Origin of the sequence: Corynebacterium minutissimum (assembly GCF_000805675.1) — a bacterium.
Taxonomy (GTDB): domain Bacteria; phylum Actinomycetota; class Actinomycetes; order Mycobacteriales; family Mycobacteriaceae; genus Corynebacterium; species Corynebacterium minutissimum.
In genome coordinates, this window is sequence record NZ_JSEF01000009.1 from 1 (window position 1) to 57,287 (window position 57,287).

54 protein-coding genes and 1 tRNA gene are annotated in these 57,287 nt (G+C 59.8%); 27 read left to right on the plus strand and 28 right to left on the minus strand.

Translation table 11 applies throughout. From position 1 onward, the window contains the following. The first annotated feature begins 141 nt into the window (after positions 1–141). The 3 genes from mca to NX84_RS05560 are packed head-to-tail and all read left to right on the plus strand — an operon-like array spanning position 142 to position 2,116. Positions 142–1,032, plus strand: coding sequence for a mycothiol conjugate amidase Mca (mca, locus tag NX84_RS05550; protein WP_039674849.1), 891 nt, complete (start codon positions 142–144; stop codon positions 1,030–1,032). Positions 1,033–1,036: 4 nt separating this feature from the next. After that, a complete protein-coding gene (locus NX84_RS05555; protein ID WP_039674700.1) occupies positions 1,037–1,330 on the plus strand; it encodes a hypothetical protein in 294 nt (97 codons plus the stop codon). A gap of 15 nt (positions 1,331–1,345) precedes the next feature. Beyond that, on the plus strand, positions 1,346–2,116 hold the full coding sequence (locus NX84_RS05560; protein ID WP_039674703.1) for an isoprenyl transferase: 771 nt from the start codon (positions 1,346–1,348) through the stop codon (positions 2,114–2,116). A 9-nt stretch (positions 2,117–2,125) separates the two neighbouring features. Here the strand turns inward: NX84_RS05560 and coaA are convergent, their stop codons facing one another. Beyond that, on the minus strand, positions 2,126–3,052 hold the full coding sequence (coaA, locus tag NX84_RS05565; protein WP_039674850.1) for a type I pantothenate kinase: 927 nt from the start codon (positions 3,050–3,052) through the stop codon (positions 2,126–2,128). Between the two features lie 146 nt (positions 3,053–3,198). On the opposite strand from coaA, the gene glyA reads away from it, so the two are divergent. Then, on the plus strand, positions 3,199–4,500 hold the full coding sequence (gene glyA / locus NX84_RS05570) for a serine hydroxymethyltransferase (RefSeq protein ID WP_039674705.1): 1,302 nt from the start codon (positions 3,199–3,201) through the stop codon (positions 4,498–4,500). Here glyA and NX84_RS05575 read toward each other — a convergent pair. Further along, the gene (locus NX84_RS05575) at positions 4,497–4,829 is read right to left on the minus strand and encodes a DUF5997 family protein (protein ID WP_111689421.1); all 333 of its coding nucleotides are present in this window, start codon (positions 4,827–4,829) and stop codon (positions 4,497–4,499) included. The two genes, glyA and NX84_RS05575, sit on opposite strands and share 4 nt — an antisense overlap. Positions 4,830–4,912: 83 nt before the next feature. Between NX84_RS05575 and NX84_RS05580 the strand changes: the two genes are divergently transcribed. The 5 genes from NX84_RS05580 (at position 4,913) to NX84_RS05600 (ending at position 9,835) form a co-directional block, all read left to right on the plus strand. After that, positions 4,913–5,602, plus strand: coding sequence for a LysR family transcriptional regulator substrate-binding protein (locus NX84_RS05580; RefSeq protein ID WP_039674707.1), 690 nt, complete (start codon positions 4,913–4,915; stop codon positions 5,600–5,602). 106 nt (positions 5,603–5,708) lie between these two features. Continuing rightward, entirely contained in the window at positions 5,709–6,374 is a 666-nt protein-coding gene (locus NX84_RS05585) for an LGFP repeat-containing protein (RefSeq protein ID WP_039674709.1), read from the plus strand. Positions 6,375–6,638: 264 nt separating this feature from the next. Next, positions 6,639–7,997 (plus strand): RNA 5'-3' helicase PhoH2, encoded by a 1,359-nt coding sequence (gene phoH2 / locus NX84_RS05590; protein WP_039674711.1) that lies wholly within the window; start codon positions 6,639–6,641, stop codon positions 7,995–7,997. 73 nt (positions 7,998–8,070) lie between these two features. After that, positions 8,071–8,646 carry a GNAT family N-acetyltransferase gene (locus NX84_RS05595; protein ID WP_039674714.1) on the plus strand — a complete coding sequence of 192 codons (576 nt, stop codon included), beginning with the start codon at positions 8,071–8,073 and terminating at the stop codon, positions 8,644–8,646. Between the two features lie 52 nt (positions 8,647–8,698). After that, the gene (locus tag NX84_RS05600) at positions 8,699–9,835 is read left to right on the plus strand and encodes a hypothetical protein (RefSeq protein ID WP_039674716.1); all 1,137 of its coding nucleotides are present in this window, start codon (positions 8,699–8,701) and stop codon (positions 9,833–9,835) included. A 14-nt stretch (positions 9,836–9,849) separates the two neighbouring features. Here NX84_RS05600 and NX84_RS05605 read toward each other — a convergent pair whose 3' ends face one another. From NX84_RS05605 to glpX, 4 genes are all read right to left on the minus strand, one after another. Then, entirely contained in the window at positions 9,850–11,424 is a 1,575-nt protein-coding gene (locus NX84_RS05605; protein ID WP_039674718.1) for an MDR family MFS transporter, read from the minus strand. Beyond that, complete coding sequence (locus NX84_RS05610) at positions 11,418–12,029, minus strand: TetR/AcrR family transcriptional regulator (RefSeq protein ID WP_111689396.1); 612 nt, start codon at positions 12,027–12,029, stop codon at positions 11,418–11,420. Before NX84_RS05610 ends, NX84_RS05605 begins: the two co-directional genes overlap by 7 nt. A 184-nt stretch (positions 12,030–12,213) precedes the next feature. Beyond that, on the minus strand, positions 12,214–13,614 hold the full coding sequence (locus NX84_RS05615; RefSeq protein ID WP_039674721.1) for a class II fumarate hydratase: 1,401 nt from the start codon (positions 13,612–13,614) through the stop codon (positions 12,214–12,216). Between the two features lie 100 nt (positions 13,615–13,714). Next, positions 13,715–14,734 carry a class II fructose-bisphosphatase gene (gene glpX / locus NX84_RS05620; protein WP_039674723.1) on the minus strand — a complete coding sequence of 340 codons (1,020 nt, stop codon included), beginning with the start codon at positions 14,732–14,734 and terminating at the stop codon, positions 13,715–13,717. 201 nt (positions 14,735–14,935) lie between these two features. Between glpX and NX84_RS05625 the strand changes: the two genes are divergently transcribed. Beyond that, the gene (locus tag NX84_RS05625; RefSeq protein ID WP_039674725.1) at positions 14,936–15,529 is read left to right on the plus strand and encodes a DUF4245 domain-containing protein; all 594 of its coding nucleotides are present in this window, start codon (positions 14,936–14,938) and stop codon (positions 15,527–15,529) included. Here the strand turns inward: NX84_RS05625 and NX84_RS05630 are convergent. The 3 genes from NX84_RS05630 to xseA all read right to left on the minus strand — a co-directional run bounded on the left by NX84_RS05630 (position 15,516) and on the right by xseA (position 17,460). After that, positions 15,516–15,869, minus strand: coding sequence for a hypothetical protein (locus NX84_RS05630; RefSeq protein WP_039674727.1), 354 nt, complete (start codon positions 15,867–15,869; stop codon positions 15,516–15,518). The genes NX84_RS05625 and NX84_RS05630 overlap by 14 nt on opposite strands. Further along, a complete protein-coding gene (locus tag NX84_RS05635) occupies positions 15,870–16,154 on the minus strand; it encodes an exodeoxyribonuclease VII small subunit (protein WP_039674729.1) in 285 nt (94 codons plus the stop codon). A 64-nt stretch (positions 16,155–16,218) separates the two neighbouring features. Continuing rightward, positions 16,219–17,460 (minus strand): exodeoxyribonuclease VII large subunit, encoded by a 1,242-nt coding sequence (xseA, locus tag NX84_RS05640; protein ID WP_039674731.1) that lies wholly within the window; start codon positions 17,458–17,460, stop codon positions 16,219–16,221. Positions 17,461–17,588: 128 nt separating this feature from the next. On the opposite strand from xseA, the gene NX84_RS05645 reads away from it, so the two are divergent. Next, entirely contained in the window at positions 17,589–18,548 is a 960-nt protein-coding gene (locus NX84_RS05645; protein WP_174519892.1) for a 4-hydroxy-3-methylbut-2-enyl diphosphate reductase, read from the plus strand. Positions 18,549–18,557: 9 nt separating this feature from the next. Here the strand turns inward: NX84_RS05645 and NX84_RS05650 are convergent, their stop codons facing one another. From NX84_RS05650 to NX84_RS05660, 3 genes are read right to left on the minus strand one after another with little or no spacing between them, the layout of a single operon-like run. Then, entirely contained in the window at positions 18,558–19,280 is a 723-nt protein-coding gene (locus NX84_RS05650; protein WP_231913689.1) for a DUF6542 domain-containing protein, read from the minus strand. A gap of 35 nt (positions 19,281–19,315) precedes the next feature. After that, entirely contained in the window at positions 19,316–20,416 is a 1,101-nt protein-coding gene (locus tag NX84_RS05655; protein WP_231913688.1) for a DNA recombination protein RmuC, read from the minus strand. A 6-nt stretch (positions 20,417–20,422) separates the two neighbouring features. After that, the gene (locus NX84_RS05660) at positions 20,423–21,904 is read right to left on the minus strand and encodes an AI-2E family transporter (protein ID WP_039674737.1); all 1,482 of its coding nucleotides are present in this window, start codon (positions 21,902–21,904) and stop codon (positions 20,423–20,425) included. 47 nt (positions 21,905–21,951) lie between these two features. Here NX84_RS05660 and ychF point away from each other — a divergent pair, with 47 nt between their 5' ends. Next, positions 21,952–23,037 (plus strand): redox-regulated ATPase YchF, encoded by a 1,086-nt coding sequence (gene ychF, locus NX84_RS05665; protein ID WP_039674739.1) that lies wholly within the window; start codon positions 21,952–21,954, stop codon positions 23,035–23,037. On the opposite strand, the gene NX84_RS05670 is transcribed toward ychF, so the two are convergent. From NX84_RS05670 to NX84_RS05695, 6 genes are read right to left on the minus strand one after another with little or no spacing between them, the layout of a single operon-like run. After that, on the minus strand, positions 23,038–23,880 hold the full coding sequence (locus NX84_RS05670; protein WP_039674741.1) for a MurR/RpiR family transcriptional regulator: 843 nt from the start codon (positions 23,878–23,880) through the stop codon (positions 23,038–23,040). 18 nt (positions 23,881–23,898) lie between these two features. Then, entirely contained in the window at positions 23,899–24,717 is an 819-nt protein-coding gene (gene phnE / locus NX84_RS05675; protein ID WP_039674743.1) for a phosphonate ABC transporter, permease protein PhnE, read from the minus strand. Further along, positions 24,714–25,508, minus strand: coding sequence for a phosphonate ABC transporter, permease protein PhnE (gene phnE / locus NX84_RS05680; RefSeq protein ID WP_039674744.1), 795 nt, complete (start codon positions 25,506–25,508; stop codon positions 24,714–24,716). The genes phnE (NX84_RS05675) and phnE (NX84_RS05680) overlap by 4 nt, the downstream gene beginning before the upstream one ends. Then, on the minus strand, positions 25,505–26,305 hold the full coding sequence (gene phnC / locus NX84_RS05685) for a phosphonate ABC transporter ATP-binding protein (RefSeq protein WP_039674745.1): 801 nt from the start codon (positions 26,303–26,305) through the stop codon (positions 25,505–25,507). The genes phnE (NX84_RS05680) and phnC overlap by 4 nt, the downstream gene beginning before the upstream one ends. Before the next feature lie 45 nt (positions 26,306–26,350). Beyond that, positions 26,351–27,343: a phosphate/phosphite/phosphonate ABC transporter substrate-binding protein gene (locus NX84_RS05690; protein ID WP_039674746.1), complete on the minus strand. Its 993-nt coding sequence runs from the start codon at positions 27,341–27,343 to the stop codon at positions 26,351–26,353. Between the two features lie 26 nt (positions 27,344–27,369). Further along, positions 27,370–28,026 carry an HAD family hydrolase gene (locus NX84_RS05695; RefSeq protein WP_052319685.1) on the minus strand — a complete coding sequence of 219 codons (657 nt, stop codon included), beginning with the start codon at positions 28,024–28,026 and terminating at the stop codon, positions 27,370–27,372. Between the two features lie 128 nt (positions 28,027–28,154). Here NX84_RS05695 and NX84_RS05700 point away from each other — a divergent pair, with 128 nt between their 5' ends. Beyond that, positions 28,155–29,063 carry a cation diffusion facilitator family transporter gene (locus tag NX84_RS05700; protein ID WP_231913686.1) on the plus strand — a complete coding sequence of 303 codons (909 nt, stop codon included), beginning with the start codon at positions 28,155–28,157 and terminating at the stop codon, positions 29,061–29,063. A gap of 9 nt (positions 29,064–29,072) precedes the next feature. On the opposite strand, the gene NX84_RS05705 is transcribed toward NX84_RS05700, so the two are convergent. Continuing rightward, positions 29,073–30,029 carry a winged helix DNA-binding domain-containing protein gene (locus tag NX84_RS05705; RefSeq protein WP_039674748.1) on the minus strand — a complete coding sequence of 319 codons (957 nt, stop codon included), beginning with the start codon at positions 30,027–30,029 and terminating at the stop codon, positions 29,073–29,075. A gap of 10 nt (positions 30,030–30,039) precedes the next feature. Continuing rightward, positions 30,040–31,587, minus strand: a complete 1,548-nt coding sequence (locus NX84_RS05710) for a succinic semialdehyde dehydrogenase (protein WP_039674861.1) — start codon at positions 31,585–31,587, stop codon at positions 30,040–30,042. A 90-nt stretch (positions 31,588–31,677) separates the two neighbouring features. Here NX84_RS05710 and NX84_RS05715 point away from each other — a divergent pair, with 90 nt between their 5' ends. The 3 genes from NX84_RS05715 (at position 31,678) to NX84_RS05725 (ending at position 35,419) form a co-directional block, all read left to right on the plus strand. After that, on the plus strand, positions 31,678–32,850 hold the full coding sequence (locus NX84_RS05715) for an alanine racemase (protein WP_039674750.1): 1,173 nt from the start codon (positions 31,678–31,680) through the stop codon (positions 32,848–32,850). Further along, complete coding sequence (locus NX84_RS05720; protein ID WP_174519891.1) at positions 32,835–34,127, plus strand: D-arabinono-1,4-lactone oxidase; 1,293 nt, start codon at positions 32,835–32,837, stop codon at positions 34,125–34,127. The genes NX84_RS05715 and NX84_RS05720 overlap by 16 nt, the downstream gene beginning before the upstream one ends. Positions 34,128–34,228: 101 nt before the next feature. Next, the gene (locus NX84_RS05725) at positions 34,229–35,419 is read left to right on the plus strand and encodes an MFS transporter (RefSeq protein WP_039674753.1); all 1,191 of its coding nucleotides are present in this window, start codon (positions 34,229–34,231) and stop codon (positions 35,417–35,419) included. A gap of 720 nt (positions 35,420–36,139) precedes the next feature. On the opposite strand, the gene NX84_RS05730 is transcribed toward NX84_RS05725, so the two are convergent. Both NX84_RS05730 and NX84_RS05735 read right to left on the minus strand, forming a co-directional pair. Further along, positions 36,140–37,480: a dicarboxylate/amino acid:cation symporter gene (locus NX84_RS05730; protein ID WP_039674759.1), complete on the minus strand. Its 1,341-nt coding sequence runs from the start codon at positions 37,478–37,480 to the stop codon at positions 36,140–36,142. 116 nt (positions 37,481–37,596) lie between these two features. Then, positions 37,597–38,667 (minus strand): lipoate--protein ligase family protein, encoded by a 1,071-nt coding sequence (locus tag NX84_RS05735; RefSeq protein WP_039674761.1) that lies wholly within the window; start codon positions 38,665–38,667, stop codon positions 37,597–37,599. A gap of 478 nt (positions 38,668–39,145) precedes the next feature. Between NX84_RS05735 and NX84_RS05740 the strand changes: the two genes are divergently transcribed. The 4 genes from NX84_RS05740 (at position 39,146) to nrfD (ending at position 45,587) form a co-directional block, all read left to right on the plus strand. Beyond that, the gene (locus NX84_RS05740; protein ID WP_039674763.1) at positions 39,146–40,027 is read left to right on the plus strand and encodes a PRC and DUF2382 domain-containing protein; all 882 of its coding nucleotides are present in this window, start codon (positions 39,146–39,148) and stop codon (positions 40,025–40,027) included. A gap of 147 nt (positions 40,028–40,174) precedes the next feature. Next, positions 40,175–43,447: a formate dehydrogenase-N subunit alpha gene (gene fdnG / locus NX84_RS05750; RefSeq protein WP_217994440.1), complete on the plus strand. Its 3,273-nt coding sequence runs from the start codon at positions 40,175–40,177 to the stop codon at positions 43,445–43,447. Between the two features lie 5 nt (positions 43,448–43,452). Further along, positions 43,453–44,496, plus strand: coding sequence for a 4Fe-4S dicluster domain-containing protein (locus NX84_RS05755; protein ID WP_039674769.1), 1,044 nt, complete (start codon positions 43,453–43,455; stop codon positions 44,494–44,496). Next, complete coding sequence (nrfD, locus tag NX84_RS05760) at positions 44,493–45,587, plus strand: NrfD/PsrC family molybdoenzyme membrane anchor subunit (RefSeq protein WP_039674771.1); 1,095 nt, start codon at positions 44,493–44,495, stop codon at positions 45,585–45,587. The genes NX84_RS05755 and nrfD overlap by 4 nt, the downstream gene beginning before the upstream one ends. On the opposite strand, the gene selD is transcribed toward nrfD, so the two are convergent. Then, positions 45,577–46,551, minus strand: coding sequence for a selenide, water dikinase SelD (selD, locus tag NX84_RS05765; protein WP_039674779.1), 975 nt, complete (start codon positions 46,549–46,551; stop codon positions 45,577–45,579). The two genes, nrfD and selD, sit on opposite strands and share 11 nt — an antisense overlap. Before the next feature lie 35 nt (positions 46,552–46,586). Here selD and NX84_RS05770 point away from each other — a divergent pair. From NX84_RS05770 to NX84_RS05785, 5 genes are all read left to right on the plus strand, one after another. Next, positions 46,587–46,681 (plus strand) — tRNA-Sec (locus tag NX84_RS05770). 21 nt (positions 46,682–46,702) lie between these two features. Next, positions 46,703–47,989 carry an L-seryl-tRNA(Sec) selenium transferase gene (gene selA / locus NX84_RS05775; protein WP_039674781.1) on the plus strand — a complete coding sequence of 429 codons (1,287 nt, stop codon included), beginning with the start codon at positions 46,703–46,705 and terminating at the stop codon, positions 47,987–47,989. Next, entirely contained in the window at positions 47,990–49,756 is a 1,767-nt protein-coding gene (gene selB, locus NX84_RS05780; RefSeq protein WP_039674782.1) for a selenocysteine-specific translation elongation factor, read from the plus strand. Positions 49,757–50,056: 300 nt separating this feature from the next. Continuing rightward, positions 50,057–50,338, plus strand: coding sequence for a type II toxin-antitoxin system RelE/ParE family toxin (locus tag NX84_RS12615; protein WP_082013920.1), 282 nt, complete (start codon positions 50,057–50,059; stop codon positions 50,336–50,338). Positions 50,339–50,346: 8 nt separating this feature from the next. Next, a complete protein-coding gene (locus tag NX84_RS05785) occupies positions 50,347–50,646 on the plus strand; it encodes a HigA family addiction module antitoxin (protein ID WP_039674786.1) in 300 nt (99 codons plus the stop codon). Between the two features lie 9 nt (positions 50,647–50,655). Here NX84_RS05785 and NX84_RS05790 read toward each other — a convergent pair whose 3' ends face one another. Together NX84_RS05790 and NX84_RS05795 are read right to left on the minus strand one after the other, a co-directional pair. Continuing rightward, positions 50,656–50,910: a hypothetical protein gene (locus NX84_RS05790; RefSeq protein ID WP_039674787.1), complete on the minus strand. Its 255-nt coding sequence runs from the start codon at positions 50,908–50,910 to the stop codon at positions 50,656–50,658. Positions 50,911–51,158: 248 nt separating this feature from the next. Then, positions 51,159–51,977, minus strand: coding sequence for a hypothetical protein (locus NX84_RS05795; RefSeq protein WP_039674788.1), 819 nt, complete (start codon positions 51,975–51,977; stop codon positions 51,159–51,161). A gap of 125 nt (positions 51,978–52,102) precedes the next feature. Between NX84_RS05795 and zupT the strand changes: the two genes are divergently transcribed. Further along, positions 52,103–52,900 carry a zinc transporter ZupT gene (gene zupT / locus NX84_RS05800; RefSeq protein WP_039674792.1) on the plus strand — a complete coding sequence of 266 codons (798 nt, stop codon included), beginning with the start codon at positions 52,103–52,105 and terminating at the stop codon, positions 52,898–52,900. 3 nt (positions 52,901–52,903) lie between these two features. Here zupT and NX84_RS05805 read toward each other — a convergent pair whose 3' ends face one another. Genes NX84_RS05805 through NX84_RS05815 form a run of 3 tightly spaced genes read right to left on the minus strand, consistent with a single transcriptional unit; the run spans position 52,904 to position 55,127 of the window. Next, complete coding sequence (locus NX84_RS05805; protein ID WP_039674794.1) at positions 52,904–53,824, minus strand: DUF808 domain-containing protein; 921 nt, start codon at positions 53,822–53,824, stop codon at positions 52,904–52,906. A 44-nt stretch (positions 53,825–53,868) separates the two neighbouring features. Next, complete coding sequence (locus NX84_RS05810) at positions 53,869–54,405, minus strand: ribonuclease FAU-1 family protein (RefSeq protein WP_039674795.1); 537 nt, start codon at positions 54,403–54,405, stop codon at positions 53,869–53,871. After that, entirely contained in the window at positions 54,405–55,127 is a 723-nt protein-coding gene (locus NX84_RS05815) for an Rv1157c family protein (protein WP_039674796.1), read from the minus strand. Before NX84_RS05815 ends, NX84_RS05810 begins: the two co-directional genes overlap by 1 nt. A 247-nt stretch (positions 55,128–55,374) precedes the next feature. Between NX84_RS05815 and typA the strand changes: the two genes are divergently transcribed. After that, a complete protein-coding gene (typA, locus tag NX84_RS05820) occupies positions 55,375–57,285 on the plus strand; it encodes a translational GTPase TypA (RefSeq protein ID WP_039674797.1) in 1,911 nt (636 codons plus the stop codon). The last annotated feature ends 2 nt before the right edge of the window (positions 57,286–57,287 follow it).

Genomic DNA, 57,287 nt, shown 5'->3' on the forward strand with positions numbered 1-57,287 from the left:
CCAAAAAGCCACTAGACATCCCGTCCAAAAACATCCTGGACTCCGTGTCCAAAAAGTCGCTAGACATCACACGAGCAGAACAAACTATCCACTAGACTGGGCCATTGTTTAAGACGACGGTAAAGGGAGATGTATCACCTAGTGAGTACTAAGCGCCTGCTAGCTATCCACGCGCACCCAGACGATGAATCCTCGAAAGGTGCCGCCACCACCGCCAAATACGCCGCCGAAGGCGCAGAGGTCCTCGTAGTGACCTGTACTGGCGGTGAGCGAGGGGACATCATTAACCCTGCCATGGATCGCCCCGGGGTACTGGAAAACATGGGCAGCATCCGTCGTGAGGAGATGGCCGAGGCTGCCGCAGCATTGGGCGTCCAGCACACGTGGCTGGGCCACATTGACTCCGGTTTGCCGGGTAATCCGCTAGCGCCCAATATTAAGGACCTGCTCCCTGAAGGTTGCTTCGCCCTCATGGACGACGATGATGTGGCGCAAGAACTGGTGAAAATCATTCGCGAGTTCAAACCACAGGTCATCATCACCTATGACGAAAATGGCGGCTACCCCCACCCGGACCACCTCATGGTGTACCGCTCCTCCATGATTGCGTGGGACAAGGCCGGGGATGAGACCTATCACCCCGAGCTTGGTCAGGCGTGGGAGCCTCAGAAGCTGTACTACAGTCACGGGTTCGTGTACCAGCGTATGAAGATCTTCCACGATTTGCTTCTGGAAGAAGGCAAGGTGAGCCCCTACGAGCCGATGCTGGCGCGCTGGGACACCACGTTTGGTGACATTATGGCGCGCGTGACTACCCAGGTGGAGTGTGCGGACTATTTCCAGAACCGTGAGGATGCCCTTCGCGCGCATGCCACCCAAATTGACCCTGCTGGAGCATTCTTGGCGACGCCCGTGGAGGTCCAACAACAGCATTGGCCTACGGAAGAATTCGAGTTGGCTAAGACGCGTGTATCCACGGAGCTGCCCGAAAATGATTTATTTGCAGGAATCCCAGAAGTAGGGGAGTCTTAGAAGCATGAACGCTTTGTACTTCGCGGCACACGACGTCGCCCTTCTGGCCCAGGGGGCGCAGAGCGGGCCGGTGGGACCGGAGTTTGGTAAGGCCTCTCCCATCGGCCTGTTGATCCTTGCGCTGATGGGCGTCGCAGTGCTGTTTGCCGGTTGGAACTTCCACCGCCGGTATTCCCGTTTCCGCCGCCGCACCATGTTTGCGGAGGACCATGGCATCGATCCTTTCGATGATGAGGCTGTCGATGCCGCTATGAAGGAAGCGGGCATCCTCGATACCAGTAAGAAGTCCATCTTCTAACGCGGAGGCGAGACCGTGAAATTCCTCAGCCAAGCGCTTTACCCCCTGTATGAAGCGCGTCTGACGCGTGAGATTAAGGGCAAGCCACAGCCGCGTCACGTGGCCATTATGGCGGACGGGAACCGCCGGTGGGCGCGGGAGGCCGGTTTCACGGACATTAGCCACGGCCACCGCCAAGGCGCGCGGAAGATCAGTGAAATGATCTCGTGGTGCGATGGCACCGACATTGAAGTCGTGACCATTTACCTGTTATCCACGGAGAACCTTAAGCGCAGCCAGCAGGAAGTACAGCTGCTGTTCGACATCATTTCTGATGTGGTGACGCACCTGTCACAGGGTGACCTGGATTGTCAGATTCGCCTGGTAGGGCATCTGGATTTGCTCCCGGATAAGGTCACCGAGAAGATGCGCTGTGCCGCTGAGGCTACGGAAGACCACAATGGTGTCATTGTCAATATTGCGGTGGGTTACGGTGGACGTCAGGAGATTGTCGACGCTGTCCAGAGCCTCATCCGCAGCGAAGCCCAGAAGGGGTTGAGCGCTGAGGAAATTGCGGACAATGTGACCGCAGAGGCCATCACCAGCAACTTGTATACCAAGGGTCTTCCGGACCCAGACCTGGTTATTCGCACGTCGGGCGAGCAGCGCCTGTCTGGCTTCTTGCTGTGGCAGGCTGCCTACTCTGAGATCTGGTTTACGGATACTTACTGGCCGGCCTTCAGGCGCGTGGATTTCCTGCGCGCACTGCGCGATTATTCACAGCGCTCGCGCCGTTTTGGGCGCTAGCCGCCGAATCTAGAGTTTGCGCATCCGTACCTGGTCCACCAAATGATGGGAACCTTTTCGTAGGACGAGGGAGGCGCGCACGCGCGTCGGCAGGATGTTCTCCATGAGGTTGGGCAGGTTGATGGACTGCCAAATCTCACGGGCTTGCTCGAAGGCTTCCTCATCGGTCATGTCGGCGAAGGACGCGAAGTGCGCACCCGGCTCGCGGAAAGCCGTGTGGCGAAGCTTGAGGAATCGTTCGATATACCAGCGCTCAATATCGTCTACGCGGGCGTCCACGTAGACGGAAAAGTCGAAGAGATCAGAAACCATGAGCGTTGGGCCGGTTTGGAGAACGTTGAGGCCCTCCAAGATGAGGATGTCCGGTTGGTGGACTTCTTGGTATTCGCCGGGAACGATGTCATAGGACACGTGTGAGTACAAAGGTGCCTTCACCAGTGGTATTCCGGACTTCACGTCGGTGACAAAGCGCATCAGTGCGCGGCGGTCATAGGACTCGGGATAGCCTTTGCGCTGCATGAGGCCGTGCTCTTTGAGGTAAGCGGTGGGGTAGAGGAAGCCATCGGTCGTGACAAGGTCGACCTTGGGGTGGGAATCCCAGCGCTGTAGCAGCACTTGGAGAAGACGTGCTGTGGTGGACTTTCCTACCGCTACCGAACCGGCAACCCCGATGACGAAAGGTACGTGGGTGGGCGGATTGCCCAAAAAGGCTTCGGTGGAGGCAGTGAGCTCCTGGCGAGCCTTGACCTGCATGTGGATGAGACGAGACAACGGCAGGTACACCTCGGCGACCTCCGTGAGATCGATGCGATCATTAAGGCCGCGGAGTTTCTGAACCTCAGTCTCTGTCAGCACCTGCGGCATGGATTTACGCAGGGCGCGCCATGTATCACGGTCAAAGTCGAGGTACGGGCTCCCGTCGGTCATTCGCGCCATGCCGACCATTGTTCCATTCGCCCGACCAGTGCGTGCAATCAGTGGGAAGGAAAAATCCCCCGCGCGGGGGAGGTCGGCGTTAGGATGTAGAACTAGCTTCGGCGACTTTCCACAGGACCATCTTTGAGAAGGGACTCTACGTTTCTATGACCACTTCGAATTCTGCTGACGTGCGCTACCAAGAGATGCGCGAGCTCGACCCAGAGGTCTTCGACGCCATCACTGGTGAGATTGCTCGCCAGCGCGACACCCTGGAGATGATCGCTTCCGAGAACTTTGTTCCGCGTGCGGTCCTGCAGGCCCAAGGCTCTGTTCTCACCAACAAGTACGCAGAGGGTTACCCAGGGCGTCGTTACTACGGTGGCTGTGAGCACGTGGACATCGTTGAGGATCTGGCTCGCGATCGTGCCAAGTCCCTCTTCGGTGCCGAGTTTGCCAACGTTCAGCCCCACTCCGGTGCCCAGGCTAATGCCGCGGTTCTGGGTTCCCTGATTAACCCGGGTGACAAGATTATGGGTCTGTCCCTCGCCCATGGTGGCCACCTTACCCACGGCATGAAGCTCAACTTCTCCGGCAAGCTGTACGAAGTCGCTGCCTATGAGGTGGACCCCGAGACCATGCGCTTGGACATGGACAAGGTCCGTGAGCAGGCACTGGCCGAAAAGCCGCAGGTCATCATCGCTGGTTGGTCTGCTTACCCGCGCACCATTGACTTCGAGGCTTTCCGCTCCATCGCTGATGAGGTTGGCGCCTACCTGTGGACGGATATGGCCCACTTCGCTGGTCTCGTAGCCGCTGGCCTGCACCCCTCCCCGGTCCCGCACTCTGACGTTGTGTCCTCCACCGTGCACAAGACCCTCGGCGGCCCGCGCTCCGGCCTCATCCTGGCCAAGCAGGACTTTGCTAAGAAGATCAACTCCAACGTCTTCCCAGGCCAGCAGGGTGGTCCGCTCATGCACGTGATTGCGGCGAAGGCCATCGCGCTGAAGATCGCTGCTACTGAGGAGTTCAAGGAGCGTCAGCAGCGCACCATCGAAGGCGCACAGATTCTGGCAGAGCGCCTCACCGCTGAGGATTGCACCAAGGCCGGCGTGGACGTGCTTACTGGTGGCACCGACGTGCACTTGGTCCTTGCGGACCTGCGCAACTCTGAACTCGACGGCCAGCAGGCCGAGGATCTCCTCCACGAGGTAGGTATCACCGTCAACCGCAACGCTGTGCCGAATGATCCGCGCCCGCCGATGGTCACCTCTGGCCTGCGAATCGGTACTCCGGCCCTGGCTACCCGTGGCCTGGATACCGCGGCCTTCACCGAGGTTGCCGATGTTATCGGTACGGCACTGGCTAACGGTAAGAACGCGGACGTCGCCTCTCTGCGCGCCCGCGTTGAAAAGGTCGCCGCGGACTTCCCGCTGTATGACGGCCTTGAGGAATGGAAGCTGGTTTAAGCCTCGCTACTCTTTTCCGAGCGCTCCTCAGCGTGTGCCTTACGAGCGGCTTCCAGCCATTCGGGCATTGCGCTGAGGAGTTCTTTGATCTCTGCGGTGGTGAGCGGGCGATCCATGTCGTTCTTCTTCAGCGCGGTTACGGAGATGCCCAGCTTTTGCGCCACGACTGGGCGCGGATGGGGGCCTTGGCGGCGTAGTGTAGCGAGCCACTCGGGTGGGTTCTCTTGAAGCTCACGCAGCTCCGCGTGTGTTACAGCATTAGCCTGAAAGTCTTCCGGGGCGGCGGGCAGGTAAATGCCCAGCTTCTTGGCCGCAGTCTGCGCGCGCATGGCAGTGCCGGAAGGCTCGGTCGCATTGGTACGTGGGGTATCAGTCACGCTCACCACGGTAGCAGCACCGTAGGATGAGATGCATGCTCCGCCTTGTCTTTTCCACTGGTACCGAACCCGGCAAATGGTTTCGCCGCTACCGTGATATGCATTCTGCAGAGTCCCTTGTCACGCTCGACTCAGATGATGCGACGTCCACACTCCTAGCTGGTGAAGCAGACCTGGCACTGACGCGCCTGCCTGATCCGCGCATCGATGACAGCTTCCACGTTGTTCGCCTCTATGAGGAAGCGCCGGGCATCGCGGTGCCCAAGGACTCCGTCTACGCCGAGGTGGGGGAGGATCTCACCCCTGAAGACGTAGCTGAAGAGATTGTGAATTACAGGATAGGGGCCGACGCGCTTGTCGACGTCCCCTCGGTCCGCACCGCACTCCAGGTCGTCGCCGCCAATGTGGGAATCGTGGTGGCGCCACGTCCGCTACTTAAAGTGCTGAGCAAGAAACAAGTAGTTGCGCTCGGCTTTAATGACCCCTCCGTTCCCCTGACGGAAATCGGCCTCGTCTGGCGCAAAGCTGACGACAGCGATGAGATTCAAGACTTCGTGGGCGTGGCAAAGGGAAGGACGAGGAATACCTCTCGCAACAACGTTCAGAAGCGCAGTGCACGGGACAAAGCGAAGGCCAAGCAAGCACGCAGGAAGCCCCAAGGAACGTCGAAAACAAAACCGTTACCGAAAAGATATAGGGGGTCTCAGCAGCGGAAACGGCGTTAATCCTTCTATTTTGTTGTCAAATCACAGGATAAGTGGTGGCTAAAAAATTTTTCGAACCTACGGTGGAGTCCGTTCTCAACAAACGTTCATGAGAAAGGAATAAACAATGAAGAAGATGACCCGTCGTTTCGCTGCTGGTATCGCTGCTGCCACCCTGTCCCTGGGTGTTGTAGCTTGCTCCGACGCTGAGGATGCTGCAAAGGAGGCTGGCGATGCTGCCCAGTCCGCAGCTTCTGACGCCACCGACACTGCCGGCTCCGCCGCCAATGACGCTAAGGATTCCGTAAAGGGCTCCAAGGATAAGGACGCTGACGCTTCTGACTCCGCTGACTCGTCCGATTCCGCAGATTCTTCCGATTCCGCTGACGCTTCTGCTTCTGCTGATTCCTCCGAGTCTTCTGACTCCGAGGGTGGCAAGGAGTCCATCGAGACCGCTAACGGTGAGGTTGAGGTTCCGGCCGACTTCGCCAAGGCTATTAAGGACAAGGCTGCTGAGTGGGGCGATCCGCAGTCCGTCGAGACCTCTGACAACGGCAGCATCGCTACCTTCGCCAAGGACAAGCTGCTCGCCTTCAGCGAGGATGCTGGCTCCCAGCCGGTTATCGGCAAGATCGCTGAGACCTGGACTGAAGAGGGCGGCCTGGACAGCGAGATCGGCCTGCCGACCGCACCGGAGAAGGCCGAGGGTAACGGCTGGATTCAGGAGTTCACCAACGGCACCATTTCCTGGATGAAGGGTGCTTCCGGCGAGTACGAGGCCACCATCGACTAAGAACCTCGTAGCTAAGGCTTCGCCTTAGTGCTTTCCCCGGCGCTCATGCCACACCACGTTGACTCGTGGGAATGGTGTGACGCCGGGGATTGTCGTTTTAATACTGTTCATCTTGCACCCATGTAATTTCAACCTTCGGCCTCTAGCTTGGGCAGTGTCCGGAGGTTTCCATAGGACTTTCGGATAGTTCACATCACACCCGCTTCACCACGCCGTCCCAGGTCGATGAGTTGGGTCGGCACCACAAGGGAGAACCCTGACGCCATGACCAATCCTTCCGTCCTCACTGAGCAGTCGAATGAGGCCACCGTGGCCACTAAGACGTACGTCATTGATACCTCTGTCCTCCTCTCCGATCCTTGGGCGTTGCGCAAGTTCGCCGAGCACGATGTGGTTCTGCCCATCGTCGTTATTTCAGAGCTGGAAGGAAAACGTCATCACCCGGAGCTTGGCTGGTTCGCCCGCCAAGCTCTTCGCTTTTTGGAGGACCTTCGCGCCACGTACGATGCACTGGACCAGCCAGTTCCAGTAAGCGCAGAAGGTGGCACGCTGCGCGTGGAGCTTAACCACCAAGACCAGTCCCTACTTCCTGCTGCCTTCCGTGGCCCGGAGGGGGATCACCGCATCCTCGCCTGCGCGCTCAATCTGCAGCATGAGGGCAAGGATACTGTCCTCGTCACCAAGGATGTCCCGCTGCGCGTGAAGGCCGGTGCTGTGGGCCTGCAGGCAGATGAGTACCACGCCCAGGACGTCGTGCTGACCGGCTACACCGGCATGGCCACGGTCCATACCACAGCAGACATCATCGATGAGTTGTACAGCGAGGGCGAGGTGCTTATCGACGGATCAGTGACCGCCGCCGGTACCCGCGTCGAGGACCTGCCGGTGCACTGTGGTGTCACGCTGCAAGCAGGAGCACAGTCCGCGCTGGGACGCATGACTGCTGAAGGTGCCGTGCGCTTGGTTCGGGGCGATGCCAACGTATTCGGCCTGCAGGGCCGTTCCGCCGAGCAGCGAGTGGCACTGGATCTGCTGCTTGATCCCTCGGTGGGCATCATGTCCATCGGTGGCCGTGCTGGTACCGGTAAGTCGGCTCTAGCGTTGTGCGCAGGTCTTGAGGCAGTGCTCGAGCGCGGCGAGCACCGCCGCATCGTCGTCTTCCGTCCGATGTATGCAGTCGGTGGCCAGTCGCTGGGCTACCTGCCGGGCTCAGAGAGCGAGAAGATGAACCCGTGGGCGCAGGCGGTGTACGACACCCTCGAAGGCCTCGTCTCCGAAAACGTCATGGATGAGGTCCAGGACCGCGGCCTTCTTGAAGTGCTTCCACTGACCCACATCCGTGGCCGGAGCCTTCACGATTCTTTCGTCATCGTTGATGAGGCCCAGTCCCTTGAACGCAACGTCCTTCTCACGGTGCTTTCCCGACTCGGCCGCGGTTCGCGCGTTGTGTTGACGCATGACGTCGCACAGCGCGATAACCTGCGCGTGGGCCGCCATGATGGTGTTCAGGCAGTCATCGAGAAACTGAAGGGACACGAACTGTTTGCACACGTCACCCTGCAGCGTTCGGAGCGTTCCGCCATTGCGGAGCTCGTCACCGATCTGCTCGAAGGTGAGAACTAGCGCGTTCGCAGGTGGCGATCAACGCTGCGTGTAGCTTGGCAGAATTGTAGTTCGCCCAGTAATAATGGTGCCCATGAGCGAAAACGCGAAAGACAAAAAGAAGGATTTCCGCATCCGCCCGTTCACTGCAGCGGACTACCCACAGATGCGTGAAATCTACGAGCAAGGCCTCAACACGGGCCATGCCACCTATGAGACCCGCTCGTTGACCTTCGAGGAGTTTAAGAACGTCAAGATTATGTCCTCGGTCTTCGTCGCCGTTGAGGCAGAAGATGACTCGAAGGTGCTCGGCTGGGTCTGCGCCGCCCAAGCGTCTACCCGCACCGTGTTCCACGGTGTGGTGGAGGACTCCATCTACTTGAGCAAGGAAGCCCAAGGCCGAGGCATTGGCGGCGCCTTGTTGGACCAACTCATCGAGGTGTGCCGTGACCTCCACAAGTGGGCTATCCACTCGTGGATCTTCCCGGAAAACGAAGGTTCCGCCGGTCTCCACAAGTCTCGCGGCTTCGTAAAGGTGGGTACCTACTCCCACATGGCAAAGATGACCTACGGTGACCTCGCGGGCCAGTGGCGTGACACCGATGTCTACGAGTTGCTCCTGCCGAAGCCGGAGGAGAAGAAAGCAGAAATCGCGGACAAGCGGAAATAGGTGCCACTAAGCTAGAGGATGTATCTATTCCTCTAGTTTCTGTGGGTGAACCATGTCTCTCCGCACGTCCGTGCTTTCCCTTACCACCGCCGCAGTCGTCGCAACCGGTGCTTTTTCAGCACCTGTCGCAATGGCTGCGGATTTTCCATCTGCAGGCTCGGTTCCTGTAGCTCAGCTCGACGTTAACCATCCTGATGGTGCACTTGCGTACGTGTTCGCTGAGCCAGTCATGCAGTCTGAAATTGACTTGGTGACCCGTCAGGTTCGAGAGCTTCGCGCCAAGGCGTGGGATGCCAATCTGCCCTTCGATGGTGGCTCTCTTCAGCAAGTTGCGCGAGCTAAGGGATATGATTCCCGTGAGGCTTATGCGAATAGCATCTCATGGGATCGGGGACTCGAACATGCCGCTTTGCAGCGTGCGGCGGAGTCAAACTTCTTGTTCGATCACGTTCGCGCTGTTGGTTCAAAAACTCCTGACCCTCTTGACAACTATAAAACGATGGAAATTCTATCCACCGCTGATATGGAACATGCAGTTCAATCGTGGTCGACGGATCGCATCAAGGGGCCGAGCGAATGGGAAAAACTCATTAGTGAGAACGGCATGTGGGCTCATGGCAATGGTCACCTGTACACAATTCTAAATCCCAAATACGTCAAGTTTGCCCAGGCTGAGGTAGGGGAAGTCACGACGGGCCTGTATTCAGCTGAAGACAAACCTTTTGAGCCAAAGCGTCTAGACTCCGACCGCCACGCGTTCCCCATCGCCGTGCCTGAGAGCGCAGTGCGAAACTCGGAGCTGGTTGCTTCGGGAGGTACGAGTGTCGGCAGTACCGGAAGCTTGGGGCTGAGTACTGAGGGATTCTGGGGAGCCAAGCTGGGAGTACCGGTGGCGTCGCCAAGCTCAAGCGATCCTGAGGTCCTTGAAGTTAACGAGGACGGTACCTACGAGACCAAGTCTGAGGGCACTGCAACAGTCACGTTCAGTACCTATGAGCTGCGCAATGGCCAGCCGCAGGTATCGGATAACCACGTGACCAAGACCGTAAAGGTGACGAAGAAGTCCCTCGGTGGAGACTTGAGTTCTGGTGGCATGAACGCCGGGACAATCGTGGCGATTATCTCCGGCGTGCTGGCGCTCATTGGAGTGGCTGCACAGGTGGCGCGTCAGTTGGGGATCCTGCGTTAGATCCCCTCGGGTGATTAGGAGATGGTCTCCTTGAGGTGCTCCTCGCGCACCGGCAGGATGAGCAGAAGCGCGATGATGGCCATCGGCACCATGAGGAGAATCACCGGAGTAAGGCCGTCGTTGTAGGCGTTGAGAATGACGTCCTTAATTGGCTCCGGCATCTGGGCAACGAGGGACGGGGTGAGGTTGGAGGAACCGCCTTCGGCGCCCGCGAACTTCTCAGCGAAGGGCTTGCCGGCTGCACCCATAGACTTGATGGCGGCAGGCATGTTAGCGGCCAACTCATCCTTCATGTTGTGGATGAAGAGGGAACCCACCAGCGAAGCACCGATGGCAGAACCAATCTGGCGGAAGAAGTTATTTGCCGCAGTCGCGGTTCCGACGAGGGCGATGGGGAAGGAGTTCTGGACAATGAGGACCAGAACCTGCATGACAAATCCCAAGCCGATACCGAAGACAAGGAACTCCGCACCAAGCTGAACCAGAGAGGTGTCTGCAGTCAGCTGCGACATCCAGAACAACGCACCGGCGGTGATAGCCAGGCCGATGATGGGGTAGCGCTTGTAGTGACCGGTTCGGGCGATGATGAAGCCAACGCCCGTGGAGGTGCCGATCATGCCGACCATCATCGGGATCATCATGAGACCCGCCTTAGTCGGAGTCAGGGTGTGCACCATTTGCAGGTAGGTCGGCATGTAGCCCAGCACACCGAACATAGCCAAGCCCAAGACCATGCCAGCAGCGGTGGTGAGAACCATGTTGCGGTTCTTGAACAGCTGGACCGGGATGAGCGGCTCCTTGGCCTTAGACTCCACAACGACGGTGATGATAGCGCCGATGACCACGGTAATACCAAGACCGATGATGATCGGATCGGACCACTCGTACTGAGTTCCGCCCCACGTCGTCATGAGGATGAGGGATGCGGTGGTGATCGCAATGAAGATTGCGCCGAGGAGATCAAACTTACGCAGGTCGGTATCGCCAACGCGCAAGTGGAGAACCAAGGTACAGACCGTGATGGCGAGCAAACCCAGCGGGATGTTCATCCACATGCCCCATCGCCAGCCAGGGCCATCGGTGAACCAGCCGCCCAGGACCGGGCCAAGGACGGATGATAGGCCGAAGACGCCACCCATGATGCCCATGAACTTGCCGCGCTCACGGGAAGTGGTGACCTCCGCAATGATGGATTGGGAGGAGATCATCATGAAACCAGCACCGAAACCCTGTACCGCACGTCCCATAATGAGCAGATTCATGGTGTCGGCGAAGCCCCCAAGTGCGGAACCGATAACAAAGACAGCAATGCCACCAATGTAGAGCCACTTGCGGCCTATCATGTCACCGAGCTTGCCGGAAATCGGCATGGCAATCGTCATCATGACCAAGAAAGCGGAGATGACCCAGCTCATGTGGTCGACGCCGCCGAGCTCACCCACGATGGTGGGAAGGGCAGTGGCGAAAATCATCTGGCCCAGGGAGCTCATCAGCATGGTGAGCACGAGGGCAGAGAAAACGAGGGCAAGGTTGTTCTCGGGCTTGCTGTTGTCGGCCTGAGAGGCCGGCTTAGCCGCGGTATCTACCATGTCAGTCCTTTCGAAAAATCGTTAATGAGTGTGAGCGCAGATTCAAAGCGTTGCTCAAAGGGGATGTCGCAGCTGAAATCCGGCGATGCTGTGGCTAACCAGAAGGCTTCCCTAATCGCGGAGGAGATGAGAATGGCCTCCGTCTCAGCCGTGACTGGGGGCATGAGTTGCAAATCAGGATCCTGATGTAGCCGTTCTGTGATGAGCCCTAGGATCTCGTTGGACTTGGCTCGCTTTCGGCTTAGCGACGCCGCCGCGGCGTCAGCGTCACCGGAAATCCGGCGGCGACGTTCCGTAATCACGTTATCGACGTGTTGGCCAACGAGGTGGTCCTTGACAAGGTCAACTACCAGCCTGAAGACGCTATCCGTGGGGGTATTGAGGAATGTGCTCTTCTGTTCTTCCGTAAATTCGTGGCTCGGGGCCCCGAGTACGGCGGAATCCTTGGAATCGAAATAGTTGAAAAAGGTGCGCCGAGAAATCCCCGCTGCGCCACAGATCTCCTCGACAGTAACGTCGGCGAATCCACGCTCGTCCACTAAGCGGGTAGCGGCGTCTTCGATTCGCAGGCGCGTCTTGAGACGCTTCTGTTCGCGTAATGACATTTCTTCTTGCACAGAGTGCAACACTACACCCAGTGCAAGTTTGCACCAAGTGCAAACCCAGTGATTTTCGAAAAGATGTAGTTAATATATGGCATAGGTCACCAAGGTGGTGTGCGGTTGGTGAAAACGACGAAGCCGCCCTCCTTCAGGAGGGCGGCAGGGAGTCGTGAGCGGTGCGGGACTTTTAGAAGTCGTCGCGGTCGCGGTTGGTCATGGTAAGAACGTTGAGGCGCTCGTCGAGCTCTTCCTCGGTGAGGTTCTCACCGTCAACGAAGCCAAGGTCGATGACTGCCTCGCGAACAGTGATCTTCTCGTGCAGTGCGTGCTTAGCGGCCTTGGCGGCGTTCTCGTAGCCAATCTTGGAGTTCAGCGGGGTCACGATGGAAGTGGAGGACTCCGCGAACTTCTTCATACGCTCCTCGTTGGCCTCAATGCCGTCGATGCACTTCTCAGCGAAGACGCGGGAGACGTTTGCCAGCAGGCGAGAGGACTCGAGGACGTTGCGGGCCATCATTGGGATGTAGACGTTGAGCTCGAACTGGCCGTTGGAGCCACCGAAAGCAACAGCTGCGTCATTACCGATTACCTGGCTGACCACCATGGTGGCAGCCTCACACAGAACCGGGTTGACCTTGCCCGGCATGATGGAGGAGCCCGGCTGCAAATCCTTGAGGTGGATCTCTGCCAGACCGGTCAGCGGGCCGGAGCCCATGAGGCGGATATCGTTGGCAATCTTGTTGAGGGAGATAGCCACGGTGCGCATTGCGCCGGAGAACTCAACGAGGGCATCGCGCGCGGCCTGTGCCTCGAAGTGGTTCTTGGCCTCAGACAGCTCCTTCACACCGGTGAGCTTCACGAGCTCCTCGGTGACCTTGGCGCCGAAGTCAGCGGACGTGTTCAGGCCAGTACCGGTGGCGGTGCCGCCGATAGCCAGCTCACCCAAGCGCGGCAGGGTCGCTTCGATGCGCTCGATGCCGAGCTCGATCTGGCGTGCGTAACCGCCGAACTCCTGGCCCAAGGTAACCGGGGTAGCGTCCATGAGGTGAGTACGGCCGGACTTCACCACGTCGGCGAACTCCTTAGCCTTTGCCACGAGGGACTCGTGGAGGACCTTAAGACCCGGGATGAGGTCATTGACAGCAGCTTCGGTCGCTGCCACGTGGGTAGCAGTGGGGAAGGTGTCATTGGAAGACTGGCCCATGTTCACGTGGTCATTCGGGTGAATCTCTACGCCATTGTTGTGAGCAATGGAGGCGATGACCTCGTTGGTGTTCATGTTGGAGGAGGTACCGGAACCGGTCTGGAAGACATCGATGGGGAAAGCGTCATCGTGCTTGCCCTCAGCAATCTCGGTCGCAGCAGCGATGATGGCATCGGCCTTCTCCGCATCCAGCTTGCCGGAGTCCTTGTTCACCTGAGCACATGCGGCCTTGAGGAGGCCAAGCGCGCGAATCTGAGCAGACTCCAGGCCGCGGCCGGAGATCGGGAAATTCTCCACTGCGCGCTGAGTCTGGGCGCGCCACAGAGCGTCAACCGGAACCTTGACCTCGCCCATGGTGTCGTGCTCAATGCGGTATTCAGTCATGAAGTCACCTTTTCTTGTGAAGTGAAATGAGTTGGGGGATTAAGTGTGTGCCGTGGCACGGCATTGACCGCCACCGTAGCACTCTTATGCGGCGTGTGGCCTAGCTTTCCTTATCGTGCGGATTGGTGTAGTCCACAACGGAGTATTCCTGCAGCTTGGCCAGCTTGTGGATGGAGTCCACGTAGCGGATGGTTCCGGACTTGGAGCGCATGACGAGGGAGCGGGTAGTCGCACCATTCTTGCGGTAGGACACTCCACGCAGCATGTCGCCATTGGTGACACCGGTGGCCGCAAAGTAGCAGTTCTCGGAGGAGACGAGGTCGTTGGTGGTAAGCACACGGTCGAGGTCGTGGCCAGCCTGGCGGGCCTTTTCTGCTTCCTCTTCGTCCTTCGGCCACAGCTTGCCCTGGATTTCGCCGCCCATGCACTTCATGGCGCAGGCGGTGATGATGCCCTCCGGGGTTCCGCCAATGCCCATCATGAGGTCAATAGAGTTACTGTCCTGGCAGGTAGCGATGGCGCCAGCCACGTCGCCGTCCATGATGAGACGGACCTTCGCGCCGGCTTCGCGGATTTCCTTGATGAGCTGCTCGTGGCGCGGGCGGTCGAGGACTACAACAGTTAGGTCAGCAGGTTTAATGCCCTTGGCCTTGGCCACAGACTTCACGTTCCAAGCAACGGACTCGTTGATGTCAATGGAGCCGACGGCATCTGGGCCCACGGCAATCTTCTGCATGTAGAAGACTGCGGACGGGTCATACATGGTGCCGCGCTCAGCGGCGGCGATGACAGAAATAGCGTTCGGGCGGCCCTCTGCCATGAGGCGGGTGCCGTCTACCGGGTCCACGGCAATATCCATTTCCGCGCCCTGGCCGGTGCCGACCTTTTCGCCGTTGAAGAGCATCGGGGCTTCGTCCTTTTCGCCCTCACCAATGACAACGATACCGTTCATCTCTACGGAGTTGATGAGCTTGCGCATGGCATCCACCGCAGCGCCGTCGCCTTCATTCTTCTGTCCACGGCCAACCCAGCGACCTGAAGCCAACGCAGCGGCCTCGGTGACGCGCACCAGCTCCATGGCTAGGTTACGGTCGGGGATATAAGACGTGTTATCGGACATGTGTGATTGGTCCCTTTCTTTTCAGGTGGCTCAGCCCGGGGTGGGGGAATTACCCGGTATACGTTTTCTATTCTTCCACTTTTATGGTGAATCCAAGCCCGAATGCCTCCCCCAGATGTGGGATTGGGGGTGATTGGGGTGGAAACCGCAGGTAGACAGCCGATGTCGCGTTCGTGGGAGGCGGCGTGCGATACTAGGCGGGTGGCTGCTGAAGAGAAACCAAGAATTTTCGAGGGTGCGCGTGACATCACCTTGAGCGTCGGTGTCATTCTCATCATGATGTTCGCCGCGGTGGGTGCCACGGGCCTGTGTTCGATTAACCCAGAAAAGTCGGGACCGGTACAGGACGTTGATGCCAATACCTTCCTGGAAATGGAAGCACGCGGAAGTGGAGCCGTTATCCGTGAACCGGCGATGCCGGAGGGATGGCAGCCTAATGCAGCACGCCGCAAGCAGATGGGCGCTGAGACAGGCTCCGTGGTGAGTTGGCTGACCCCGAGTGAAGGGTACGTGGAGTCGGCGCAGACACAGCTGGCGCTTGGCGACGTCCCCTCGGCCTACGACTCCCACTACCGTGCCCACTCCGAGCACCGAAAGGTAGCTGGCCACGACGTTGAAATCCTGAGCAGCGATGATAAGGACGTTCGCCCTCTATGGATCACTGATTTGGGAGATGCCCGCCTAGTACTGACGGGTTCTGCCTCGGATGCCGATTATGAAACGGCGTTGACTGCCTTTGCGAAGGCGGAGCCGCTCAAGATTGCCGAAGACGGCAGCGTTATCAGCGGAAACTAACGCGCTGCAGCGTACCGTTCCAGTCCACGTCGACACTTTCGCCGACGGCCTGGTTCAGGGATTCTTGGTCGAGACCACTCAGGCGCGTCTTGGCTAGGTAGACATCGACTTTTTCGTGCTGTGACTTGCCGGGGAAAAGTGTAATCTCAGCGAGCTTGTCCTGAGCAAAGCGCAGAACAATCGAGCCCGAAAAGTAGCTGATTTCCTCGCCATCAGCCGTATGCGGGGCGCCGAAAAACTCCTCGGCGAGGAGGCGGGGATCACCAAAAGCCAAGGAACCTGCGCCACCGGACTTAGAGACGAAATCGACACGATCACCCGGGTATCCGTAGATCTTCATCTAGGCCTCCTCTACTTCCACTTCCACTTCTGCTTCTTCTTGTTCGTCGTTCTTGCGCAAAGCTTCCTCCACGCGCTTGGAGGCACCATCCAGGTGTGCCTCGCAGGCTTTGGCTAAAGCTTCACCGCGCTCCCAGTACTTCAGGGACTCATCAAGGCCCATCTGGCCCAGCTCTAGAATCTTCACGGTTTCAATAAGCTCATCACGAGCCTGCTCGTAACTCAGTTCCGCAACTGGAGGGAATGCGTCCTGGCCAGGCTGCCCGGTGCCAATGGTGTCTGTCATGGTGGTTCCAATCTGTTTCTTCTTGCGTTGTGTGCTTATGTCGTTTGTGCTCAGTGTAGGGAGCTTAGTCTGCTGGTTGAGAAGCCATCGCCGCTGCGGTTATGGAGCCATCGCCCACACGGATGCGCAGTTGCGAGCCCGGTGGTGATTGCTCATAACTCGTGACCACTTCGGGCCCACTCCCGTCGCGCGGGACGACCTGCACGATGGCATAGCCGCGCTCTAGTGTGGCCGAGGGGCCCAAAGCAGAGACTCGAGCCCGCAGCGAAGCGACCTGGTTGCTTTCCCGATCTAGGTGATGCGTAATGACGCGGCGGATGAGCGACACATGGCGCTCCAGCTCCTCGCGGTGGGCGTTAATAGGCACCATAGGGTCCGCCAGAACCGGACGCGAGCGGATGTTTTCCAGCCCTCGGCGCTCGCGCTCGACCCATCCGCGGAGTGCGGCCGCCATGCGGGAGCGGGCTTCATCAATGAGCGCGTATTCTTCGGCTGCGGAAGGGACAACGCGCTTAGCTGCATCAGTCGGGGTAGCAGCGCGGAGATCGGCAACATCATCAAGCACTGGGTGGTCTGGCTCGTGACCGATAGCTGACACCACGGGAGTGCGGGCCTCCGCGACTGCACGCTGGAGGGCTTCTTCAGAAAAGGGGAGGAGGTCTTCGACCGAGCCGCCGCCGCGGGCAATGATGATGACATCGACCTCCGGGTTGGCGTCGAGAGTCCGCAGCGCATCCACGACCTGCGTCACGGCCGTAGCGCCTTGCACCGCAGTGTTGATGACTTCGAACTGTACGGCCGGCCAGCGGTCCTGCGCCACGGAGAGAACATCGCGCTCGGCATGCGAACCACGCCCGGTAATAAGGCCGATCTTTTTCGGTAAGTAGGGCAGAGGTAGCTTGCGGGCAGGATCGCACAAACCCTCCTGGCGCAAGCGTTGGCGCAGCATCTCCACGCGAGCCAGGAGATCACCGATGCCCACGTGGCGAATCTCGGTGACCCACAGTGAGAAGCTGCCGCGGCCGGCATAAAAGGCCGGTTTGCCGTAGACCACAACGCGGTCACCATCTTTGAGCGGTGACGGGGAGTTGCGGATAAGCGAGGTATTGCACGTGAGCTGTACGGACTTCTCCTGCTCCACATCGCGCAGCGTGATGTAGGACAGCTTCCATGTCGGTTTCATGTTGAGCTGGGTAATCTGCCCCTCGACCCAGAGAAAACCGAGACGCTCAATCCAGCCTTTGACCTGGTCATTGACCTTGCCAACGGGCCACGGTGCCTCCGCGGAATTAGCCGGTTGGTTCACGCGTAGTCCTTCCTTCGTGCTGTGTTCTGCGTACAGTCTAGGAGGTGCCTCGGACATTCACCGCTAGCGGGCAGGGATGCTAGGGAGGTAACTACAGTATGCGGCGGTTTTTCGATACTCTTGGTGCCATGACTGAAACTGCCAAGAAGGTACTCCTGGCGGCTCCACGCGGCTACTGTGCCGGCGTCGACCGTGCAGTTGAGACTGTAGAAAAGGCGCTGGAGAAGTACGGCGCGCCCATCTACGTGCGCAAGCAAATTGTGCACAACCGCTTTGTCGTGGAATCGCTAGCCAAGCGTGGCGTCGTCTTCGTCGAGGAGGCCTCCGAGGCTCCCGAAGGCGCGCACTTGGTCTTCTCCGCCCACGGCATTGCCCCGAGCGTGCGTAAAGAAGCACAAGAGCGCAAGCAGCTGACGTTGGACGCCACGTGCCCGCTGGTGACCAAGGTCCACAAGGAAGCGCAGCGCTTTGAGCGCGATGGCTACCGCATTCTCCTCGTAGGCCACGAAGGGCATGAAGAGGTGGAAGGTACCGCCGGTGAGGCGCCGGATGTGACGCACTTGGTGGATGGTATCGAGGGCGTCGATAAGCTGCCTGATTTTCTGCAGAACGAGAAATTGATCTGGCTTTCCCAGACCACTTTGTCGGTGGATGAGACAATCGAGATTGTCAATAAGCTGCGCGAGCGTTTCCCGCACTTGGAGAACCCGCCGTCAGACGATATTTGTTACGCCACCCAGAACCGCCAGGAGTCGGTTAAGGCGATTGCCCCGAAGTGCGACCTCATGATTGTTGTCGGCTCCCAGAATTCCTCGAACTCCAAGCGCCTCGTTGAGGTAGCACTGGAGGCCGGCTCGACGGCGTCCTACCTCGTGGACTTTGCCTCCGAGATTGAGGAAGCATGGCTCGACGGCGTCAACACCGTGGGCGTGACCTGTGGCGCTTCTGTTCCGGAGCTGCTCGTGCGTGAGGTTCTAGAGTTCCTTGACGAGCGTGGCTATAGCGACGTGGAGCAGGTAACGACCTCGACGGAGACCATTACCTTCTCCCTGCCGCGCGATCTTCGTCCGGCACGTACTGGGCGCTAATTCTCTGCGTTAGTCCTCGTAGAGGTTTTCGTCGAGATTCTGCTGAGGGCGCCGCTGTGTGCGGCGCGCGTTCTCCGCAGATTCGGCCGCAGCGCGAAGGAAATCCTCGCGCTCATCGGTCTCGGGGGAAGCTTGACGGCGCTTTTCGCGTTCCTCTGCCTGCAGGCGCCGGCGCTCCTCGCGGTCGCGTTCACGAACACGGGTGTTCTCACGTGCCACTAGCTCTGCCACGGAGAGGCGCTCAGAGCGGTTGCGCTGGTCCGCGGCAAGGTCTGCACGGCGCTTCTGTTGGGCCTCAGCTTCGCGGCTCTTGGCGTGGTTGTTGCTGCGCCAGGCGCGCAACACTGCGAGAAGCGCACACGCCAGCACCGTCACGATGAGGACGGGAAAGTGTTGGACCAGGGGGAACGCAGAGGTCAGTAGCGCCGTCTTAGAAAACGGCGACGCACCTTCCGGCAACGCGGCGGTGGATGTGATGAAACCAGCACCGACGGTGCCGACCGCATAAAGTAGCGGCAAGCTGATGACCGTCATGTACAGGCCGCGGATCTCCACGAGCCACGTGACGGCGAGCGAACCAAGACCAAAAATCAGCGCAAAGGGCAATCCGACGCGGCCCAGCACGCCGGAGACTGCCATGGCCACGAGGACCACGACGAGCGCTACAAGAAGCGCTCGAACGGTGGGCATCCCGCGGCGGGGTGGGCGGCGACGATTTTTGGCAACTGACACGACGAGAGAGTTTACCGGGATCGGCGCCTGAAACGTTAGTCATTGTGGGCGCGCCGCGGCCATGACTCGACGCTGCGCGGTTCTCGGGGCTGGCGATCTACGCGGGCGGGGATGTCCATCTCCTTGAGCCGGCGGGCGGTGACACCGACGCGGGAATCCAGGCTGGCCAGACTGGCGTTATAGGCTTCGACGGCGCGTTCCAGGCCACGTCCCACCTTGTCATAGTGTTCGTTGAGTGTATTGAGCCGTGTATACAGCTCGCGCCCCAAACGTTGGACTTCTCGAGCTTTGTCGGAGATTTCTTCGTGCTGCCAGCTCACCGCCACGGTACGTAACAACGCAAAAAGCGTGCTCGGCGTAGCGATGACGATGTTGTGCTCGAAGGCGAACTCGAGCAACTCAGCATCAACGGTCAACGCCGCATCAACGAACGTGTCCGCGGGAACAAAAAGGACGACGAACTGAGGAGTGGGAGAGAAGGCTTCAACGTAGTCTTTGCCCGACAGGGCCTGCACATGGGCGCGCATGAGGTGGGCATGGCGCCGAAGGAAGCCAGCGCGATCCTCAGGGTCTTCGCTTTCTATGGCGTCGAGGTAAGCACTGAGCGGGACTTTGGCATCGACAACGATGCTGCGCCCGCCGGCTAAGTGAATAACCAGGTCGGGGCGCACAGCTGTGCCGTTGATATAGGCGGTGACCTGGGAATCGAAGTCCACGTGCTTGCGCATACCCCCGAGCTCAACGACACGCTCCAGCTGCACCTCGCCCCAGCGCCCGCGCACATTAGGTGAGCGCAACGCGCCAACGAGTTTGTCGGTGCGGTCAGACAAGCGCGTAGAGGTACGAGTAACTGCTTGGACCTGGCTGCTGAGCGCGGCAAGCGAGGTGGCGCGGTTTTCTTCAATCTCTTGGAGCTGAAGTCCCAGTCGGTCCATGGCCTTCTCCAGTGGCGCGAGCTCTGCCTGACGGCGTTGCGATTCCTGCAGGGCGCGGTGCTCTTCGGAGGGCTGGGAGGACTGCGTGGAGTAGGCGCGGGCCAGCCAGCCCAGAACAGCACCAATGATGAGGCCGAGGAAAAGGAGCAGCACGGGAAGAGTGGACGTCATGACTGTCATCATGGCATGCGCCGCGGACATGGACCGCTAGTCTTTATCCTTCGACTGCAACATGTGTTCGAGAGCCCCAATGGCGCGCTTGATTCCAGCGCGGGCGCCGCTTTCTCTCTCGCTTAGGTCCGCGTCGACATCGACTTTGCGGTCCAGCGGGCTGGTGCCGTCGGTCGCCACATCATCCGCAGCTCCCTCGGGTGCAATGTGGTCAGGGATGGACAGCCACTTTTCCCGTTTGCGGTCACCTTGTTCTTGGGTATAGCGCCCGATAAGGAATCCCGCCACGGTGGAGAACTGCAGGTCTTCTGCAGTGCGCTCGCCGGATTGCAGCATCATCATGTCCTGGAAGTAGCGGTAGACCACAGCGATGGTAGCCGCGGCCGGAACGGCGAGGAAGCCGCCGACGAGGCCGAAGAGGGCAGAGCCCACCGTGACCGATATAAGCACGATAACTGGGTGCAGGTTCATGGCCTTCGACTGCAACCAAGGAGAAAGCACATTGCCTTCGAGCTGCTGAACCAACAGGACAAGGCCGAGCACGAGAAGCGCCTTGGTGAATCCCAAAGACACCAGCGCGATGGTCACGGAGAGCGCACCGGCCACAATCGCGCCGACAAACGGGATAAACCCTGCAATAAACGTGATGATCGCTAGGGCCATGGCCAAAGGAACACCGATGAGCGCGAGGCCTAGACCGATAAAGACAGCATCAACGGCGGAAACCACCGCCTGCGCGCGCACGAAACCGCCAAGCGTTGTCCACACACGGGTGAGCAATTCAGTGAGGTGCCAGCCAGTACGGCGGCCGGTAGCATCACGCAACCAGGGCAGGAAGTTGTGGCCGTCCTTGAGGAAGAAGAAGGTAAGCACCACGATGATGAACAACGTCACCACGATGGACGTTGCCGTACCGATACCGGTGAACACGGAACCCGCGATGGAACCGGCTTGGCGCTGCAGCCACAAGGCGACTTCGTCGATATAGACACCGATTTCATCCGGGTCAAGGTTGAGCGGCGGACCCTGGGCCCACAGCTGCAGGCGTTGAATGCCTTCGACCGTCTGCAGGTACAGCGTCTGGGATTGCCGTGCGAAGTCAGGCGCGATGAATACAAAAAGTGAACCAACCGCGGTAAAGGACACCAAAATCGTGATCGCTGCCGCCAGCGCTGAGGGCAAACCTTTTCGGCGTAGAGCACTCGCTACAGGAGCCAGCACGGTACAAATGATCAGCGCGATGAGCACGGGCAAGATGCCGCGCCAAAAATTACCCAGCATCCGGAAGGAGGCATAAAGGAAAAGCCCGATGATGAACAGTCGCAGCGCCCACAGTGAGGCAGACTTGATAACCTCACCGACCACCACGGAGCGGTCCACTTGGTTGCCTGGGGGATGTGGGGAGACGTCGTCCAGCGTGGCGGCGTCGACAGAGTCGTCGAAGCGCCCGCCGAGCGCTGCCTCCGCAGCGGCGAGCTCGGGGGAGGAGTGCTGAGGGGTTGACTGATCGGAACTCACCCCACCATCTTGCCTTAAAAGATCCGGGGTGCGTTAGGATTGGCCCCGTGAGTCTTACACTAGGAATCGTCGGCCTGCCCAACGTGGGCAAGTCCACGTTGTTTAATGCCCTGACCCGTTCTGACATTCTGGCTGCGAACTACCCATTCGCCACCATCGAGCCGAATGTCGGCCTCGTTGAGCTTCCTGATTCCCGCCTGAACCGCCTGGCGGAGATCTTTAGCTCCGAGCGTATCCTTCCGGCCACCGTATCCTTCGTGGATATCGCCGGCATCGTCGAAGGCGCGTCCAAGGGTGAAGGTATGGGTAATGCCTTCCTGGCCAACATCCGTGAGGCAGACGCCATCTGCCAGGTGGTGCGTGCCTTCGCTGATGAAAACGTCATCCACGTCGATGGTGAAGTTAACCCGGCGCATGACATTTCTGTCATCAACACCGAACTCATCCTGGCGGACCTCCAGACCATTGAGAAAGCCTTGCCGCGTCTGGAGAAGGAAGCCAAGAAGAATAAGGAACTGACGGAGACTGTCGAGGAAACTAAGAAGGCGCAGGCCATCCTGGAGGATGACCGTACCCTTTTCGCGGCCTCGAAGAGCAATGAGATTGACCTAGCTCTGCTGCGCGAGCTGCACCTCATGACCGCGAAGCCTTTCCTGTACGTCTTCAATTCTGACGAAGCAGTGCTGACTGATGAGGCTAAGAAGGAAGAACTGCGCCAGTTAGTCGCGCCGGCGGAGTGCGTCTTCCTTGATGCCCAGACGGAGACCGAGCTTCTTGAGCTCGACGAGGCCGAGGCAATGGAATTGCTGGAATCGGTAGGCCAAGAGGAGCCCGGCTTGGCGACGTTGGCCAAGGCCGGTTTCGCCACCCTCGGCCTACAGACCTACCTGACCGCTGGCCCGAAGGAAGCCCGCGCATGGACCATCAAGCAGGGTTCTGCCGCACCTCAGGCAGCCGGTGTTATCCACACCGACTTTGAGAAGAAGTTCATTAAAGCTGAAATCGTCTCCTTCGACGACCTCGATGCCGCCGGTTCCATGGCCGAAGCCCGCAATGCCGGCAAGGTCCGCCAAGAGGGCAAGGAATACATCATGCAGGATGGCGACGTCTGCGACTTCAAGATTGGTGGTTAGCTAACCTTCCATCGCGGATTGCAGTACCGAGAGAACGGTGCGCCGAGCTTCGACATTCTCGAGGTGTGAATCCACGAGCGTGACGAGCGCCTCGAGGATAAGAAGAAAGGCGACACGTGAGGCATCCGCGAGTTCGGCACGAAAGGTGCCATCGGGGGAGGGAATAACCAGCGTGTAGGCGGAAAGCTCCGCCAGCGGCGAAGCGGTAAACGAGGTTAGCGCGATGATGGTCGCTCCCGTCTTTTCAGCCGCGGTGGCGGCGTTGAGCGTGAGCGTGGTAGCCCCAGAGCCGGAGATAACAAGACACACGCACTCGGAATCGAGTTGCGTTGCCGCAATGTGCTGGCCCATGGCCTCGCCCACAAACTCGGCCGGGCGCCCAATGCTGCTCAGCCGCAGTGCCGTGGTCTGCGCGAGAGGCGCCGATAGTCCGTTACCCACGACGAGGACGCGCTTGGCGCTCGATAATGCTGCCACTGTGGACGCCAGCTCTTGCTCATCGAGGAGTGCAGTCAGCCCCCGAAGATAGTTGCTGAAGGAGGCAATTTCGGCGGACATGCGGCCGACGTGGGTGGAGTCGGCGTCGGGAAGCGGCTGTGGCCGCTGAGCGATCTCCTGGGTGAGAGCCACACGCAGGTGCTGATAGCCGTCGTAGCCCAGTGCTTTCGCTGTGCGGATGACTGAAGTGCGGGAGGTACCGACCTTAGCCGCGAGCTGATCCGCCGTGGCGTGGAGGACAAAGTCCATGTCCTCCAAAATGGCTTGGGCCACGCGCTGCTCGATGGGCTGCAAGCTAGGCATGCGCGTAGTGATGTGTGCGGAAGGCGGGGCAGTATCAGTCATAGGGTCTGGGGATTTGGTTTAGGTGTATTTGGCTGCCATGATCCGGCGGCGAATGGCCCCGGAGATGGCGTCGATGGACATGGTGATGACAATGACGACTATAAGCAGCACGCCCACGACGTCCCACTGTCGGTACTGCGTATAGCCGGTCAACATGTCGCCGATACCACCCACTCCAATGAGGCCGAGAACGGCGGACGTACGTACGTTGATCTCAAAGCGATAGAGCGCCAGGGATGCTAATTCAGGTTGAACGATAGGCCACGTTCCCCAACGCACCATTTCTGCGAGGGTGCCGCCAGAGGCTTTGACGGCCTCAGCCGGGCCGGTCGGCGCGGTTTCGATGGCCTCATAGGTCCACTTGGCATGTGTACCGATACCACCGATCGCCAAGGCGAGCGCACCTGTAAAAGGAGTGAGTCCAGTGACTGTCAGAATAATGATGGCGATGATGATCTCCGGGACCGCGCGGATGATGGCGAAGAGCGCGCGCAGCGGCAGGCATACCCAGCCAGGGGAGACAGTGTTCGCGGCGAGGACGCCGAGGATTGTAGAAAGCACTACACCAAGAAGCGCGCCGATCCACGCCATGGCCACGGAGCGCCACGTCTGGAGGAGCGCTTCACCAAGCTTGGACCAGTCCGGGTTCGAGAACATGAGCACGAGGTAGTGCCAGATGTTGGCGGGGAGCTCTTTGAGCGCGGACAAGTTGACATCGATGTAGCCGAAAGACAGCGCAAGGATGACCAAAATTCCGGCCCACGCAGCCCTAACACCCCAGCTGTGGGAACGTGAAGGTAGCGCGGATGGTGCAGTTGCTGGAAGTGCAGTGCTCATCGCAACCTCTTTCGCAGGTTGACGGATACGACCTCGAGGGCGATGACGACGACGAGCAGCTCCAGCACGATGGCGGAAAGCGCATCATAGCGGTAGAAGCCGCGGACCTCATCGATGAGCAAGCCAATGCCACCCGCGCCCACGAGACCCAATACCGCGGAGATACGGACGTTGAGTTCGAGAGAGTAAATGACCTGGCTAGCAAAGGCAGGCCAGGTTTGTGGGAGAGCAGTCACGCGATTGATCTGATTCTGCGTACCACCAGCGGCGCGGCCGGCCTCCATGTAGGAGTCATCAGCGGAGTCGATCGCTTCAGAGACGAGCTTGACCACGATGCCGACGTCGAAAAGCACCAGCGTAATAATGCCCGGGAGGGCACCCACACCGAGCATTGCGACGAGAATGGTGGCGTACACGAGATCGGGCACCGCGCGGATAACGTTGACGATACCGCGCACGAGCGTGCGCCACGGCGTCGACGGATTCGTCGGGCGCGCGGCCCACAACGACAGCGGAAGAGCAATCACCGCGGAGATGGCGGCACCCACCACGGCCATGGCTAGGGTCTCGAGCAGAGGCTCCCACGTGCGCGGAAGGATCGACCAATCCGGGGTGAACATCTGCGCGAGCCTGTCGGCACCGTTGCGCCAGTTGCGTGCGATGTGACCCAGGTTGATGTCAATTCCGCCCCAGGCAGGGATGCACGTGGCGATGGTCAGCGCGATGAACGCGGCGAGCCCACCGAGAATGCCGGGCCAGTTGCGCTTACGAGGAGGAAGCACGGCTGTCATACTGCGCTCCCTTGGCTCCCCAGCTGGTCTTCCTCGCGGATCCGGCGGCCATAAATGGCCTCGAAATCCTCCACGGTGGACCCCTGGGCGGGGCCATCGAAGACGATTTTTCCATGCCGGATACCGATAATGCGGGTCGCGTAGTCCTGGGCCAGGTCCACAAGGTGCAGGTTCACCAATGTGGTGAGGTCACGCTCGGTATTGATGCGGCGTAGATCCTTCATGACGGAGTGCGCGGTAGGCGGGTCGAGGGACGCCACGGGTTCATCGGCCAACATAATGGCCGGCTTCTGAGAGAGGGCGCGGGCAATAGCCACGCGCTGCTTTTGACCACCAGACAAGGCGCCGGCCTTGTTCCACGCTTTGTCGAGGATGCCTACGGATTCCAACGCCTCGGCGATAATCGCTTTGTCCTCCGACGTAGAGATGCCCAGCAACGTGCGCCAGCCAGGGTTGTGGGAGAAGCGGCCAACGAGCACGTTGGCGAACACACTCGCGCGATCTGCCAGGTTGAACTCTTGGAAAATCATGCCGATGCGACCACGGAGTTTACGCAGCTGGGAGCCTTTCGCGGCGGAGATCTCGTGGGGACCAACGAAGATTTTTCCCGACGTCGGCTTAACGAGCCCGTTGATGCTGCGGATGAACGTGGACTTACCAGAACCCGAGAGACCGACGATGGCGACGAATTCACCGGGGGCGATGTCCACGGAGACGTCGTCAAGCGCCAGTGTTCCGTTGGGGTAGCGCACCGAGACATTCTCGAACCGAATGCCCCACGCCTTCTCCTCCGTCATGGGGAACCTTTCTGAGTGGGAAATGGGCAGTGGAGGAGCGCGAACCTACTGTGCGAAGCGCTCGTTGACCTTGCGCGCCATGTCGATGGATTCCTTCTTAGCCGGAACCCAGTCGGTGATATCGAAGATGGCGGACATCGTGTCTGGGTCGACCTCAGAGAAACCATCCATGAGTTCTGTGATTTCCTTGCGGCGCTCCTCTGGGACATCGTCCGAAATGACGACGCCGCCGTTGGGGTACATCTCGGTGTATCCGAAGACTACGAGCTTCTCATCCAAGTCAGGAGCCTCGGACGCGTCGATGGTGGAGCGTGCGTCCCAGAAGCTAAAGCCCACCTCAGCGTCGCCGTTGTAGACAGCCATGATGGAAGCATCGTTGGAGGTTACCGGGACCTTCTTGAGGCTATCGACGTCGATACCCTGGGACTCCATCGCCATGACGGGCAGCTGGTAGCCGGCCGGGGAGGTGGCGCCGAGCATAGCGACAGTGGTCTCACCATCGATCTTCTTCAGCGCCTCGAGGCCCTTCGGCCCCTGGCCCTTGTTCTCGTCTGCGGTGGCGGTGCCGTTGCAGTAGAGGTACTCGGCGCCGCTGGCAGCGTAGGTGGACTTGACTGGCTCATCTTCGCAGTACTTGTCCGGGTTGTTGGTAACGAACTGGCCGGCGTAGGAATCCGCACCGAAGCGCTCGTCCTGCAACACAGCGTGGGCGTCGTACATATCTTCAGCGGAGGCCAACTGTGCAGCGGAGGCGATGGCGATGTCAGCCTGGCCGGAGCCGATGGCCTCGACGGCGGCCTGGTAATCCTTGGTCACGACACCCTCAACCTCCACGCCGAGCTCCTCAGAGAGGTAATCGGTCAGCGGCTTCGCGGTGGTCACTAGGTCATTGACCTTCTCGTTTGGGATGAGCGCGAGGGTGAGCTTCTCATCGGAGCCCTTGGCAGAATCGGAACCGTTATCGGAGTCGGAAGAGCAGGCGGTGAGGGAGAGGGACAAGGTAAGGGCGGTGGCGGCAAGAGCGGTGAAACGGCGCATAATGAATGTCTTTCTGTTCGTGTGGGTTAAAGAGCGGAGGTCAGTTCGGGAAAGATGTCGGTGACGCGGGTGACGCGCCAAGTCGGGTCAGCCTCGGGGGAGGTTGCGAAGGGGGAGTCAACGAGCACGGTGCGTCCGCCTACGGCGGCCACGGGTGCGAGGTCAAACTCCCAAATATCGCCGAAGGAGATGAGGTGAGTCGGATCCGTGTCGGCGAGATCGGTGTCCAGGATGCGGGTAAGTCCTTCGGGTTTGCCCACCCTGGTGTAGACGGTGTCGAAGGACCTGTCGAGGCCCAGTGTGTGAAGGGCCGCGCTGAGACCAATCTCTGGAGAGTTAGTCGCCAGAATGGCGCGGCCGGGGTAGGAAGTAAGGAAGTCGGCAAGCCCCTCAGGGGCGGTGATACCGGTGTCGGCGAGGTTCTCCCGGGAAGCCAAATATGCCTCCTGGCAGGTCTCTTCCGGCACGTCGAGTTCGGCGGCGAGAGTGCGGACGAGGTGGTAACCGTCGCGTGCTGAGCCGACGTTATCGGAGTTCAGCAGCGCTTCGGCGTCTTGAGCAATGGATGGGTGCCCGGCTTTCTCTGCAATGAGGTGCGCATAGGCCAGAACGGGGCCGTGGCCAAGGCTGACGGTCCCGTCAAAATCGAAGAGAAGGACTGGGCGAGTTATGTCTGTGGACATAAAGTACAAACTAACGGCGGTTTATGTACTTCGCGACCGCACGCGGTAAACATTCAGTGAACAGTGCGTGCACATCTGGCTTTGGTACCCTAAGGGGCTGTAAAAATCTCTTCTCGAAGGCCGACATTATGTCTCTTCCCACCGAGCAGTTACTGCTCGAACGCTTTATGAAGCTCTCCATCGCTACTGCAGTGGCTACGATCGCGCTCAAGATTGTCGCTGCTGCGGTGACGGGATCGGTGGGTTTTCTTTCCGACGCCCTCGAATCCGGCGTTAACCTCGTCGCCGCCGTTGTGGGGTTTGTGGCTATCAAAATTGCGGCCAAGCCGGCGGACGCGAACCACCAGTTCGGCCACGGCAAGGCCGAATATGTTTCCGCGCTGGTGGAGGGTGCAATGATCTTCGTCGCTGCGGCGATGATTATCTATACGGCCATTCGCCGACTTCTGGAGCCGCAGCCGCTGGAGCAGCCTGGGCTTGGCCTTCTGCTCTCGCTCGTAGCCTCCTTGCTGAACTTGGGCGTGGGCCTTCTGCTGGTACGCGCGGGCAAGCAGCATCGTTCGGCCACCTTGCAGGCGGACGGAAAGCACCTGCTTACCGACGTCTGGACGTCCGTCGGCGTCCTCCTCGGCATCGCCGCGGTCAGCCTCACGGATTGGTTGTGGCTCGACCCAGTTATCGCGTTTGCCGTGGGCCTCAATATTTTGTGGACTGGCTACAAGCTGCTCAAAGAATCGTTGAGCTCCCTGTTGTCAGAGTCCCTGCCCAAGGAAGAACACGCGCAGCTCGATGCCCTCCTCAACGAACTGGAGGAGCACCATGACGTGGAATTTACCTCGCGCCGAACTGTTGCCTCGGGGCGCAACCGCTTGGTGTACCTCACGATGGATGTTCCCGGCCAGTGGACGGTACTGCACTCGCACACTATTGCCGACCGCATCGAGGACGCGATCGACGAGCTTTTCCCCGGCGCCGAGGTATTCATCCACGTTGAACCTGCCGGCACGGTTCATCGCCGCATTTTGCGAATGCCGTAACGCTTGCAGCTAACGCAAGCTGGCCACGCCGCGTCCGCCTTCCATTACCCACGGCCAACTCAGACCGTTCTTGGTGAGGACATTGACGCGGATCTCATCGGGGATAATCCAGTCCTTGTTGGCATAGCCCAGCAAATACTCGTCGAATGCCGGTAGCTCGACTCGTAGTTCCAGGGCGGTGCGGATGTCCTCCGCAGTGACGTCTTCCTGCCAAATGGCCATCCAGAAGTCTTGACCATCGTGGCGTGCCAAGTGAGCCTCTGCCGACTTCAAAGCTGTGGTGGCTTGAGTCTTGCTGAGCTTTGACCACGCTTGGAGGTCGGCTGCCGAGACCGGACCATGACCTGAGATGTACCGTTGGCCAAGTTCGTGAAGGGGATGCGCAGGCTCGTGCTGGGCAACGGGAAGTGCATCGACGTGAAGAAAGGTTTCCTGGTTGCCGTCCTTGGGGCCTTGGACAAGGTCACCTGCCCCGCCGAAGGCACGCAGTAAGTGGGAGCCGCGACCTTCTGTGGGATCCACGCCTGTCTCGGCGAAAAGCTCATAGACTTGCGCGCGGGTTAATGGTGTGGTCGCTGCGCTGTGGAGGGCTTCTGAGCACGCCTCAAACATCTCTTCGCTGAGTCCTAGGCTGGGGCGCCGAGACTTCTGGCTTGCGGCGATGCGGGGATACAGCAGGCGAGACATCCAGCGGACATCGGCAGCCGGCATGAAGTGCAACGTCCCTCGCTGCGGCCAGCAGCGCACCACGCGGTAGTTTGCGATTTCACCGAGCACCTCTTGATCAGTGCAGCCGGCGCGAAGGGCAAGTGCTGTGATGCCGGCATCGTAAGTCTGCCCCTGCAGAGCAAGGAGATGCTCAGCGACGTCCAGCGCTGAGGCGAGCGATGGCCGCGCGGCCGATGGCGCTAGCCCTTGGGCAATGAGCCGGCGTGCTAGGAGTTCGTCACGGGATAGTTCGTGCATGCCGTCAACCTTAAAGCCGGAAGGTCTTCATCAGCTGCATGCCGGTGGACACCAGCTGACGGAAGCGCTCCGGGGAGATGTACTCCGAGGGCGCAAGCGGGTGCAGGCGCTGCTCGGCCACGGTGCGCTCGTTGGCCCACAGGCGCATACCAGTGATGCCATGACGGTGGTTCAGGCCAGACTCCTTCACGCCGCCGCCGGGTGCCGCGATAGAGCCGTAAGCGGCGGCGAAGCCCTCGTTGATGTTGACCATGCCGGCTTCCAGCTGGGAGGCGACTTTCCACGCGCGGCGGGAGTTTCCGGACCATACGGAAGCCGACAATCCGTAGGTAGTGTCATTGGCGCGCTGGATGGCTTCGGCATCAGAGCTCACTGGGTACACAGCTAGGACTGGGCCGAAAGTCTCGGTGGCGTAGAGGTCCATCTCTGGGGTCACACCGGTGAGTACGGTGGGCTCGTAGAAGAAGGGCCCAAGGTCTGGGCGGGCTTTTCCGCCATATAGTACGGTGGCCCCTTTAGACACGGCATCCTCCACGTGGGCGGCGACTGTATCGAGCTGGCGCTGCGAGGTCAGCGAGCCGATGGTAGCGGCATCGGAGAAGGCAGCACCTAGAACCTGCTGGTCTAAAGCGTTCGTGAGTTCCGTTAGGAACTCGTCGAAGACGCTCTCGTGCACATAGGCTCGTTCGGCGGACATGCACAGCTGCCCGGAGGAGGAGAATGCGGTGCGCACGGCGCCCTGGGCGGTGGGCTTAAGGGGGGCGTCGTCAAGCACCAGCATCGGATTCTTGCCGCCCAGCTCCAGCATGGTGGGGATGAGGCGTCCGGCTGCCTGCTCGGCAATGGACTTGCCTGCCTTCGTCGAGCCAGTGAAGGACAGTCCATCGACGAGGGGTATGAGCGCATCGCCCACGTCCGCACCGTTTCCAGGAACCAGCTGCCAGGCGGCCTCCGGAAGACCCGCTTCGATTGCTAGACGTCTGAGCAGGATGGCGGTCAGCGTGGTTTGAGAATCCGGTTTGTGCACCACGGCATTGCCCGCAGAGAGCGCGGCCAGTACGTCGCCCACTCCGAGGGAGAGCGGATAGTTCCACGGCGAGATGAGTCCCACCACGCCCAGCGGGTAGTGCTGAGTACGGGTTGTCGTGAGCACAGGCAGCGCGCCCGGGTGGCGGTCCGCGCCGAAGGCCTTGCGGATGTTGACCGCGTAGAAGCGCGCGCAGTTATACAGATCCATGAGCTCGTCATAAGCGTGGGCGCGGGACTTGCCATTCTCTGCCTGAATGAGGTCGAGGATGAGCTCCTCGTTCTCGTGGACGAGGTCGTGCAGACGCAACAGGATGGCAGCCCGGTTGCCTTGGCCCACGCCAGCGCGGGCATACTCGACGGCCCGTTCCACGTCGTGCGCGGTAGCAGTAGGGAAGCTGAAAAGCTCCTCGCCAGTAAAAGGAGCGTGAGCGTGGTGCTCCTCGCCGGTGCCGCGGACATCGCGGGCTGGGTTGGTCTCAAGGAAATTCTGGACGCGCTGGGGCAGGCGGGTCTGGGTGAAGGTTTTCATGGTGACCATTGTCCCAAAAATATTTCGGACCGCTACATGTGTTTCGAGATTTGGCTCACAAAGCTAAATGTGAGTGGTTAGGATAACTTCATGGCAATCCTTTCCACTATCCCCAGTCGGGACGTTCGTTCAGCGATAGAACCACTCGTGCGTTCTGGTAAGCACCCGGCTCCCTGTGGAGTCATTGACCTTGAGGCGTTTGATTACAACGCCCAGCAGATGCCGCAGCGCGCCGGGGGACTACCTATTCGCGTTGCCTCCAAATCCGTACGCAGCGTGGCGGCCCTACGCCGAGCCCTTTCATACGATGGTTACCAGGGAATTCTTGCCTACTCAGTACCCGAAGCGCTTCACCTTGTGGCAGAAGGTTTTAGGGATATTGTCGTGGCCTACCCGAGCGTGAATCGGAAGGCCTTAGCAGAGCTTGCTGCCTCCGACACCGCGCGCGAGGCTGTCACGATCATGGTGGATAGCGTTGAGCTCCTTGAGCTGCTTCCAGGCCCTGTGAAGGTGGCCATTGATATCGATTGCACGCTCCACCTGCCGGGTGCTGTAGTGGGCCCGCGTCGCTCGCCCATACGGGAACCGGAACAGGTCACGGAACTTGCTCGGGATATCATTCGCCGTGGTCATCGGCTGGTAGGACTCATGGCCTATGAAGGGCAGGTGGCATCCGTTGCGGATGGCTTGCCTGGCCCGGTAGGTGCGGTGAAGCGGTGGCTGCGAACGCGTTCCATGGCAGACCTGGCACCGCGTCGCCGCGCATGTGTGGAAGCTGCGCGGGCGGTTGCGGATATTGAATTCGTCAACGGGGGCGGCACCGGCAGCCTCAAAGAATCTGCGGCGGAAGGAACTCTGACCGAGCTTGCCGCAGGTTCGGGCTTTTACACGCCCGCGATCTTCGATGACTTCACCGGCATCAACCATAAAGCGGCAGCGTTCTTCGTCTGCCAGGTCTCCCGCGTTCCCGCGCCGGGCTGGGCCACGGTCAACTCCGGCGGCTGGATTGCCTCCGGGCCACCCGCGAAGGATCGCGTTCCGGTTCCCGTGTGGCCAACAGGGCTGAGCTACTCCAGCACCGAAGGCGCCGGGGAGGTGCAGACACCTCTCCGAGGCGTGGATATGCACGTCGAGGACCTGGTGTGGTTCCGCCATGCCAAGGCCGGAGAAATGACAGAAAACGTTGACTACCTTCTAGCCGTCGGGCCTGACGGCGTTGATGTCTGGGACACCTATAGAGGACAAGGATGGACACTGCGATGACCACATTCACAAACTGGGCCGGCTCGGTCACAACGAAACCGGCGGAATTCCTCCAGCCCACGCGTCTTGATGAGATACCAGACATCATTACTCGTTCCCGCAGCGTGCGTGCAGTGGGCGCCGGTCACTCCTTCACGCCTATAGCGGCGGGGGAGGAGACGATGCTCAATCTGGATCACGTGAGTGGGCTGGTGGGCGTCGATAAGCAGCGCAAGCGTGTCCGTTTCCTGGCGGGTACTCGGTTACGTGATGTCCCAGCCCTTCTGCGTCCCTATGGGTTGGCGCTGGCCAATCAGGGCGATGTGGACCCGCAATCGCTGGCAGGCGCGATTTCGACCTCGACCCACGGCACCGGCATCAATTATACGGGCTTTGCGGGGACAGTCACTGGGCTGACGCTTATCGACGCCGACGGCAACACCCGCGCCTACTCCATCGACGAAGACCCAGAACTCCTTCGGCTCGTGGTCGTCAGCGTGGGCGCGCTCGGCGTGGTTGTCGAAGTCGAGATGCAATGTGTGGATGCCTTCGACCTGCTGGCAGAAGAGTCAGGTATTGCCTTTGATGAGTTAATGGATAATTGGGAGGAGCTCTCCCGGGGCGTCGACCACTTCGAGTCCTACTGGTTCCCGCATACTGACCGCGCGATGGTCAAGGCCAACACGCGCCTCGAACCGAACGGGGAGCGCCGTTCACGTCTCAAGGCGCTTGTCGACGACGAGCTCATCGGCAACGGCGCCTTCGCCGCGGCCTTGGCGCTGGGCCGTCTCATTCCGGGGACTATCCCGACACTCAACAAGTTCGCCACCTCGGTCATCTCGAATAACCGCTACCGTTCCGCCGCCCACGACGTGTTCGTCAGCCCGCGCCGGGTTCGCTTCCACGAGATGGAGTACGCCGTGCCGCTTGCCGACGGCCCCGCGACCGTCCGCGAAATCCGTCGCTTCATCGACGAGCAGAATTGGCTCATTGGATTTCCAATGGAGCTGCGCACGACGGCCGCGGATGACGTTGCCCTGTCGACAGCATCGGGCCGCGAATCGATGTACATTGCCTTCCACATTCCACGTGCGCTCAACCCGCAGGATTACATGCCCAAGCTGGAGCCTATTCTCCGCGCAGCCGGTGGGCGCCCGCACTGGGGCAAGATGAACTCCCTGTCCCGAAACGATTTTTCTCAACTTTATACAAGATTTGATGAGTTCTGCGAGCTGCGTGAAAAGATGGACCCAGAGTGGAAATTTGGCTCTCCGTACCTGCGGAAACTGTTCGGATAGGGGCGTCGTCAAGCAGGGCATAGATGCAAAATTGGATTCGAATGTATCTCTGATCTTTGGTAGCGTGTGGAAGTCTTAATTCCATAACGCTGTCGAAGAAGGTGTCTCAAACGTCCTCTGAATCCCGTTCCCTCATCACGCCGACATTTGTGTTTGCGTGGTTGGTAAATTTCGCCCAATTTACGGTCTTCTATCTGCTCGTGACCATCATGGCACTCTATGCTGTCGAGCAATTCCAGGCTTCGGATACGGCGGGCGGGTTTGCCTCAAGCGCCTTCGTGGTGGGGGCGACGATTGCCCGCCTCTTCTCGGGCTACATTGTGGATGCTGTTGGGCGGAAGCGATCGCTGGTGACCTCGCTCATCGTTGTAGCTGTGGCGATGGCGCTGTATTTCCCGGCCCAGTCTCTGCCTCTGTTGTTTGCTGTCCGCATCTTGCACGGCTTCGGATATGCGGTGGCGTCGACGGCTGTGATGGCCGTGGCGCAATCGGTTATCCCGGACCATCGCCGCGCTGAGGGAACCGGATACTTCGCCTTGGGCACGACGCTGGCTACAGCTTTTGGTCCGGCGGCAGGCCTAGCGATTGTCCACAACGCTGGCTACAATTCCGTGTTTCTCGTGGCGCTGACGCTCACGGTAGTCGCTTTGGGACTGGGGCTCATCGTCAAGGCGCCCGCGCAGGAGCACCGTAGTGTCTCCTTCTCGTTGGGGAATATTATGCACCCAGCAGTGGCACCTTTTGGCGTGTTCATTCTTCTGGTCGGTGTTGCCTATACAGGAATCATTACCTTCCTGAATGGTTACTCCTCTCACGCTGGCCTGGAGAAGGGCGCTAGCTACTTCTTCTTGGCTTATGCGGTGGTGAGCCTCATCCTGCGATTTGTACTGGGTAAACTGCAGGACCGCCGGGGTGACAACATCATCATCTATTCTTCACTCATTTTCTTTATTGCCGGCCTGGCTGTCCTGGCCTCAGCTAGTGCTGATTGGCAGATTATTGCTGCGGGCGCCTTGGTGGGAATCGGATACGGCTCTATCCTTCCGGCGGGCCAGGCTATCGCCGTGCGCTTGGTTCCCATGCATGAGATGGGGGCGGGGATCTCGACCTTCTTTTTGCTGCTGGACGTCGGTATTGGTTTCGGTCCGATTCTGTTGGGTCAGGTTATCTCTGCGACAGGTTACTCCGCCATGTACTGGTTGCTGGCGGGTTTGATGCTGGTGGCCTCGGTGGTCTATTTCTTCGTTCACGGGCGCAAGGACATCGCGCGCGGTGATGTGCGGTACGAATAGGTTTTCGTTACCAGACTCAATCGAATTAAGTATTCCGGGAACTATATAGGAACACCCCCGGGGAATCCCCCTCTTGACGGTAATGCCCCGCATATTTAACGTGAGATGCACATCACACAAGTGGCCCTGACATCACCGCGTCCTCAGGACGGATCGAGTAACCGACCGGGCTGAACAAGCCCCAAAGCACTCACCAGCCAAACGATGCGGGTAAAGTTCGCAGGAGCCGTCCTTGCCACCGTTATCAAGCTGAGGAATTTTGGGTAGTCTCTGGTTTTCGATTTTCATCTTGGTTTGTGCCACCGTTCTTTGTGTTACTGCCATACCGGCTGCGCATAATCTTGGAACAAATCACCCTTTGGTCGAGCACCGGTCTGCAGCCGCGGTGTGGTGGTTCTTTATAGCGACTCTTTCCTACGCAGCCGCGTGCACTGTGCTAGTGCTGCAGCTGCCGCGGGCGGTAGCAATCGGTTGCGGCTTCATCGGCCTCATTACGTGCGCTGCCGGATACGTGTCTGCAGGCAGAGGGAAGTAGTAAGAAAAACAATTGAGCACCAGCGGCTAACCTTCGACGAGTCTACTTTCCCGGGGTCAGACTTCAAGCGGTGTACATCGGGGGCGGAGGAAAAGAACACCTCCCGCTTCCCCACAAGTTACAGGCAGTCTCTTGAGTATTGCGCCTGGCTTGAGGAGATTGGGATGTGAGAAGGGAAGAGTGGGTTAGGCAGCGATGCCTACGTGCTGCTTTTCGTCGTCGTTCATGATGTTGGAGACACCGTTTTCGGCAGCGTCCCACGTTGCCTGGTCCTGGATGCCAGCGCGCTTGGCCACAATGGTGGCGCACAGGGACTGGCCGGTGACGTTGACGGCGGTACGGCCCATATCGATGATGGGCTCGATGGCGAGCAGAAGGCCAACGCCGGCCAGTGGAAGGCCCAGGGTGGAAAGAGTCAGCGTGAGCATCACGGTCGCACCGGTGGTACCAGCGGTAGCGGCGGAACCGATGACGGAGACGAAAATGATGAGAAGGTACTGGGTCAGGGAAAGGTCAATGCCGTAAAACTGAGCAATGAAGATTGCCGCGATGGCCGGGTAGACGGAGGCACAGCCATCCATTTTGGTCGTCGCACCCAGCGGTATGGCGAAGGAGGCGTACTCGCGCGGCACGCCCATGGCCTTCTCAGTGAAGCGTTCGGTGACGGGCATGACACCCATGGAGGAACGGGTGACAAAGCCGAGGGAGAAGACTGGCCAGACACGCTTGTAGAAGCCGATGACTGGAATGCGGTTATAGATGAGTACCGCTGGGTACACGACGACAATTACCAGGGCCAGGCCCACATACATTGCCAAGACAAACTTGCCCAAGGAGCTCATAGCATCCCAGCCGTAGGTAGCCACGGCCTTACCGATGAGTGCCGCGGTGCCGATCGGGGCAAGGCGAATGATCCACCACAGGACCACCTGGATGACCTTGAGGAAGGATTCGGTAAAGCGCAGGAAAGGATCAGCGGCCGTGCCGGCCTTCACAGCAGCGATACCCAGCGCTAGGGAAATGACGAGGAGCTGGAGGGCGCCAAAGCCCAAGGAAACAGAGTCGTCGCTTAAGGATGCAGAGAGCCCGAAGAAATTGGAGGGGACGAGCTGCTGAAGGAATGCGGTCCAGGAGCCGACGTGGGAAGGATCGGCGGCAGTGGAGGCGTCGACAGTCGTGCCCACACCCGGCTTCATCACAAGTGCTACCAGGATGCCGACTAGAACCGAGAAGAAGGCAGTGATGGCGAACCATACGAGGGTGGAGATTGCGAGCGAAGCAGCGTTGGTGACCTTGCGCAGGTTGGCAACCGAGGTAACCACCGCGGCGAAGATGAGCGGCGGGACCATCACCTTCAGCAGCTGGACGTAGGCGCCGCCGATGCCGGAGAGAGTATCGGAGAGCCAAGAAGACTCCATGCCGGAGGCAATGAAGCCGAGGATAAGGCCAATGATGAGGCCGGCGATGACTTGAGCGCCAAAGCCGGTGGCCCATGAGGGCAGGGTGCGGGAGGAAGTGTTAGCCACGAGAAATTCCTTCTAGACAGTGTTGTATAGAAAAGACCAATTGGTTCGCATAATGCGAACAGATCGGTTCGCTAGAGATATCAACACAGTACGCTGGATGTAAATTCCCACGCAACTTAAGGAATTCGCTTAGTCCAGGCTTCGGTGAGGAATTTGGTGTCGACGAGGCGGTGGGCGTCGGCAAGCGTGGCGTCGGAAAGCTCGGCCTCAACGGCACCGTAACGGGTGGCGAATTCGCGCGCCATAGTGTCAATAATCTCCTCGCGCGGTACGCCGGTCTGTCGGCGCAGCGGATCGACGCGCTTCTTTGCACTGGCCAGGCCCTTGGATGAGACCTTGACCTTGCCGATGCGCAAGACCTCCAACATCTTGTCTGCATCGATGTCGTAGCTCATTGTGGTGTGGTGCAGCACCGCACCTTGGCGCCGCTTCTGGGCTGCGCCACCAATCTTGCCGCCGTCCGAGGTGATGTCGTTGATCGGCACATACCACGCATTCACGCCAAGCTTGCTCAATGCGGCGAGTACCCACTGGTCGAGGTACTCATAGCTGGCCTCGTAGGAATAGCCGGCCACGAGAGACTCCGGAGCGTATAGGGAATAAGTCACGCAGTTGCCGCCCTCCATAAACATGGCGCCACCGCCGGAGATACGGCGTACGGGGATGATGCCGTGCTTATCGACGCCTTCCTGATCGAGCTCATTGGAATAGGACTGGTATGAACCGAACACGACTGCCTTGTCTTCCCACTCCCAGAAGCGCAAGGTAGGGCCGCGCTTTCCCGTGGCTACCTCGTTGAGGAGGACCTCATCGAGCGCGACATTGACTGGAGTGGGGAGGGTGCCGGGTCGCAAGATCTCCCACGAATGGTCGGTGAAATCGGTGGCGCCGGACAGCGCTCGCTTGATGGTCGTGGCGAGGTGCTGGGTGTCAAAACCGTGGAGGGAGACGGGTTCGTCGACGCGTTCCAGGGCGGAGTCGAGGCGGGATTGAATGTCGGCCGCACTCGAGGCGGTAGTGAGGCCGACGAGGGCTGGGCTGAGGGCGTCGTAGGCTTCTTCGGGTTCAAGGAAGAAGTCTCCAGAGATTGTGGCATTGCTAATGGTGTTGTCGGAGTCCACGTCGATATCGACGACGATGAGTTTGCCGCCGGGGACCTTGAGTTCAAAGTGTTTATTAGTGCTCATGATGTTCAGGGTACCTAGAGGGGCAAAAGTGCACGCGTGGAAATAGACCTTTAATCCTATTCGGCGAGTGCGGGGGTACCGATGGTTTGTTGATATTTCCTGTGAAGGGGGTAGAGGTTTGCGTGGAAAGTGGACGTTGTTGCGAGAGTGGTAGAAGTGCACGTTGCCTAACTGTCATGTGGCGTAGCGATATTCTGTCGCTCCGTTTTCGACCGAGAGGGTGTATAAAACGGGCCACTATGGTGCATAAATGAGTGCGTTGCCTAATCGTTATAGGTTGTGTGACCTGCGATAAGCGTGTGGAAACTGGTTAATTTGGGTCGCGGAGGTGGCGAGTTGTTGATTTGTCCGTATCGTGGAGGGCAGAGCAAACGAAATAGCAAATCGCTACCCCCCCAACCTTAGATTCGGGGGTGGCGGTCGGCTCGGCACGTTTGCCACCGATAGATAGACCATTTGTAGAAAGGTTTAAAGAACAATGGGCAAGAACATCAAGGATCTTTTCGACGCAACCGCATACGACAAGGCTGGCGAGAAGCTTGGTTCCGTCAAGGAGGTCTTCGTTGATGAGCAGACCGGTCAGCCGACCTTCGTTGAGGTCAACCACGGCCTGTTCGGCATGAACTCCAGCCTGGTTCCGCTCCGCGGCCACGACTTCAACGGTGATGAGCTCAAGCTCGCTTTCTCCAAGGACCGTATTGAGGGTGCTCCGGACTTCGACTCCGATAAGCCGCTGACCCCGGAGGCTCAGGCCGATATCTTTAAGCACTACAACCTGGAAAACGTACAGGACGTCACCACCTACCGCGATGAGCGCACTGGCACCACCGGTGCAGGCGCTGCTGGCGCAGGCGTTGCAGGTGCTGGCGTTGCCGGTGCAGGCGCTCACGCCAACGACGAGACTGTGACCACCGAGCGCACCGCAACCACCAACCGCGATGCTGCCACCGACACCACCGCTGGTCACAACCTGACCGACAACGACAACGAGCTCATCCGCTCCGAGGAGCGCCTGGACGTTAACAAGGAGCGCGTTTCTACCGGCGAGGCACGTCTGCGCAAGTACGTCGTGACCGACACCGAGACCGTTGAGGTTCCGGTTGAGCGCGAAGAGGTTCGCGTCGAGCGCACCCCGATCTCCGAGGCTGACGCCGCTAACTTCAACGGCAAGATCGGTGACAACGACACCGCAGAGGCTTCCGTCACCCTGCACGAGGAGCGCGTGAACGTTGACAAGAAGACCGTTCCGGTTGAGAAGGTCAACCTGTCCAAGGAGACGGTCAAGGACACCGAGACCCACACCGAGGAGCTGCGCAAGGAGCAGATCGACACCGACGGTATCACTGACACCCGCAAGTAAATCGGGCTAAACCCAAGGGCTTGGAGCGTGAAAGCTTCAGGCCCTTGTTGCTGTTTTCTGTCCCTTTCAGGTCCCTGGTTGCGGTCCGTTCGCACCTGATTGAGGGCTGATCTAGAAAAAGCGAGAGAAAGACAGTAAATTTGAGGCATGTCTCGATTTAGTCCGCTGAACTGGCCAGTCGTGCGCCAGATCCGCAACAAGGATGCCTTCGGTCGCGACTTGTCGACGCAGTCGGCAAAAAGCGAGGATCTTCGCGGCCGCACTGTCGACGCAGACCGCGTGGTGCAGTCGGTATGCCCCTACTGCGCGGTGGGCTGCTCCCAGCGCGTCTACGTGAAGGATGACCGCGTCATCCAGATTGAGGGCGACCCGGATTCCCCGATTTCCCGCGGCCGTTTGTGCCCGAAGGGCTCTGCCTCCGAACAGCTGATCAACTCCTCGTCGCGCGTTACCACGATTAAGTACCGTGCTCCCTATGCCACCGAGTGGCAAGAGCTCGATGAAGAAACCGCGATGAACATGATCGCGGATCGCTTTGTAGAATCGCGAAAGAGGCATTGGGAGGACGTCGATAAGCAGGGGCGTCCCCTTAACCGCACCATGGGCATTGCCGGATTGGGTGGTGCGACGCTGGACAATGAGGAGAACTACCTCATTAAGAAGCTGTTTACAGCAACCGGCGCGATTCAGGTTGAGAATCAGGCGCGCATATGACACTCCGCCACCGTTCCTAGTCTAGGAACGTCGTTTGGCCGCGGCGGCGCAACCCAACCGCTGCAGGATATGGCGAATGCGGACTGCATCGTCATCGAGGGTTCTAACATGGCCGAATGCCACCCCGTGGGTTTCCAGTGGGTTGTTGAAGCCAAGAAACGTGGTGCACGTATTATCCACGTGGATCCGCGCTACACACGTACCTCTGCCTTTGCGAACCGCCACATTGGTATTCGCGGTGGCACGGACGTGGTACTGCTTGGTGCAATCATCAAGTATGTGCTGGACAATGACCTGTATTTCCACGATTACGTGGTGAATTACACGAATGCAGCGTCCATTATTTCCTTCGATTTCCAAGACACGGAAGACCTTGAGGGTCTGTTCTCTGGTTATGACTCGGAGACGGGCAAATATGTCACGGATTCGTGGCAGTACGTGCAGAAACCTGAAGGCTCCTCATGGAACGTGGAGAAGGATCCAACTCTTCAGGACCCGAACACTGTCTTCCAGATTTTGAAGCGTCACTACTCGCGCTATACCCCGGAGTTGGTGGAGGAAACCTGCGGTATTTCGCAGGAGGATTTCCACTACCTGGCTAACTCCATCGCGGAGAATTCCACGCCGGAACGCACGACCTGTTTTGCTTATGCACTGGGCTTTACCCAGCACACTTTGGGCGCTCAGTTCATCCGCACGGCGGCAATCTTGCAGCTGCTCATGGGTAACGTCGGGCGTCCGGGTTCGGGCATCATGGCGCTGCGTGGACACGCTTCGATTCAAGGATCGACGGATATTCCAACGCTGTTCAACTCGTTGCCAGGCTACCTTCCCATGCCGCATGTGGACCAAGCGAACTGGAGCGAATACCTCGATTCCTTCCGCAAGGACGACCAGAAGGGCTTCTGGCAGATAGGTGAAAACTATGCCGTGTCCTTGATGAAGTCCTACTGGGGCGACGCCGCCACTGAGGAAAACGAGTGGGGCTTTAACTTCATGCCGCGCTTGTCTGGTGCGCATTCGACGTACGAGACACTTCTCGCCATGCTGCGCAAGGAGGTGGAAGGCTACCTTGTCTTTGGCCAGAACCCTGCGGTTGCCCAGTCCAACGGTGGTATGCAGCGTCGCGGTCTAGCCTCGTTGAAGTGGCTGGTCGTGCGTGATTTCCAGGAGATTGAGACCGCATCCTTCTGGAAGGACTCCCCAGAAATCAAGAATGGCGAGCTTAAGACCGAAGAGATTGGCACTGAGGTCTTCCTCATGCCGGCAGCTACCCACGTGGAGAAGTCCGGTACCTTTACCCAGACTCAGCGCATGGTGCAGTGGCGCTTCCAGGCGACCCCACCGCCGGGCCAAGCACGCAGTGAGGCGTGGTTCTTCTACCACTTGGGTAAGAAGATTAGGGAGCGCCTCGCGGACTCCACTGACCCGCGCGATCTGCCGATTAAGGCTGTGACGTGGGATTACACGGAGGACGAGCACGGCGACCCGAGCTCGGATGAGATCCTGCGTGAAATCAATGGCTACTACCTCGATGGGCCGAAGAAGGGCCAGCTCCTGCCGGCCTTCACAGAGATGCGTGCCGATGGCTCGACGTCTGGCGGATGCTGGATTTACACCGGCGTGTACAAGGACGGCATCAACCATGCCGCGAAGAAGGTGCCGGGCTCCGAGCAGAACGAAGTTGCACTCGACTGGGGCTGGGTCTGGCCGGCTAATCGCCGCATCCTGTACAACCGTGCCTCCGCGAAGCCGGATGGAACCCCATGGTCGGAGCGCAAGAAGTACGTGTGGTGGGATGAAGCGCAAGGCAGGTGGGTCGGCGACGACGTACCGGATTTCCCAGCCACGAAGCGCCCAGACTATGTTGCGCCCGTGGATGCCGTAGGCCCGGATGCTCTTAACGGTGATGATCCATTCATCATGCAAGCAGACGGCCTGGGTTGGCTCTTTGCTCCCAAGGGGTTGTCCGATGGTCCGCTGCCGACTCACTACGAGCCGCAGGAATCCCCGGTCACCAATGCGCTGTACAAGCAGCAGCAATCGCCAACTCGCCTGACCATTAAACGTGAGGACAACCTCTCGCGCCCGGACCCAGGGGAGTACGGCGCGGACGTTTTCCCGTTTGTGTTCTCCACGTACCGTCTGACGGAGATGTACACCTCGGGTGCGATGTCGCGCCGTCTGCCGTTCTTGGCGGAGCTGCAGCCAGGTTTGTTCTGCGAGGTGGATAAGGACTTGGCAGCAAAGCGTGGCCTGGCCAACGGCGAGTGGGCCACCATCGTGTCGCCGCGTGGCGTCATCGAAGCGCAGGTTCTGGTGACTGATCGCATGGAGATGCTCACCATTAATCGTGAGGAGTTCCACCAGATTGGTCTGCCGTATCACTACGGAGAATCGGAGACGACCGATGTGGCTGGTGACGGTGCCAATGATCTGTTGGGCCTAACCCTGGAACCGAACGTGTTCATTCAGAACTCCAAGGTGGGTGCCTGCGATATTCAGCCGGGACGTCGCCCGCGTGGAGAAGCACGTGTCAAGCTATTGCGGGAGTACCAAGAAAGAGCCAACCTGACTGTGGAATCCGGCAACCAGGTTCTCGACGTCGGTGATGAATTCACCACTGAAGGACAGGCAACTGAGGACAACACCGGTGATGATTCCACCGCAGGCAACGTGGCTGATTACGAAGGCAAGGAGGGATAGACACCGTGGCTAATGCATTAACGGAAAAAGCCGACAAGCACGGCTACGAGTCCTACCAGCGAATGGCCTTCTTTACCGATACCTCCATTTGTATTGGATGTAAGGCCTGCGAGGTGGCGTGTAAAGAGTGGAACCGCAACCCAGTGGAGGGCTATGCGGTGACCGGTAACTCTTATGACAACACCGGTTCCTTAGGCGCAAACACGTGGCGTCACGTGGCGTTTGTTGAGCAGAACAACGAGCGCATTGAACAGGCACGTGAGGAGGGCCGCCAGCTCATCTCGCTGGGTATGCCGACGAGTAAAGCACCGACGACGCCACCAGATACCGACGACTTCCGCTGGCTCATGTCCTCCGATGTGTGCAAGCACTGCACCAACGCGGGCTGCCTCGATGTCTGCCCGACGGGTGCGTTGTTCCGTTCGGAGTTCGGCACAGTCGTGGTGCAGGATGACGTGTGCAATGGCTGCGGTACCTGTGTGGCCGGCTGCCCCTTCGGCGTGATTGAGCGCCGCGATGATGGAGGCGTCACGCTTAAAGCAGATAAGACAGCCACCGTGGACTATGAGGTACCTGATCACGCGGGCGTGAACGTGTTGGCCAAGCTCAAGCAGCTCAAGCCACAGGGCCCAGACCACGTGCCGGGACAGTCCATGCCTATTAAGAACCTCGGCGTGGCCCAGAAATGCACCATGTGTTACGACCGACTCAAGATTGGTGAACAGCCCGCCTGCGCGAAGACATGTCCTACGGATTCCATCCAGTTCGGACCCTATGAGGAGATGCTTGCTGCAGCGCAGGAACGCGTTCGCGTGCTGCACGAGCAAGGGCTTACTGAGGCACGTCTGTATGGAGCGAATAGCGAGGATGGCGTCGGCGGTACCGGTTCCATCTTCCTGCTGCTGGATTCGCCGGAGGTCTATGGTCTGCCGCCCGATCCTCGCGTGCCCACGGCAGACTTGCCGCAGATGTACAAGACCGCGGTGAAAGCCATCGGAGGAATGGCACTCGCCGTAGCAGGAGCATTCGTGATGGGAGGCCGCAAGTGAGCGAGTTTGATGAGTACCGCCCGCCGCAAGAGCCACGTCGCTTTCGCGGCAAAAAAGGTGCTAAGAAGCGTAAGCGGGTAGGCGCTGGCGCCCAGGACGGCTCCAAAGAACAGCGCATGGCGGAGGACTTCGAGTTCACTTCCTATTACGGCAAACCCGTGGTCAAGGCTCCGCCCTGGGAGTGGCCGATTGGTGGCTACCTCTTCCTTGGTGGCCTCGCGGGCGGTTCGGCTCTGCTGGCTACTGGTGCGCAGGCGACGGGTAATAAGGAATTGCGCCGTTCGACGAGGCTGACGGCCTTTTCGGCGGCGTCGGTAGGCTCGGTGTTCTTGATTCTGGACTTGGGTCGCCCGGAGCGCCTCCTTAACATGTTCCGCGTGTTTAAGGTGACCTCACCGATGTCTATCGGCTCGTGGATTCTGGGGAGTTTCGCCTCGGCTGCCGCACTCCCTGCGGCTGTGGAAGCTGATGAACTGGTCGGGGGAGTGCTTCCCGCTAAGGTTCGGGGTCTCCTTGATAAGGCAGCTGGTCCGGCTGGCGTGGTGGCCGGAGTATTCGGTGGTCCGCTGGCCGGATACACCGCAGTCTTGCTGGCGAATACCTCGAATCCGACGTGGAATGATGCGAAGAAGCATCTGCCGTACGTGTTCGTGTCCTCAGCATCGGCAGCCGCATCAGGAGCTGCCATGGTGTTCACCCCAGTAGAGAGTGCCGCGCCCGCACGTGTTCTTGGCATGACGGCCGCTGCGAGTGACCTGGTCGCCACGCGGTTTATGGAAGACAACATGGAGCCCGAGCCCAAGCGCCCGCTGCATGAGGGGATTCCAGGAAAGCTCATGAAGGCTTCCGAGGCGCTCATCGCAGCTGGCGGCGTGGGATCCGCAGTAGCGGCGCTGACGAAATCGCGGGCGGTAGCGGTAGTTTCGGGCCTAGCGCTGATGGCGGGCTCAGCCTGCACACGTTTTGGCGTGCTTAACGCTGGATTGGAAGCGGTGAAGGATCCGTCGACGACCATCGGGCCGCAGAAGCGCCGCGCGGAGGCCCGCCGCAGGGCAGAGGGCCTGAAGCGCTCGACGGTGACTAGCGGATAGTAATCCCGGAGCCTTCCACGGTGCGGCCGATGACCGGGTAACCGGGAACCTCGCCGATGACGAGCAGGCCGCCCGAGGTCTGGGCGTCGGCGAGGAAAACGAGGTCCTCCTCGCTGAGCTCGGTGTCGAGGTGGGAGCGTACCCACTCCAGGTTGCGGCGCGAGCCGCCCGGGATGAACCCTTCTGCCAGGGCTTCCTTCGCGCCCTCAACGGCAGGAACAGCGGAGAAGTCGAGCTCCGCACCGATTCCGGAGGCACGGCACATCTTGTAGAGGTGCCCCAACAGTCCGAAGCCGGTGACGTCGGTGGCGGCACGTACCCCGGCTGCTACCGCGGCAGCGGCCGCATCGCGGTTCAGCGTGGTCATAGAGTCCACCGCGGCCTGGGAGACCTCGCCGGTGGCCTTGTGTTTATTGTTGAGGATGCCCACGCCAATCGGCTTGGTCAGCGTGATGGGAAGCCCGGCCTCGGCGGCGTCGTTGCGCAAGATTTTGTCCGGGTGGACGATGCCCGTGGCCGCCAAACCATAGGTGGGTTCCGGAGCAGTGATGGAGTGACCACCGGTGATGGAGATGCCGGCTTGAGATGCCACGTCCATTCCACCGCGCAGGACCTCGCGCAAAATGTCGAGGCCAAGCACCTCGCGCGGCCAGCCGACGAGGTTGATGGCGGTAATGGGGGTGCCGCCCATGGCGTAGACGTCGGAAAGCGCATTGGCAGCGGCGACACGGCCCCAGTCGTATGGATCGTTGAGCATCGGCGTGAAGAAGTCCGCGGTAGAGATGACCGCGAGACCATCTGGGATGCGCACGGCGGAGGCATCGTCGCCGTCGTCAAGCCCGACCAACACGTTGGGGTCTGCGGTGCCCACGAGTCCCTCAACGGCAGACTCGAGTTCGCCCGGGGGAATCTTGCATGCACAGCCGCCACCGGCGGCAAAGGACGTTAGTTTAATGTCAGTCATAAGTACTACTTTAGCCACGTGTAAGGTGAGCAGGCGGAGGCGTACGTGTCCTGGTGGGCGCCCCGGTCTTCAAAACCGGTGAGGCCGAGCATCTCGGTCTGGCAGGTTCGATTCCTGTCCGTCTCCGCCATCCGCGCAGCTAGGAGGACCCATGACGACAGACCCCCGCCGCTTCATCCCCAAGATGGATGTGATCCTCCAGTATCCGGCAGTGCAGGCAGCGCACGAGCGCGTGGCGCCGTACAGGGTTCGTGCGGTTATTGACGCTGTGCTTGACGACGTCCGCTCCGCCTCCCTCGCGCCCTCCCAGATTGAGGAGGAGCTGGCTGCGAGGCTAGAGGATGTACGGCCCTATTCTTTGAGTCCGGTCATTAATGCCACAGGCGTTATTGTTCACACGAACCTGGGCCGCGCCCCGTTGCCGCCCGCAGCGGTCGATGCACTCGTGGCGGCGGCGTCTTACACAGATGTCGAAATGGATCTGGACAGTGGGCTGCGCTCCAGAAACAGGGGCCGCGCAGCTACTGAGGCGGTACTGGCCGCGTGCCCTGGCGCGGAGGACGCGCTCGTGGTGAACAACGGTGCGTCCGCGTTGCTGTTGGCTACGGCGGCGCTGGCGCCCGGCAAGGAGGTCATTATCTCGCGCGGGGAGCTCATCGAGATCGGCGCGGGCTTCCGGCTTCCGGAGCTCATCGAATCCACGGCTACGCGGCTGCGCGAGGTGGGAGCGACGAACCGTACGCACCTGGCCGATTATGAGCGCGCCTTGGGGGAGAAGACGGGCGCGATTCTCAAAGTGCATCCTTCGAACTTTCTCATCAGCGGCTTTACCTCTTCGGTGTCTGTGGCGCAGTTGCGTCAACTGACGGACTTGCCGCTTATTGCGGATATCGGTTCGGGACTACTCACGCCGGATGAGGTGCTTCCCGACGAACCCTCCGCGAGCGAGGCCCTGCGCAATGGCGCCGACGTGGTGCTTTTCTCTGGGGACAAGCTGCTCGGAGGCCCGCAGGCAGGCGTGCTCGTAGGGACGAAGGAGGCCATTGCTGCCTGCAAGAAACACCCGCTGGCACGGGCGGTGCGTATTGACAAGCTACGCCTCAATGCCTTGGAAGCGGCTATTTCTACCTCGACCAACGCGGTGCACGAGGCGCTGCATATTTCTGCCGAGCGCCAAAAGGAGCGCACTGCGAGGATTGCCGCCGCGGTCGGGGCAGACGTCGTCGAGCACGACGGGCGCGTGGGCGGCGGCGGTGCCCCGGAGGTGCCACTGCCCGGTTGGGCCGTGGCGTTGCCGGAAGACCTGGCGCGTCCGCTGCGTTTGGGGGCCACACCTGTGGTGGCACGCGTGAGCCAAGGGCACTGCCTTGTGGACGTGAGGTGCGTGCCAGAGAGCCAGGATGCGGAGCTCATTGCTGCGATTCAGGCGGTGATGTAGGTGTTTGTCGTTGCTACCGCGGGCCACGTGGATCACGGCAAGTCCAGCTTGGTGAAGACGCTGACCGGCATGGAGCCGGATCGGTGGGACGAGGAACAGCGTCGCGGGCTCACTATTGACTTAGGGTTCGTGTGGACCAGGCTGGACTCCGGCGCGGACGTGGCCTTTGTGGATGTACCGGGCCACGAGAAATTCCTGGGCAACATGTTGGCCGGAGTGGGTCCGGCCCCCGTGGTGCTGTTCGTCGTCGCTGCCGACGAAGGCTGGCAGGCGCAGTCCACCGACCATCGCGATGCGCTGCGCGCGCTCGGCGTGCAGCATGGCATGGTGGCGCTGACCCGTGCCGATAAGGCGGATAAGACGCGCCGAGCAGAGGTTGCAGCACAGGTCCGGGCAGAGCTGGCTGGCACACAGCTGGCTGATGCCCCCGTGATTGAGGTGTCGGCGAAGACGGGGGAGGGCGTCGATAAGCTGCGAGCGTCTTTAGATGCTCTCCTTGCTGGCATGCCAGCGCCGGAGAAGGATGCCCGGGTGCGGCTTTGGGTAGACCGTGCGTTTAGTGTCAAAGGCGCGGGCACCGTGGTGACGGGAACGCTGGCGGCGGGCACACTCGCGGTGGGCGATGAACTCATGCTGCGAGATCGAAAGGCCGCGGTCCGAGGACTGCAGAGTGAGAATGCTTCCGTGCCCTCGGTGGGGCCGGTCTCTCGCGTGGCGGTGAACCTCCGCGGGGTAGATGCGGACGAGATTCATCGCGGTGATGCGCTGCTCAGTCCTGGTGCATGGCGCGTACTTGAGTCGGTGGATGTGCGGCGCACGTTTGGTACTGATATGGCTGAGCTGCCTCGAAACCTTGTGGTCCACACTGGCACTGCTGGAGTAGGCGCGCGGCTGCGGCCTTTAGGCGGCGAGTTCGCGCGGTTGACTCTTGATACTCCGTTACCGTTGACTCTGCTCGATAGATTTGTCGTGCGTAGCCCCGGTGGGCGGCACGTGGTGGCCGGAGTAGAGGTCGTGGATGTGCACCCAGCTCCGCTTACTCGGCGCGGAGACGCAAAGAAGCGAGCAGAGCAGCTGGCAAAGGTGATGCCTCAGGACCCGGCCGATTGGCTAAAGCGTAGCGGCTACGACCGCGTGGACAACCTCATCCGCGATGGGTTTTCCATATCGGAGCAGCCAGCAGGAATCATTGAGTTTCGGGATTGGTGGATCTCCGCTGGCCAGGTTTCCCTCTGGAAGCAGGAGTTGCTGCGCGCGGTGACGGAGCATTCAGAGGCCAACCCGCTTGCGCCGGGGCTGCCGCGGCCAGCTGCCATGGATTCCTTGCAGCTCACTGAACCCGCACTTCTGGGACTAGCGGTGGCAGCGGCCAAGGTCGAATCGGTCGACGGCGTGCTCCGCCTGCCAGGTCAGAGTGTGGATTTGGGGTCAGCAGAAAAAGGCGTGGCCGAGCTCGAGCGCCGCTTGCGCGATGAGCCTTTTGCAGCACCGGAAGCTGAAGACCTTAAGGACCTAGGTCTGGGTGCCAAAGAGCTTGCCGCAGCCGAGCGCGCCGGGCGTTTGCTCCGACTGTACGGGGGAGTGGTGTTGCTGCCCTCCGCGCCCCGTGAAGCACAGGCTGTGGTTGCCAAGCTGGAGCAGCCTTTTACGCTTTCGGCTGCGCGCAAAGCGTTGGGGACGACGCGCCGGGTTGCTATCCCGCTGCTAGAGCACCTTGATTCGATTGGGGTGACTCGCTTGGTAGACGGGCAGCGGACGGTGCGCTAGGTGCTGGTGGGCGGCTGCTTAGCAGTAGAGCGCGGTGCCTGGCGTGATGGCTGGGGAGCACTGGCTCGGTACTAGGAGCAAAGGAACCAAAGTAGGGGAACCATTTGTGGGGTGGTTTCGGAGAAGCCCAGGTCGAAGCGTAAGGATAAGTGCATAAGGTACTAGTTAAAAGGTGCCTATGGTCTCTCATTGCAATGAGAGGATGCCTTCAAAGTTAAGAGAGCACTCTAGGCATGAGCGTCTGGCAACTTAACGGATATCGTTATTGACGGATTCCGTTATGTTTTGTAGATTGAGTACATGATTCAGTCGTTTGCTAACCGAGACACCGAGCTTGTCTGGTTGCGCCAAGCGTCACCCCGGATCGATTCAAGAATTCACAAGACTGCAAATAGAAAACTTCATCAGCTTGATGCAGCAGTTTCCCTGCAATCGCTGCGTGTTCCGCCGGGGAACCGATTGGAAGCTTTGAAAGGTGATCGAAAGGGGATGTACAGCATTCGAGTCAATCAACAATGGAGGATTACTTTTCGCTGGACCGAAGCGGGCCCGGCGGATGTGGCAATAGAGGATTATCACTAAGGAACGGCATGAGTACCAAGTTGTATCCACCTATTCATCCTGGAGAAGTACTCAACGAAGACTTCATTAAGGCATTTGGGATTACCCAGCATAAGTTAGCTATGGCCATTGGAGTCCCTCCGCGCAGGATTAACGAGATCGTCCACGGCAAGCGCGGAATTACAGCAGACACTGCGCTGCGTTTAGGAAGGTATTTCGGGGTAGAACCGCAGTTCTGGGTGAACTTGCAAGGACGATACGAGCTCGAAATAGCAGAGGATTCAATCGCTGAAGAAGTCAGCAGTATTAAGCCGCTCGAAGTGGCCTGAGTGCAAGATTCAGTAACGCGAACGGTTCGACTGCACGCGGCCGCCGGAGTGTGAGTGAACGGAACGTCGGCTGCCGACATCGGGGTCGTCGCTTCCCCAGGAATCTTCAGCCCATATTGCAAAATCACGATCGGCGTATCGCTTCTGGCGAGTGGCCATATGCTCCATCCGACGATTGTAGCGACGCTTTGAGGTTTCAATGCGCTCGGACTCGGTTTGTGTTGAAGGCTGACTGTTACGGTTGTTGCGCTTCTTGTTGGCCATTGTGTGACTCCTGAACGCTAGAGTGACTGCATGTATGTGATGGGTAACTCTACATTTGCTAGCGGGATATTGTCTTGAACTCGAGATGGACAGGCAGAGGAACCAAAGTAGGGGAACCATTTGTGGGGCGGTTTTGGAGAAAGCCCAGGTCGAAGCGTAAGGAGAAGTGCATAAAGTACTTGTTAAAAGGTGCTTTTGCCCCCTTGGTGGTAGGCGAGCGGTGGCGGGGAAGCTGTGGCAGGAGGGCGCTAAGCGTTCGGGGAGATGAAGGTGCGCGGGCCGGTGGGAAGCGGGGATGCGAGAGGGTCAGCCGGGACGGTGACCTCCCAGTCGGCGGTGAGGTCGAGAACAGGCGGAATGGCGGGGTGATCCGGCGAAAGCGGCAGCGGGGGAAGCGCGGGGGAAAAGAGCGCGCTGGTATCGAGGGGCAGGTCGACGGCCAAGCGGCCGGAAGCGGCATAAGCGCGGGCGGCGAGAGTTACGCCGGAAGAGGCGGCAGCCTCGAAGGCAGCGGCGAGGGCGGGGGAGTCGCTTAGAGATGTGCACGGGCCAAGGACGAGATCGCCGTGGGTAGCGAGCACTGTGTCGTCGAGGACGACGAGGGAAACAATGAGCTGTTGGGTGCCCATCTCGCGGAGTTGATGGGCGGTGAGCTGGCCGGCGGAGACGTCGATAAGCGCGCCGTGCCCGCCGGTGACCAAGGCGGTGCCTTCCGGCTGGTTGTTTGCGGGAATCATCCAGGGATCAAGGCCGAGGGCGACTGCCACGTCGACAGCACCGTCGATAATCTCGACCGTCGCATGCGTCGACGGCGTCAGGCCGGTCGAACGCAGACGAGCAAGTGAGGGATACTCCGCGGACTCCTCGCCATCGAGTGCTCCCAAGAAGCCAAAAGGCGAGCGGATGCGCCAGCCGCGGGTGGCGGGGTCGGGGATGAGGGAGACGTCGACAAGCACAGGCTCCGATGCCAACCCCGGGATGCTCAACGCGGTGCTGAGACTGACGTGGTCGAGGACCGCCACGTGCTCAACACCGAAGTAAGAGGGGGCCAGCGGGTACAGCGCCATGGTTGTGCGAAGTCACCTCGTGTTGTTGGGGGGAAGGGTGGACTTTATCAATCTTACGCAGAGGGGGAATCATCTCTGTGGCGACGTCCACGGACGACGACTCAAAAGCGCTATAGTTTCCCACTATGGATCTAGCCACCGTCGCTTTCGCATTTGGCCTCGTGCTCTTTTCTGGCTTGTCGACGTCCATCGGGGGCGCGTTGGCCGTCGGAAAGCGCGAGCCAGGCCCGGGGTTTATGGCCACTGCCCTGGGCCTGTCTGCGGGAGTGATGCTCTACGTGTCCTTTATGGAGATTCTCCCGGAAGGCATCGCCAAGCTGGGGGAGGCCTCCGGAACCGAAAAAACTGCCACCTGGCTGGGGGTCATCGCGTTCTTTGTCGGTATTGCCGTCATCGCCATCATTGACCGTGCCGTGCCGGAGGAAATCAACCCGCACGAGCCGGCGACGACGGAGGAAGAAGCACGCCGCAGGAGACTCATGAAGACAGGTGTCTTCACCGCCTTTGCCCTGGCGCTGCACAACTTCCCCGAGGGTTTTGCTACGTTCCTCTCCGGCTTGGAGGCCCCTGAAATTGCGATTCCGATCGCCGTGGCCATTGCCATTCACAATATTCCGGAAGGCATTGCCGTGGCGGTGCCTCTGCGCGCGGCGACGGGCTCGCGGAAGAAAGCCTTCTGGTGGGCCACCATTTCAGGTCTCGCGGAGCCTGTCGGTGCGCTCATCGGCTTTGCTATTCTTATGCCCTTTATTGGGCCGGCGACGATGGGCTTTAGCTTCGCCGCCATCGCCGGCATCATGGTCTTCATCTCTCTCGATGAGCTTCTGCCCACCGCGGAGGAGACCGGCAAGCATCACTTCGCCATTTACGGGCTCATCGCCGGCATGGCCATCATGGCGGTATCGCTGATGTTGTTTATGTAGGCGCTACTTCACGCGCTCAGCGGTGGCCTTGACCGCCATGATGACGGTGGCCACGACTGTGCCCAGAATGAGGCCGAAGACCATGGACATGCCGGTATCCGCCAGCCAGGTCAGCGCGCCATTGCTGATGTTTTCGGTGACACCGTGGATGAAGCCATAGGGCTGCTCCGCACCGAACTCATGCAGACCCTTAATGACGATGTGGCCACCGACCCACAACATGGCGGCGGTACCGATGACACCGATGATGTCGAGGACCACGGGCATACCTTTGACCAAGGCGGTGCCGAGAGCGGACTCGCCGTTGTTACGCTCAAGGAGGCCCATGCCGATGTCATCCATTTTCACCAGGACCGCGACCGCGCCATAAACGCCGAAAGTCAGGATGATGCCCACAATGATAAGGGACGCCAAGCGCATCCAGAAGGGCTGATCTATGACTTCGTTGAGCGAGATGACCATGATCTCCGCGGAGAGAATAAGGTCGGTCGTAATAGCGGAGCGCACCAGGGAATCCTCGGCGCTTGCGCCTTCTTCCCGGACGGGCTTCTTTTCTTCCTCGCCGCGGTGGAAGAGGACATGGATAATCTTTTCCGCGCCCTCGAAGCAAAGGTAGGTGCCGCCGCACATGAGAATCGGGGTGAGGGCCCACGGAGCGATCCAAGAGAGGATTAGCGCGATGGGCAAAATGATGATGAGCTTGTTGATGAGCGAGCCCTTGGTGATGCGCCAAATCATGGGCAGCTCGCGCTGCGGTTTCACACCATCAACGAACTGTGGGGTCACGGCTGCATCGTCGACGACCACACCGACGGACTTCATGGAGGTCTTGCCTGCCAGTGCCGCCACGTCATCAACGCTGGAGGCAGCGGAGCGGGCGATGAGGGCGATGTCGTCAAGCAGGGCGAACAGGCCACCGGCCATGGTTTACATCCTTTTGAGGTAGGGAGAAAAGTGCTTTCCCTAGGTTACTCGGCCGGGACGAGTTCCACATTTTCAGCCCACGTGAGCTCCATGCCCAACGTGCGCAGCCAGTTCATGGCGTCATCGCCATAGCGCGTAATACCTTCGACGGCCGTGAGGGTACGTTCCATGGCGCGCTCGGCCTCTTCGGCGCTGATGAGTCCCGTGGAGGTGGCGGCGGCGAGCTCGTCGATATCGAGCACGTCGACCGGCTCGCCGGAAGTGGAGACCAGGTCAACATAAAGATCGCGCGTGGTCCACACGTCGCCGTCAATATCGATATCGGCGACATCAAAGTAGAAGTCCTGCTCCACTTCAACGCCTTCGCGGAAGTGGAAGATGCTGGCGCGCAGGCCGAGTTCCGGCAGGAGCCACGATTCGAGGTAGCCAAAGCGCGGGTGGTTGGCGCCGCGGGCCATGTAGAGGCCGAAGTCGGTGACGCGGTAGGTGTCTACCTCGCGCAAAAATCCTTTGGGGTCAACGTTAGTGTTGTCCGCCGTATTAAAGGTCTCCTGCTTGACTGGATGAAGATCAGTACTCATTAGTTCACCTCGAGGAAGGCCGCGGTGGGTGGGAAGGAACATGAGGAATCAGCAGTGTTGACCGAACCAGACAGGATTGCCACGACCGTGCCCTTACCAGTGCTGGCGCGGCCAGAAACAGTCGTGGGGCCATCGGCGTTGATGCCGTTGTTGAACAGCGGAGTGGTGCCAAACTGGAACGTATCCAGGTTGAACCACTGGACGTTCATTGCGCCCTGCTGCTCAGCTGCGGTGGGCGTGCCCAAGGCGGTGAAGAGGAAGACGGTTTCGCCTTCCCCGGCGCCGGGAGCGGGGATATCGGTAGGGCCGGGTACAGCGATGGCCGAACCGACCGAATCGCCCTGCCCGCCGATGCACTGCGCGGAGACCGTAGGCCAGTAGAACTGACGGAAGGCGGGGTTATTGCCCTCCGGCATGGCCACGCCACCTTCACCGTCTTCACCAGCAGTGAAATTGAGGGCGGTGAGGATAGCGCTACGGGCATCCTGGGGGATCCATGGCTGTGCGGCGAAAGCGCGGACGCGTTCCTGAGTCTCCGGGGTGGGGCGGCCGAGGCTGTCCAGCGGGTTGCTGCTGTGTGCAGCAGTGGCCAGGGAGGAGAGATCGGGTGCGTCAGCATGCGCAGGGGTGACGCTGAGCAGGCCCAGCATCGCAGCAGCAGTGATTCCGGCTAGGCCGCGATGGGCGGCGCTGCCGGTGGAGTGCTGTTCGTTGAGAGCCATGGACATCCTTGTGTAGAAGACGGCGCGCGCAAACAACATTAGTCACACGCGCCACAACAGTATCTGCTGTCACGATATTCACTTTTTTGGCGTAGTCAACTCGAAACGAGCTCTACTGTGGGGTATGTCGGCACTCGATATGAATTCGTTACACAAGGGGCGCGATGCTGCATGGATGTGGGGGAGCGAGTATATTTAAGGGCCGTTCACACCGCTAACGCATCATGCTTGAAGGAGCACCCCACACGTGAGTAATACTGAGTTCCGTAACGTAGCCATCGTCGCACACGTTGACCACGGTAAAACCACCCTCGTCAACGGCATGCTGGAGCAGTCCGGCGCTTTCGGCGACCATGGCGAACACTCGGATCGCGTCATGGACTCCAACGATCAGGAGCGCGAGCGCGGCATCACCATTCTGGCCAAGAACACCGCCATTCACCGAAAGGGCCTAGGCAAGGATGGCGGGGATCTCATCATCAACGTCATCGATACCCCGGGCCACGCCGACTTCGGTGGCGAGGTCGAGCGCGGTATTTCCATGGTGGACGGCGTCGTGCTGCTTGTCGACGCCTCCGAAGGCCCCCTCCCGCAGACTCGCTTCGTCCTCACCAAGGCCCTCGAAGCGAAGCTGCCGGTGATCATCTGCGTCAACAAGACCGACCGTCCCGATGCCCGCATCGACGAGGTTGTCGGCGAGGCTCAGGATCTGCTGCTGGAGATTGCCGCCGGCCTCGAAGATGAGGAAGCTGCTGCGGCCGCTGAGGAGCTTTTGGATCTGCCGGTTCTCTACGCTTCTGGCCGCGAGGGCAAGGCTTCCACCGAGAACCCGGGCGACGGCAACGTCCCAAATGCTGAGGATCTGCAGGCGCTTTTCGACGTCATCTACGACGTCCTCCCCGAGCCCTCCGCCTCCGTCGACGGTCCGCTGCAGGCACACGTGACCAACCTGGACTCCGATGACTTCCTGGGCCGTATTGCTCTGCTGCGCATCTACTCCGGCACCATCAAGAAGGGCCAGCAGGTGGCCTGGATTCACTACGATGATGAAGGCGAGATGCACACCAAGACCGTCAAGGTGGCAGAGCTGCTGCGCACCGTCGGTTTCCAGCGCCAGCCCGATACCGAGGCTATCGCCGGTGACATCGTTGCCATCTCCGGTATTTCCGACATCATGATTGGTGACACCATCGCCGACGTCGAGGACCCGAAGCCGCTGCCGCGCATCAAGGTTGATGAGCCGGCCATCTCCATGACCATTGGTGTTAATACCTCCCCAATGGCTGGTCAGGGCGGCGGCGACAAGCTCACTGCCCGCATGGTCAAGGCCCGTCTGGACCAGGAGCTCATCGGTAACGTGTCCATCAAGGTGCTGCCGACGGACCGCCCGGATGCCTGGGAGGTTCAGGGCCGCGGCGAGATGGCTCTGTCCGTGCTCATTGAGAACATGCGTCGCGAAGGTTTCGAGTTGACCGTCGGCAAGCCGCAGGTGGTCACCCAGGTTATCGATGGCAAGACCATGGAGCCCTACGAGATGCTCACCATCGATTCCCCTTCAGAGCACCAGGGAGCCATTACCCAGCTGCTGGCTGGTCGCAAGGGCCAGATGCAGTCCATGGACGTCCGCGAGGGCGACTGGGTCCGCATGGTCTTCCGCATCCCTGCCCGTGGCCTGATTGGTTTCCGCACGCAGTTCCTGACCGAGACCCGCGGTGCTGGCATCGCCAACTCCATCTCCGACGGCCTAGACGTCTGGGCTGGCGAAATCAAGGCCCGCCCAACCGGCTCGCTCGTGGCTGACCGCTCCGGCCAGATCACCGCTTACGCTCTGCAGCAGCTGGCCGACCGCGGCGACTTCTTCGTCGAACCGGGTATGGAGGCCTACGAGGGCATGGTCGTTGGTGCTAACAACCGTGATGAGGATATGGACATCAACATCACGAAGGAAAAGAAGCTCACCAACATGCGCTCCGCCACCGCTGATGCCACCGTCACCTTGGCCAAGGCGAAGTCCCTGTCCCTCGATGAGGCGCTCGAATTCTGTGGCAACGACGAGTGCGTCGAGGTTGGCCCGAAGGTGCTGCGCGTGCGCAAGGTCGAACTCTCCGCGACCGACCGCAAGCGTGCCGCTGCTCGCGCGAAGCAGCTGAACAAGTAAAG

Coding starts and splice junctions, on each gene's coding strand:
- phnE (WP_039674743.1), bottom strand. CDS start 24,717: ATGAGCACTGCACTTCCAGCAACTGCACCATCCGCGCTACCTTCACGT.
- NX84_RS05805 (WP_039674794.1), bottom strand. CDS start 53,824: ATGGCCGGTGGCCTGTTCGCCCTGCTTGACGACATCGCCCTCATCGCC.
- NX84_RS05610 (WP_111689396.1), bottom strand. CDS start 12,029: ATGTCATTACGCGAACAGAAGCGTCTCAAGACGCGCCTGCGAATCGAA.
- NX84_RS05795 (WP_039674788.1), bottom strand. CDS start 51,977: ATGGCGCTGTACCCGCTGGCCCCCTCTTACTTCGGTGTTGAGCACGTG.
- zupT (WP_039674792.1), top strand. CDS start 52,103: ATGGATCTAGCCACCGTCGCTTTCGCATTTGGCCTCGTGCTCTTTTCT.
- NX84_RS05645 (WP_174519892.1), top strand. CDS start 17,589: ATGACTGAAACTGCCAAGAAGGTACTCCTGGCGGCTCCACGCGGCTAC.
- NX84_RS05700 (WP_231913686.1), top strand. CDS start 28,155: ATGTCTCTTCCCACCGAGCAGTTACTGCTCGAACGCTTTATGAAGCTC.
- NX84_RS05690 (WP_039674746.1), bottom strand. CDS start 27,343: ATGCGCCGTTTCACCGCTCTTGCCGCCACCGCCCTTACCTTGTCCCTC.
- NX84_RS05585 (WP_039674709.1), top strand. CDS start 5,709: ATGAAGAAGATGACCCGTCGTTTCGCTGCTGGTATCGCTGCTGCCACC.
- NX84_RS05740 (WP_039674763.1), top strand. CDS start 39,146: ATGGGCAAGAACATCAAGGATCTTTTCGACGCAACCGCATACGACAAG.
- NX84_RS05600 (WP_039674716.1), top strand. CDS start 8,699: ATGTCTCTCCGCACGTCCGTGCTTTCCCTTACCACCGCCGCAGTCGTC.
- NX84_RS05695 (WP_052319685.1), bottom strand. CDS start 28,026: ATGTCCACAGACATAACTCGCCCAGTCCTTCTCTTCGATTTTGACGGG.
- NX84_RS05575 (WP_111689421.1), bottom strand. CDS start 4,829: ATGCGCGCGCAGACTGCGGCCAAGAAGCTGGGCATTTACCTGCCCGCC.
- NX84_RS05605 (WP_039674718.1), bottom strand. CDS start 11,424: ATGGTAGATACCGCGGCTAAGCCGGCCTCTCAGGCCGACAACAGCAAG.
- NX84_RS05630 (WP_039674727.1), bottom strand. CDS start 15,869: ATGAAGATCTACGGATACCCGGGTGATCGTGTCGATTTCGTCTCTAAG.
- NX84_RS05580 (WP_039674707.1), top strand. CDS start 4,913: ATGCTCCGCCTTGTCTTTTCCACTGGTACCGAACCCGGCAAATGGTTT.
- glyA (WP_039674705.1), top strand. CDS start 3,199: ATGACCACTTCGAATTCTGCTGACGTGCGCTACCAAGAGATGCGCGAG.
- NX84_RS12615 (WP_082013920.1), top strand. CDS start 50,057: ATGATTCAGTCGTTTGCTAACCGAGACACCGAGCTTGTCTGGTTGCGC.
- NX84_RS05670 (WP_039674741.1), bottom strand. CDS start 23,880: ATGACTGATACTGCCCCGCCTTCCGCACACATCACTACGCGCATGCCT.
- NX84_RS05785 (WP_039674786.1), top strand. CDS start 50,347: ATGAGTACCAAGTTGTATCCACCTATTCATCCTGGAGAAGTACTCAAC.
- NX84_RS05635 (WP_039674729.1), bottom strand. CDS start 16,154: ATGACAGACACCATTGGCACCGGGCAGCCTGGCCAGGACGCATTCCCT.
- NX84_RS05815 (WP_039674796.1), bottom strand. CDS start 55,127: ATGGCTCTCAACGAACAGCACTCCACCGGCAGCGCCGCCCATCGCGGC.
- NX84_RS05720 (WP_174519891.1), top strand. CDS start 32,835: ATGGACACTGCGATGACCACATTCACAAACTGGGCCGGCTCGGTCACA.
- coaA (WP_039674850.1), bottom strand. CDS start 3,052: ATGGCGCGAATGACCGACGGGAGCCCGTACCTCGACTTTGACCGTGAT.
- NX84_RS05555 (WP_039674700.1), top strand. CDS start 1,037: ATGAACGCTTTGTACTTCGCGGCACACGACGTCGCCCTTCTGGCCCAG.
- NX84_RS05655 (WP_231913688.1), bottom strand. CDS start 20,416: ATGTCCGCGGCGCATGCCATGATGACAGTCATGACGTCCACTCTTCCC.
- NX84_RS05705 (WP_039674748.1), bottom strand. CDS start 30,029: ATGCACGAACTATCCCGTGACGAACTCCTAGCACGCCGGCTCATTGCC.
- NX84_RS05810 (WP_039674795.1), bottom strand. CDS start 54,405: ATGAGTACTGATCTTCATCCAGTCAAGCAGGAGACCTTTAATACGGCG.
- glpX (WP_039674723.1), bottom strand. CDS start 14,734: ATGTCCGATAACACGTCTTATATCCCCGACCGTAACCTAGCCATGGAG.
- NX84_RS05710 (WP_039674861.1), bottom strand. CDS start 31,587: ATGAAAACCTTCACCCAGACCCGCCTGCCCCAGCGCGTCCAGAATTTC.
- phnC (WP_039674745.1), bottom strand. CDS start 26,305: ATGACGGAGGAGAAGGCGTGGGGCATTCGGTTCGAGAATGTCTCGGTG.
- NX84_RS05615 (WP_039674721.1), bottom strand. CDS start 13,614: ATGACTGAATACCGCATTGAGCACGACACCATGGGCGAGGTCAAGGTT.
- NX84_RS05595 (WP_039674714.1), top strand. CDS start 8,071: ATGAGCGAAAACGCGAAAGACAAAAAGAAGGATTTCCGCATCCGCCCG.
- phnE (WP_039674744.1), bottom strand. CDS start 25,508: ATGACAGCCGTGCTTCCTCCTCGTAAGCGCAACTGGCCCGGCATTCTC.
- NX84_RS05715 (WP_039674750.1), top strand. CDS start 31,678: ATGGCAATCCTTTCCACTATCCCCAGTCGGGACGTTCGTTCAGCGATA.
- phoH2 (WP_039674711.1), top strand. CDS start 6,639: ATGACCAATCCTTCCGTCCTCACTGAGCAGTCGAATGAGGCCACCGTG.
- NX84_RS05735 (WP_039674761.1), bottom strand. CDS start 38,667: ATGAGCACTAATAAACACTTTGAACTCAAGGTCCCCGGCGGCAAACTC.
- NX84_RS05790 (WP_039674787.1), bottom strand. CDS start 50,910: ATGGCCAACAAGAAGCGCAACAACCGTAACAGTCAGCCTTCAACACAA.
- selA (WP_039674781.1), top strand. CDS start 46,703: ATGACGACAGACCCCCGCCGCTTCATCCCCAAGATGGATGTGATCCTC.
- selD (WP_039674779.1), bottom strand. CDS start 46,551: ATGACTGACATTAAACTAACGTCCTTTGCCGCCGGTGGCGGCTGTGCA.